Consider the following 48,292-nt stretch of genomic DNA (forward strand, 5'->3'; position numbering starts at 1 on the left):
TGTTGCCCTCGGCCTTGATGGTGCGGCCGTCGTAGAGCACCGGCAGGATCGACGCCCCGCTCGGCCAGTCCGCCGCCCAGTTACCGATGTACAGGTCCCAGGGGTTGTCCTTCTTCTTGACCTCGTCGAGCTTGGCGTCGTCCGAGATGTTCCGCAGCGTGATTTTGAAGCCGGCGCGCTCCAGGTTGGCCTTGAGCTGGGCGCCCTGCTGCTGCTCGGTCGAGTTGTCGGCGACGCCGAGGACCAGCTCCGGCGTCTTGCCGCCGAGCAGTTCCTTGGCCTTGTCGACGTTGCCGTTGGCGCCCGCCGGGTACGCGTCGTACGCCTTGTAGCCGATGGTGGCCGACGGCATCAGCGTGGTCATCGGCGCGGCGACGGTCTGCCCGCCCATCGCCTTGATGAGGCCCTCGCGGTCGATGGCGTAGTTGAGCGCCTGACGGACCTTCAGGTCGGTGACCCGCTGGTTGTTGATGACGAGCTGGTTGGCGCTCGGCGTGGGCGAGAGGATGGTGCGCGACTTGAGCGCGGCGTCCCCGGCCACCTTGGCGACCAGCGAGGCGGGCACGGTGTTGAAGGCGAGCGCGCTCTGGTCGGCGCCGTTGTCGGCGATCACCCGGTTGTTGGCGGCATCTGCGGTCGGGCCGAAGGTCCACACGAACCGGTCCGGGTACTGGTGGCGGACCGGGTCGGTCTTCGGGTCCCAGTTGGGGTTGCGGTCCAGGGTGATCTGCACGCCGACCTGGTTCTTGGCGACCTTGTACGGGCCGGACGAGAACGGCTGCTTGTCCAGGTCGACCCCGGTGTCCTTGTCCGCGGGCAGCGGCGCGGTGGTCGGCAGCGAAACCGCGAACGGCAGGTCACAGCGGGGCTTGGCGAACTCGAAGCGCAGCGTCTTGGCGTCCGGCGTGGTGAGGCCGGGCGGCAGCGACGTCTTGTTCTTCTTGAAGTTCCACTTGGTGTCGAACTGCGGGGTGTCGGCCAGCCACTCCTGGATGTAGGTGGGGCCGCCGGAGAGGTCCGGGTCGAAGGAGCGGGCGATGCCGTACGCGATCTCCTTGGAGGTGATCGGCCGGCCGTCCTCGAACTTCACCCCGTCCTTGATGGTGAATTCCCAGACCTTGCAGTCGTTGTTGACGTTCTTGCCCGGCGTCTCGGCCAGGTCACCGACGAGGACGAGGCCGCCCTTGCCGTCGTCCTTCCAGGTGGTCAGGTAGCGCGCGAAGAGCGGGTTGGTCATCAGGCCGGCGAACGAGTACGTCCGCTGCGGGTCCAGGTGGGAGATCGGCGACTCCCGGATGATGGTGAACGTGCCGCCCTTCGCGGCGCCGCTCACCTCGGCCGCCGGGCCCTGCGAGTCCTTCGGGTCGGTCGCGATGACCCCGGACTGCTGCCGTTCGGTGTCCACCGTGGTGCCCTCGCCCGTGTTCTTCGAGCACGCACCCAATGCCACCACCAGAGCGATCGCGCCGCCTGCGGCAGCCACCACGCGTGGTCTCATGAAGTACCCCCTTCACCCATGTGCCGTGCGGTTTCGCCGGGGCGAGAACCGCCGACGTCCCGAGGATCGTAAGGAAGAAAACCTACGAGTTGTGTAACAGTTGTCGATAAATTTCGCCACCAGCCGCGCAGTGGCCACCCATCGGGTCAGCGCAGCCGGACCCGGGGGTCGATGGCCGCGTAGAGCAGGTCCACCAGGACGTTCGCCAGCACCACGAAGACGGCCGCGATCAGCACGGTGGCCATGATGGTGGGCAGGTCACCCGAGCGCACCGCGTCCACGGCCGTACGCCCCAGCCCCTGGATGCCGAACGTCGTCTCGGTGATCACCGTGCCGCCCAGCGCCCCGCCCACGTCCAGACCGGCGATGGTCACCACCGGGGTGATCGCCGCGCGCAGCGCGTGCCGCCCGTACACCGTCGGTTTGGCCAGGCCCTTGGCCCGCGCGGTCCGGACGAAGTCCTCCGACAGCGTCTCCAGCATCTGCGCCCGCGACAGCCGGGCGTAGATGGCCGAGAAGAGGAAGGCCAGCGCGACCCAGGCGAGCACCAGCCCACTGGCCCACTTGGCCGGATTGTCGAACAGGGACGTGTAGCTGGGCACCGGCAGCAGCCGCAGGTTGTAGACGAACACCAGCAGCAGCACCGCGCCCACGAAGTAGAGCTGCAACGACGCGCCGGTCAGGGAGAAGCCGATGGCCAGGCGGTCCAGCCAGGTGCCCCGGCGCAGCGCCGAGATCATGCCCAGCCCCACCCCGAGCAGCAGCCAGAGGATCGCCGCGGGGATCACGATGCTCAGCGTCACCGGCAGCACCCGGGCGATGGTGTCCGAGACCGCCTCGTTGGAGACGTACGACCAGCCCAGGCAGGGCGCGTCACACCGGCCGCCCTGGGCGCTGCCCAGATCACGACCGGTGACGATGCCCTTCATGTAACCGGCGTACTGGCTGATCAGCGGGTCGTTGAGGCCCAGGTCGTCACGGACCCGCTCCAGCCGCTCCGGGTTGCAGTTCTTCGGGCACATGCCGGTCACCGGGTCGCGCGGCAGGGCGAAGAACATCAGGAAGGTCAGCACGCTCACCGCGAACAGGGTCAGCGTCGCGGAGAACAGCCGCTTGATCAGAAACCGTGACATGAGTCCACCCCTACCGGGACGACTTCGGGTCGAGCGCGTCCCGCAACGCGTCGCCGAAGAGGTTGAAGGCGAACACCAGCGCGAAGATCGTGATGCCCGGGAAGAACACGTACGCCGGGTCGGTCTGGAGGAAGTCCAGACTGCGGTAGATCATCCGGCCGAAGCTCGGCGTCTCGTCGCTGAGGCCGACGCCGATGAACGACAGCGCGGCCTCGCTGGTGATGAACTGCGGCACGGCGAGGGAGAACGACACCAGGATCGGCGCCCAGATGTTCGGCAGCAGTTGCCGGAAGATGATGTGCCCCAGCCCGGCGCCGCTGGCCTTGGCGGCCTCCACGAACTCTCGTTCGCGCAGCGCGATCACCTGCCCGCGCACCAGGCGGGCCGTGCTGGTCCAACCGAAGATGGCGAACACGGCGATCAGCACGCCCACCCCGAAGGCGGACGACACCTGCCCCCGCTCGCCGTAGAAGCGCAGCGTGATGGTGGGGGTGAGCGCCAGCGCGATGATCAGGAACGGCATCGCGAGCGTCAGGTCGGTGATCCAGTTGATCACCGCGTCAAGCCAGCCGCCGAGGTAACCCGCCAGCGCGCCGAGCACGATGCCGATGGTGGCGGTGATCAGCGCGGCGGCGAACGCGATGAACAACGACGTCCGCAGCCCGTAGATCAACCGGATGAAGATGTCCCGGCCCAATCCTGGCTCCAGCCCGAACCAGTGGTCCCCGGTGACACCGCCGACGTAACCCAGCGGCATGCCGAAGCCGTCCAGCAGGTTCTGGAACTGCTCGCGCGGCCCGATCCCGTAGACCATCTCGATCAGCGGGGCGGAGAGCCCCAAGAGCAGGAAGAACACCAGGAGTACGCCGCTGACCACGGCCGTCCGGTCACGACGCAGCCGCAGCCAGGCGAGCTGCCCGGGCGAACGCCCGACGACGCCCTTGGTCTCGGGCCCGCCCGCGTCCGCGCTGGACTCGATCTCGGCGAGCGCCACACCCTCCACCGGAGACAGGCTCACGACGACACCTCCTCGATGATCGCGTCAGTCGCCCCGACGGCCGCCCCACTCTCGGGGCTCGACCTGGCTGCGTCCCCTTCGGGGCTGGTGCCGGCTGATTCCCCTTCGGGGAAGTGACACGCGGTGGCCTGCCGACCGCCGTCGCGGGGCACCAGCGCCGGCTCCTCGGTGGCGCAGATGTCCTGCGCCTTCCAGCACCGGGTGCGGAACCGGCAGCCCGACGGCGGGTCGAGCGGGGTGGGCACGTCGCCGGTCAGCCGGATCCGGCCCGCCGGGCCGAGCTGCGTGACGTCCGGGATGGCCGAGAGCAGAGCCCGGGTGTACGGATGCTGCGGGCGCTCGTAGATGTCCGTCCGGTCGCCGATCTCCACGATCCGCCCCAGGTACATGACGGCTACCCGCTGGCAGAAGTGCCGGACCACGGCCAGGTCGTGCGCGATGAACACGAACGCCAGGCCCAGCTCCCGTTGCAGGTCGCGCAGCAAATTGACCACCTGCGCCTGGATCGAGACGTCCAGCGCGGACACCGGCTCGTCGGCGACGATCAGCTTGGGCCGCAGGGCCAGCGCGCGGGCGATACCGATGCGCTGGCGCTGGCCGCCGGAGAACTCGTGCGGATACCGGTTGTAGTGCTCCGGGTTCAGCCCGACCAGCTCCAGCAGCTCCTGCACCCGCGCCTTGATCCCGCCCGGCGGCTTGATCCCGTTGACCTGCAACGGCATCGCCACGATCCGACCCACCGTGTGCCGGGGGTTCAGCGACGCGTACGGGTCCTGGAAGATGATCTGAAGTTCCTGTCGCAGCGGGCGCAGCTCCCGGCGGCCGGCGTGGGTGATGTCCCGCCCGTCGAACTCGATGGTGCCGGCCGTCGGCTCCAGCAGCCGCACCAGCATCCGGCCGGTGGTCGTCTTGCCGCAGCCGGACTCTCCCACCAGGCCGAGCGTCTCGCCGGGGCGTACGTCGAAGTCGAGACCGTCGACCGCCCGCACCAGGCCGGTGCCGCGCAACCCCTGGCGGACCGGGAAGTGCTTGGTCAGTCCGCGCACGCGCAGCAGTGGTTCGTCGGTCATCGGGCCACTCCCACGGATGCCACGTTCTCGGCGTAGATCGCGGCGCGTTCCTCGGCGCTCAGGTGGCAGGCCACCAGGTGGCCGTCGGCGCCGGCCGGGCGCAGCTCGGGCACCTCGGTGCGGGACCGGTCGCCGACGCGGTCGTCGTAGCGGCAGCGTGGGTGGAAGGCGCAGCCGGTCGGCAGGTTGATCAGGCTGGGCGGGTTGCCGGGAATCGGCACCAGGTCCGCGTCCGCGTCGCCGTGCAGCGACGGCACGCTGGAGAGCAACCCCCAGGTGTACGGATGCTGCGGCGAGCGGAGCACCTGCTCGACGCTGCCGTGCTCGACGGCCCGCCCGCCGTACATCACCAGCACCTCGTCGGCGACCTGGCCGACGACGCCGAGGTCGTGGGTGATCAGGATGATCGCGGAGTGGAACTCGGCCTGGAGGTCGGCGAGCAGGTCCAGGATCTGCGCCTGCACGGTGACGTCCAGCGCGGTGGTCGGCTCGTCGGCGATCAGCAGCGCGGGGTCGTTGACCAGGGACATCGCGATCATCGCCCGTTGGCGCATCCCGCCGGAGAACTCGTGCGGGTACTGGTCGAAGCGGCGGGCCGGCTGCGGGATGCCGACCCGGTCCAGCATGTCCACCGCGCGCTGGCGGGCCTCGCGCCGGTTGGCCTTCGGGTGGTGCACCCGGTACGCCTCGGCGATCTGCCGACCGACGCTGTAGTACGGGTGCAGCGCGGACAGCGGATCCTGGAAGATCATCGCCATGTCCCGGCCGCGCAGCCGGCGTACCTCCTCGTCGGGCAGGCCGACCAGCTGCCGGCCGCCGACGGAGATCTCGCCGGTGATGGTGGCCCGCTTGGGGTCGTGCAGGCCGAGGATGGCCAGCGACGTGACGCTCTTGCCGGAGCCGGACTCGCCGACGATGCCGAGAGTGCGGCCCCGCTCGACGGCGAACGACACCCCGTCAACCGCGCGCACCACGCCGTCGGAGGTGTCGAACCGGACCCGCAGGTCACTCACCCGCAGGTAGGCGTCCTGGTCGGAGCGCTGTGCCGGCACGGCGGGACGGTCGTCCGGGTCCCCGGACGGCGACGGTTCCGAGCTGTCCACGGCCACCTCCCTCAGTGACGAAGAGAACTTACAACAAAGTCCCGAGGGTGAAAATAAGCTACAAAGTCGGCACGTGTCAGCGGGCCCGAGCGTAACGAGTCCGCATCGGCCCCGCATCCCCTGTCACCTCGCCATCCACGCCCGTTCATGGCTCTGATCGCACGTCAAGTGCGATCATTGGGCGAGCAGCCAGCAGAGGATGTCCGTGGCACGAGGTGGAGGTGACCCATGACCGCGGCGGTGTTCGATCACGAAGGTCCGTGGACCGAAGAGGAGTTCCTCGCCCTCGGCGAGACGCAGGATCGCGTCGAACTCTTCGACTGGAGCCTCCACGTGACCCCAGGACCCACCCCACGGCATCAACGAATCTCCCGCAAGCTCGGCAATATCCTGGAAGCAGCCGCGGAGGCAGCCGACCTTGAGCTGTTGGAGGCGGTGAACGTCCGGCTCCGACCAGGTCGAATACCGATTCCTGATCTCGTCGTCACCAACGCAGTCGATCTCGACGAGCCCAACATCGAGTCAGCTGATGTGCGACTGGTCTGCGAGATCATCTCGCCGAGCAACGCCTCCACCGACAAGGTCCTCAAGATGCATTACTACGCCGCAGCGGGCATTGAGTGGTATCTGCTGGTGGAGCAGGGGACGGGTGCCATGCGCCTTTACCAGCGGCAGGGTGGCCACTACGTGGAGAGGGCAACGACGAAGCGCGGCGAGGTTCTGGAACTGACCGAGCCAGTGCGGGCCACTATCCGGCCAGAGGATCTCGTCCCCTGACGGGTGTCGGTCGGCTGGCCTAGGGTCGGTCCATGACCGAGTTCGACGCGGCCACCGCCGCCGTCCAGGCCGCCCTCGACGCGGGAGCGCGGTACGCAGACGCGCGGGTGATGCACCGCCGCTACGAGTCGATGACCGCGCGCAACGGCGACGTGGAGGAGCTGACCCAGGACGAGAGCATCGGGCTGGGCGTCCGGGCGCTGGTCGGCGCGAGTTGGGGCTTTCACGCGGTACCCGATCTGTCCGACGCCGCCGCCCGCGACGCTGGCCGGCGCGCGACCCGGACCGCGATGGCGAGCGCGCGGGTGCCCGGCCCGCCGGTCGACCTGGTCGCGGTCGAGGCGGTCGCGGCGAGCTGGGCCTCGGACTGCCGGATCGACCCGCTCGGTGTTCCGCTGTCCGACAAGGGCGACCTGCTGGTCGGCGCGACCCGCACGATGGCCGAGCACGGCGCGGACCTGGCCGAGGGGCTGTACCAGATCTGGGACACCGCGAAGTGGTTCGTCTCCAGCGAGGGCCACCGGATCGACCAGCGGATCCGCGAGTGCGGCGGCGGCATCTCGGCCACCTCGATCGGTGACGGCGAGACACAGCGGCGCTCCTGGCCCAGCTACCGCGGGCAGTACGGCACCACCGGCTGGGAACTGGTCGAGTCGCTCGACCTGGCCGCACACGCCGCGCAGATCGCCGAGGAGTCCCGGGCGCTGCTCACCGCGCCGCCCTGCCCGGCCGGCGAGACGGATCTGATCCTCGGTGGCGAGCAGATGGCCCTGCAGATCCACGAGTCGGTCGGGCACGCCATCGAACTGGACCGGATCCTCGGCTGGGAGGCCGCGTTCGCCGGCACGTCCTGGCTGGACCTGGCCCAGCTCGGCTCGCTGCTCTACGGCTCCGAGCTGATGAACATCACGATCGACCCGACGATCCCCGGCGCGCTGGGCAGCTTCGGCTTCGACGACGAGGGCTCACCGGCGGTCAAGCGGGACGCGGTGCGCGACGGTCGCTGGGTGGGAGTGCTCGCCGGCCGGGACTCGGCGGCCATGGCGGGCCTCGACTACGGCGGCAGCGTCCGCGCCGACGGATGGGCCCGGCTGCCGATGGTGCGGATGACCAACGTCGGCCTGGAACCCGGCCCGCACACCCTGGAGGAGATCATCGCGGCCACCGACGACGGCGTGCTGATGGACCTCAACCGGTCCTGGTCGATCGACGACAAGCGGCTCAACTTCCAGTTCGGCTGCGAGGTCGGCTGGGAGATCAAGAAGGGTCGCCGGGGGCGGATGCTGCGCAATCCCACGTACACCGGGATCGGCCCGCTCTTCTGGCGCTCGATGGACATGCTCTCCGGCGAGACGGTGCCCTGGGGGACGCCCAACTGCGGGAAGGGCCAGCCGGGCCAGATCGGGCACACCGGCCATCCGGCCGCGCCGGCCCGCTTCCGCAACGTCCGCGTGGGGGTGTCGGCGTGAAGGCCGTGCGAGCCGCGCAGTCGCGACTGAAGGAGCTGCCGTGAGTGGTTCGACGGAGTTGGAGCTGGCCGGGCAGGTCATCGAGCTGGTTCGGCGTCTCGGCGGGCCGGCCGCGCAGGCCGAGGCGGTGGTGACCCGGGCGGACCTGGCGCTGACCCGGTTCGCCAACTCGGCCATCCATCAGAACGTCGCCGAGTCCACCGTCGGCGTCCGGCTGCGGGTGCACGTCGACGGACGGACCGCCGCTGGCAGCGGCAGCGTGGTCACCACCGACGGGTTGGGCGCGCTGGTCGAGCGCACCCTGGCGGCGGCGCGGCTCTGCCCGCCCGACCCGGGTTGGCCGGGGCTGGCCCCGCCGACGCCCACACCGGACGCCCCGCCCGTCGACGAGGCCACCGCCCACGCCGAGCCGGACCAGCGGGCCGACCGGGTCGGCGCGTTCGTGGCCGCCGCCGGGAGCCTCATCACGGCGGGATACTGCCGCACCGCGCACCGCTCGTCGGCGTTCGCCAACTCGGCCGGGCACACCGCGTACGGTCGCTCGGCGGAGGCGGCGATGGACGGCATCGCCCGGCGCGACGGCGCGGACGGGGTGGCCCGACGCTGCGTCGACCGGCTGTCCGACCTCGACGGTGCGGAGCTGGGCGCGCACGCCGCCGCGAAGGCGCAGGCGGCGGCCGACCCGGTCGAGCTGCCGCCGGGGCGCTACGAGGTGGTGTTCGAGCCGGCCGCCGTGGCGGACCTGCTGCAGAACCTCTCCTGGTTCGGCTTCAACGGCAAGCGGTACGCGGAGCGGCAGTCCTTCGCCGAGCCGGGCGCGGCCCAGTTCGACCGACAGGTGACCCTGGTGGATGACCCGCTGGGCGCGTCGGGTCTGCCGTTCGACGCCGAGGGCACCGGCCGGCGGGCGGTGACCCTGGTCGAGGCGGGCACCACGCGGGCGGTCGCGCACGACCGGCGGACGGCCGCCGAGGCGGGCGCGGAGTCCACCGGGCACGCGATCGCGGGCGGCGCCACCTGGGGCCCGATGGCCCGCAACCTGCGGCTCTCTCCCGCGGCGGTGGGCCCGGCCAGCGCGGTGGGCCGGAGCACCACGGGCACGGCGGCCGGCGCGGTGGTGGACACGGACACCGCGGCGCTGGTCGCCGGGGTGCGGCGCGGGCTGCTGGTCTCCGATCTGTGGTACACGCGGGTGCTCGACCCGAAGAGCCTCGTCGTCACCGGGTTGACCCGCAACGGGGTCTGGCTGATCGAGGACGGCACGGTCGTCCGGGCGGTCCGCGACCTGCGGTTCACCGAGTCGTACCCTCGGGCGCTCGGGCCGGGCGCGGTGCTCGGGCTGGGCTCGCGGGCGGTGCGTCAACCGGACCGGGTGGACGGTGCCTGGTGGGCGGCGCCGTCGGTGCGGCTCGCGTCCTGGCACTTCACCGGCGGCGCCTCCGGCTGACGTTTCTCGACGACGCGCCGCAAACCCGCGCGCTGAGGGCTTTTCCGCAGGCCAGACACACGGGACACTCCCTTGCGCGGACGGCTCGCAGAGATCGGCGTAACGTGTGTCACTTAGCTGCGTCGGTCGATCCGGCGTGGTCGTTGGTGTGCGCATGACGTGGCAGCGGGTGCGGGTTCGCCGGTCCGCGTGCCGACCGGAGAGAGACCAGCCCGCCCGTACGGGCCCGTCGAGGAGACGACTCGAATGACTTCAACGGCAACGAGGCCGCGGGGAGCGCGGGCGCGCGCCGCCATCGCGGCGAAGACGTTGCGTACCGACCGCTGGTGGTTCGCCCCGCTGATCACCGTGATCGGGCTCAGCGCCTGGGTCGCGTACGCGACGGTCCGGGTCTTCATGCACAAGTGGTACTGGGTGGACCAGTTCCACTACCTGACCCCGTTCTACTCCCCGTGCGTGACGGACCGGTGCGTCGAGGAGGCCTCACACTTCGGCCGGTTCCTGCCCGGCTGGTGGATCATCCCGGACGCCGCGCTGACCCTGCCGTTCCTGCTGCTGTTCCGGCTCACCTGCTACTACTACCGCAAGGCGTACTACCGGTCGTTCTGGCTGTCGCCGCCGGCCTGCGCGGTCCCGGACGGCCACAAGGAGTACGCCGGTGAGACCCGTTTCCCGCTGCTCGGCCAGAACCTGCACCGCTACTTCTTCTACGCCGCCGCGATCATCTCGCTGATCAACACGTGGGACGCGATCCTCGCCTTCCACTCGCCGAAGGGTTTCGGCTTCGGCCTGGGCAACCTCGTCCTGCTGCTCAACGTGGTGATGCTCTGGGCGTACACCATCTCCTGCCACTCCTGCCGGCACATCATCGGCGGGCGGCTCAAGCACTTCTCCAAGCACCCGGTGCGCTACCGGGCCTGGACCTTCGTCTCGGCGTTGAACGTCCGGCACATGCAGCTCGCCTGGATCACCCTCGGCACCCTCGCGCTTACCGACTTCTACGTCATGGCGCTCGCGGCCGGCTGGTTCAACGACCTGCGGTTCATCAACTAAAGGGCCCCTGACATGACCACTACCACTCGCATCGAACGACACCACTACGACGTCGTCGTCATCGGGGCCGGCGGCGCCGGCCTGCGCGCCGCCATCGAGGCCCGGCTCGCCGGCAAGAAGACCGCGATCATCTCCAAGTCGCTGTTCGGCAAGGCGCACACGGTGATGGCCGAGGGCGGCGCCGCCGCCGCGATGGGCAACGTGAACAGCCGGGACAGCTGGCAGGTGCACTTCCGCGACACCATGCGCGGCGGCAAGTTCCTCAACAACTTCCGGATGGCCGAGCTGCACGCGAAGGAGTCGCCGCAGCGGATCTGGGAGCTGGAGACGTACGGCGCGCTCTTCGACCGCACCAAGGACGGCAAGATCTCCCAGCGTAACTTCGGCGGACACGAGTACCCCCGACTGGCGCACGTGGGCGACCGGACGGGCCTGGAGCTGATCCGCACCCTCCAGCAGAAGATCGTCTCGCTCCAGCAGGAGGACAAGCGCGAGTTCGGCTCGTACGACGCCCGGATCAGGGTGTTCTCCGAGACGACCATCACCGAGCTGCTGCTCGACGGCGACCGGGTCGCGGGCGCCTTCGGCTACTACCGCGAGTCCGGCGAGTTCATCCTCTTCGAGGCGCCGGCCGTGGTGCTGGCCACCGGCGGTGTCGGGCGCTCCTACAAGGTCACGTCGAACTCCTGGGAGTACACCGGGGACGGGCACGCCCTGGCGCTGCGCGCCGGGGCGACGCTGATCAACATGGAGTTCCTCCAGTTCCACCCGACCGGCATGGTCTGGCCGCCCTCGGTGAAGGGCATCCTGGTCACCGAGTCGGTCCGCGGCGACGGCGGCGTGCTGAAGAACTCCGAGGGCAAGCGGTTCATGTTCGACTACGTCCCCGACGTCTTCCGCAAGCAGTACGCGGAGACCGAGGAGGAGGCGGACCGCTGGTACACCGACCCGGACAACAACCGGCGCCCGCCGGAGCTGCTGCCCCGCGACGAGGTGGCCCGCGCGATCAACAGTGAGGTCAAGGCCGGTCGGGGCTCCCCCGCCGGCGGTGTCTTCCTGGACATCGCGAGCCGGCGCTCGGCCGACGAGATCCGCCGCCGGCTGCCCTCGATGTACCACCAGTTCAAGGAGCTGGCCGACGTCGACATCACGGCCGAGCCGATGGAGGTCGGGCCGACCTGCCACTACGTGATGGGTGGCGTGGAGGTGGACCCGGACTCGGGCGCCGCCTTCGGCCACGTACGCGGGCTGTTCGCCGCCGGTGAGGTCTCCGGCGGTATGCACGGCTCCAACCGGCTGGGCGGCAACTCCCTGTCCGACCTGCTGGTCTTCGGCAAGCGGGCGGGCGGGCACGCGGCCAGCTACGCCGACGGGCTGGCCGCCCGGCCGAAGGTGGCCGTGGACGCGGTCGAGGCGGCGGTGGAGACCGCCCTGGCGCCGCTGCAACGGGACACCGGCGAGAGCCCGTACACCCTCCAGCAGGACCTCCAGGCGGTCATGGGGGATCTCGTCGGAATCATCCGGCGCGAAGGCGAGCTGGCCGACGCCCTGGTGCGGCTGGCCGAGCTGCGCGAGCGGGTCGCCAAGGTGAGCGCCGCCGGCGGCCGGCGCTACAACCCGGGCTGGCACCTGGCCCTGGACCTGCGCAACATGCTGGTGGTCTCGGAGTGCACCGCGAAGGCGGCGCTGGAGCGGCAGGAGTCGCGCGGCGGGCACACCCGGGAGGACTATCCGGCGATGGAGCCGAAGTGGCGGCAGGTCAACCTGGTCTGCTCGCTGGACGGCGACAGCGTACGGCTGACCCGTAAGCCGCTGCCGAAGATGCGGCCGGAGCTGATCAGCCTCTTCGACCGGGCCGAGCTGGCCAAGTACCTCACCGACGAGGAGCTCGCCGACTTCGACGCTTCCGTCGCCGACGCTGGAGAGGCGGACAACCGATGAGCGCGAAGCGTCAGTTCCGGATCTGGCGGGGCGACGAGACCGGCGGCGACCTGCAGGATTACATGGTCGAGGTGAACGAGGGCGAGGTCGTCCTCGACGTCATCCACCGCCTGCAGGCCACCGACGCGCCCGACCTGGCCTGCCGGTGGAACTGCAAGGCCGGCAAGTGCGGCTCCTGCTCGATGGAGATCAACGGCAAGCCGCGACTGGGCTGCATGACCCGGATGTCGACCTTCGGCGACGAGGAGACCGTCACCGTCACGCCGCTGCGGACCTTCCCCGTCATCCGGGACCTGGTCACCGACGTCTCGTTCAACTACGAGAAGGCGCGGGAGACCCCGGCGTTCGCCCCTCCGGCGGACGTCGCCCCGGGCGACTACCGGATGCAGCAGGTCGACGTCGAGCGCTCGCAGGAGTTCCGCAAGTGCATCGAGTGCTTCCTGTGCCAGAACGTCTGCCACGTGATCCGCGACCACGAGGAGAACAAGCAGGCGTTCTCCGGCCCGCGGTACTTCATCCGGGCGGCCGAGCTGGACATGCACCCGCTGGACGCCCGGACCGACCGCAGGGAGTACGCGCAGGCCGAACAGGGCCTCGGTTTCTGCAACATCACCAAGTGCTGCACCGAGGTCTGCCCCGAGCACATCAAGATCACCGACAACGGGATCATCCCCATGAAGGAACGCGTCGTCGACCGCAGGTACGATCCCCTTGTGTGGCTTGGTAGCAAGATCTTCCGTCGGGGCGAGACGCCCCAGACCAGCGTGACCACCGCCCGTCCGGGCTCGGCGAGCCTGCCGGGAACGAGCCGGGGCGGGGGGCACTCGCACGCGGGTGGCTCGCACGACCCGCAGGCTGAGGCGCAGGCGCAGAGCGGCGTCAACTGGCACCGGGAGGTGCCGCACCCCACCGCGCCTGCGGTCGACGACCGGGGCCGGCTGCCGCTGACCGAGCTCACCTTCGACCGGGCCGCCGCGCCGTCGCCGTTCGGCGACGACGTGACCTTCCCGATGCCTCCGGAGCACCTCAACTTCGCGCACCCCGACCAGGACGACAAGCACTGAGCACGACCACCCGAACGGGGGCCCCGGCAATAGCCGGGGCCCCCGTCACATCCCCCCACCCCTAACCCACCCCGCCGGCCCACCCCGTTGATCATGAAGTTATTGCCCTGCCGACCGGCGTGTCGCGGCAGTAACTTCATGATCAACCAGCGAGGAGGCGGGGTCGCAGGGCGGCGACGATCGGTGCGTCGGCGGGGAGCCAGGTGACCGAGTCCAGCTCGTCGGCGGCGAGCCAGCGCAGCGCCTGGTGCTCCAACGCCAGCGGCTCGTCGCCGTGCAGGAGGCGGGCCGCGTACACCTTGAGCACCGAGCGGCCGTGGGCCATCCGGACGTTGCGGCCGACCCGGTCACCGATCTCCACGCGTACGGCCAACTCCTCGGCGCACTCCCGGATCAGCGCCTCGGTCTCCCCCTCCCCCGGCTCGACCTTCCCGCCGGGGAACTCCCACATGCCGGCCACCTCGGGCGGGGCGGAGCGCGCACACGCGAGCACCCGTCCGTCCCGGATGATCGCCGCCCCCACGATCACCTTCAGGTCCCGTCGTTCGGCCTGCCCGCCGCCATTAGCCCGTTCGGTCTGCACGGGCGTCCAGGGTGCCAGATCAATCGGCGGTTTGGGTACCGACGCCGTCCGCTAGGCCAACAGAACACGGAAGTGTGGGCGTGGACACCCTTACCGAGCGACGACAGACTAGAAGGCACCGACAAGACACGGGATGGCGACGATTTGGCCACAAGCCGGCAACGGCGCTTGGGGGGTGCGGTGATGCGCGTGCTGTTCAACAGCCGAGCCAAGCACGACTACCTGTCCGACGCGTTGACCTTGCTAAGCGGTTGGACGCGGGAGGGTGAACAGATCCGGCGGACGCTCGTGATCGACGATACCCAACACGCGGCGCTAACTGAACGGGTCAAGGTCGTCGCCGACGCTCTGCACCTGCGTCCCGAGATCAGCCGCCGGTCCGACAGCACCCAGATCCGGGTCGGGCACGGCAACGACGAGCCGCTGACCGAGGGCGAGGTCCTGCTGGCCGCCCGCATCGAGGACGCGTACCGCGCGGTCACCGAGGCCTGACGACCCACCCGACCCACTGGCACCGGTTGCCTAACCTGGGTCGCATGGCGAACATCGCGTACGACCGCAAGGAGCAGGTCCAGCAGATTGAGAGTGGCCTCCTCGACGGCGAGCAGATCATCGCCGTCTACGACGCTGTCGGCACCGGCACCGGGTTCATCGGGCTGACCGACCGCCGCGTGATCATCCAGGACCGCTCGTTCGTCGGGAAGCGGTTCGCGATCACCAGTATCCCGTACTCGAAGATCACCAGCGTGAGCGTGGTCAGCAACAAGTCGTGGGGTGGTTCGTTCTTCTCCACCGGCGCCATCGCCATCCACGTCGGCACGCACACCTACGAGGTGGAGTTCCGTGGCGCGCAGAAGAGCCACCACGTACACAACGTGATCCTGCACCACATCTCCTGACCGCGTCCCGTCGCGGGCCCGGCTGGCGTAATTGCCTTGCCGGGCCTGCGGCGTCTCTGGTGTCCTCGGTCCACAGCCGCGCGAAAGGAGCAGCCGACATGCCCCACTCGACGAAGTCCCTCCGACCCGACCTCATCCGATCCGAGGAATCGAGACTTCGTGAGCAGGACCGTTTCCCTGGCGCTGCTGGGCGCCACTGATCCCAACCCCGGAGGCCGCTGATGTCGGTCTTCGACGATCCCGGCCTCTTCGGCCGGCTGTGGTCCGCCGGATACGACGACGGCGGCACCAACCCCGACCCGGCCCCCGCCGTGGATTTCCTGGCCGATCTGGCCGATGGCGGCCCGGTCCTCGAACTGGCGATCGGCACCGGCCGCGTCGCGCTGCCCCTGGCCGAGCGTGGTCTCAGCGTGCACGGCATCGAGGCGTCCGAGGAGATGCTGGCCCAGATGCGGGCCAAGCCCGGCGGCGACCAGATCCCCGCGGTCGTCGGCGACATGGCCGACGTGGATGTGCAGGGCCCGTTCCGCCTGGCCTACCTGGTCTTCAACACCCTGTTCAACCTGGTGGACGCCGAGCGGCAGGCGGACTGCTTCCGCAACGTCGCCCGGGTGCTGTCGCCGGGCGGAGCGTTCGTCATCGAGACGTTCGTACCCGACCCGCGCAGCTTCGACGCCGACGAGCAGGTGCAGGTCCGCGAGGTGACCGAGGACTCCGCGACGATCCGACTGCACCGGTACGACCGGCCCGCGCAGCGGTTCATCCGGCAGACCATCACCTTCGACGGTGACGGTGTGCACCTGAAACCGTTCGCCATGCGCTACGCCTGGCCGCACCAGATCGACGAGATGGCGCGGCAGGCGGGGCTCCGGCTCACCGAGCGGTACGCCGACTGGCACCGGCGGCCGTTCGCCGCCGACAGCCCGGCACACATCTCCGTCTACCGGGCGGAGTAGCGGCAGTTGATCGACTCGGGTTCCGGAATTCCGGGGTGTGCAGGTACGCCTGCCACCCCAACGTCCCGGAGCCCGAGTCGATCACCGTCAGCCACGGACGAGGGCCGGCCGTTCGCTCCGGGCTGATTCTGCTGTCGGCAGTCGTTGCTGGCCGATCCGGCCTACGGCGGGTCGACTGTCTCCATGCCTCGATTCCCGCGTACCTCGCCCTACTGGCCGGTGGTCAGTCATCCCCTGCTGCGGCGCGTGCTGCCCGGGCTGGCCGTGTCCGCCCTCGGCGACGGCATGGCGGTGGTCGCGGTGACCTGGCTCGCCATCCAGCTCGCGCCGCAGGGCCAGCGCGGCCTGTGGATCGCGGTCGCGGTGGCCGCGTACACCCTGCCCAGCGCGGCCGGGACGGTCATCTTCGGTCGGTTGCTGCGCGGGCGCAGCGGCGCTCAGCTCGCCGGCTGGGACGCGATCCTGCGAGCCGCGGCGCTCGCGGCGATCCCGATCGCCCACCTCGCCGGCATGCTCACCATCGGGCTGTACGTCGTCCTGCTCGCCGCTTCCGCGCTGCTGCACTCGTGGGGCTCCGCCGGGCGGTTCACCCTGATCGCCGAACTGCTGCCGCAGCGCCACCACCTGCCGGCCAACGCGGTGCTCACCACCATCTCCGGGTTCGCCACAATCGTCGGCCCGCCGCTGGCGGGCATCCTGATCGGCTGGGCGGGCCCGGTGTGGGTCATCGCCGTCGACGCCGCGACGTTCGCCGTGCTGGCGCTCACCTATCGCCTCGCCCTTCCCGCCACCGACATGATTCATCGGTACGAGCGCGGCGCCTCTCGTACCGCGGGCTTCGCGGTCATCCGCCGTCAGCCCGCGCTGCTCGGCCTGCTGATGCTGAGCGTCGCGTTCTTCTTCCTCTTCGGCCCGGTGTACGTCGCCATGCCGCTGCACGTCACCGACGACCTGCACGCGTCCGCGACGCTGCTCGGCGCGTACTACACCGCCTTTGGCGTCGGCGGCCTCGTCGGCGGTGTGGTGGCCGGGCACCTTCGCCACTGGCCGCTGCGTGCCACCACGATCGGCATCGTCATCGGGTTCGGCGTCGCCATGCTGCCCCTCGGCCTGGGCGCCCCTATCGGCCTGTCCCTGCCGGCGTTCGCCCTGGCAGGCCTGATCTGGGCGCCGTACATGTCCACGTCGATGGCGTTGTTCCAGCGCAGCGCGTCCACCGAGCAACTCCCCGCGGTGCTCGCCGCGAACGGCGCCGTCCTTGTGCTCGCGGTGCCGCTCGGCACCATGCTGGGCGGGCCCCTGGTGGGGGTTTTCGGCGCGCGCCCGACGCTGCTGCTCTGCGCCGTGGCGATCCTGGTCCTCGGCCTGGTCGCCGCGGGCTTCGCGACGCTGCGGCGGAGCGCGGGAACCCCGGGCGGTTCAGCCGTCGCCGAGATCGGTGCCCGCCGCTGAACTGGACGTCGTCCGGCGCCGGTCACCACTCGCGCGCACGCGTTGTCTGATCCACCGTGCCGTCCCGGTCCAGCTCGCCGACCCCGCACTCACACGACGAGCGCGACCCCGAGGCCCATCAGCACCGAAGCCGCGGCGCCCACCGCGAAGACACGTCTGCTTCGGGGCCGCATTCCCCAGGCCCTGTCCCAGAACGGCACCCGCTCGCCGCGAATCCTGCCGCGCAGCCAGCTCCCACTCTGGAACACAAATGTCCAGACCATGGCGGCGCCGAGCGCACCGATCAGACCGGCGATCAGCGCTTCACCGACGGGGGTATGGGTGGCCAGCCGATAGGCCTCCGAGGAACGCCGCTCCTTGCGAAGAAGGGTCGGGACCTGGAGGGCCAGCGCGAGGCCACACACCGCTGTCAGGGTGAGCCAGGGCTGCCGCATCGCCGGCGCGTCGATCCGTGCCGAGTCCGCAAGGAGGAACAGCATGATCAACCCGAAGGGCAGCCAGCTCAGCACGACGAGCAGCGGCAGCCATGTCCCGGACAGTGCGTCGACCAGCCAGACCATGAGGTCGTCGCCGACGGCGATGCCAGCACCAACGATCGCGAACCACAGCATCAGGTAGCCGCAGCCGTATCTACGCACATCCCGGGGCGTCACGGTCGACGAGTGTATTCAGCAGCGGGGACCCGTCGGCCCTCGGTCGGCGGCCACCATCGGCGATCGTTCCATAATCGTGTGAGCCCAGTATCGGAGAGCCTGTGAACGAAGACGAAAGCCTTCGCCGCTACGGCCTGCGGCCGTCCTCCGCGGACCTGCCGCAGATCCGCGAGATCCTCCTGACGGAAGCTGACCAGCAGGACCAGGACACGGAACTCATGAAGCTGTGCTGCCTGCAACTGTTCAATGCCGGCCAGCTGAGCGACGTGCTCGTGATCTGGCAGGCCAAGGAAGCGAGCTTCGACGCCCACTGCTCCATCGACGTCCAACTGCTGTGTGGCGCCGGACTGGCCGCCACCAAGGCCCACCTGGAGGCCGACGGCTCCCCGGACGCCGCAGACGCACTTCAGTACCTGCTGGAGTGCGAGGCCGCCGGTGACTTCGACGGCTTCTCGGTAGCCGAGCAGTCGCGCTGGAGAGCCGACTACTACCGCACGTGACCTGCTGACCGTCGGCGCCGACGGGCGCGCAGCACGCCGGTCAGCATCGGCAGGTTGAACTCACCCTCGGCGGTTTCGGGCCTACTGGCGAGGAAGTCGCGGATTCGGCCGAGCGTGGTCTCCCGGTCCGGTTCCGGCATGACCAGCATCCCGGCCCGGGTCGCGAGTGTCGCGGTGAGGGAGTCGGCGGTTCGGCGCTGACCGTGCGGAAACTCGGCCTGCTCCGACGAACCGAAACGGGAGGCCAGGCCGGTGCTCGGAACGACCATGGCAGCGGTCGCCGCGCGCCAACTGGCGCGCGTGTCACGCGGGCCGATCGCCGCACTCCCGCTGACACGTTCGAGCTCGGCGACCCAGTCGATCCGGTCGTCCATGATGTTCCACAGGCCCGCCAGGACGCCTCCGGGTGCGAGGACCCGGGCGATTTCCGGCCCCGCGACGGCCATGTCGAACCAGTGCAGGGCGTTGCCGGCCAGCACGGCGTCGACGGACGCGTCCGGCAACGGGATCGCCTCGGCGCTACCCGGCAGGGCACGAACGGTTGGCCTGGCACGGCGCAGCTCGGTGAGCATCGCCGGGTCGGGTTCGACCGCGACGACGTCCGCGCCAACGGCGACCAACGTGTGGGTCAGCTTGCCGGTGCCGGCACCAAGGTCGAGCACTCGCGGGCCGGGCGCGAACTCAAGCGCCCACCGCACCGCGGCCTGCGCGTAATCCGGGCGATGCTCGGCGTACGCGGACGCGGCCGAGCCGAACGACGAACTGAGCAACGTCCGTTCCCCCACAAGGCACCGTCCCTCTGCCTGTCCGTGCCGGACCCGCATCATCCCTCGGATTTCTGGATGTCGGGGTGTTCCAGCCGTCCGGATACCCCGCTTTCCAGGAATCCGAGTCGATCAGGGCCGCCGTCGACCGCGTCCGCGGAAGGGAGAGCTGGATTCAGACGTTGAAGCGGAACTCCACCACGTCGCCGTCCTGCATGACGTACTCCTTGCCCTCGATGCGGACCTTGCCCGCCGCCTTGGCCGCGGCCATCGATCCGTACTCGACCAGGTCGTGGTAGGAGACCACCTCGGCCTTGATGAAGCCGCGCTGGAAGTCCGAGTGGATGACACCCGCGGCCTCCGGCGCGGTGGCGCCGACCGGGACGGTCCAGGCGCGCGCTTCCTTGGGGCCGGCCGTGAGGTACGTCTGGAGCCCGAGCGTACGGAAGCCGACGCGGACGAGCTGGTTGAGGCCGGGCTCGTTCTGCCCGATCGACTCCAGCAGCTCGCGGGCCTCCTCCTCGGGCAGGTCCACCAGCTCGGATTCGATCTTGGCGTCCATGAAGACGGCCTCGGCGGGGGCGACCAGGGCACGCAGTTCGTCGAGGAACGTCTCGTTGGCCAGCTCGGCCTCGTCGACGTTGAAGACGTACAGGAAGGGCTTGGTGGTGAGCAGGTGCAGCTCGCGCAGGTGCTCCAGCTCGATCTTGGCTGCGCCGGCCCCGGAGTAGAGGGTGGTGCCGCCGTCGAGCACCTCGATCGCGGCCTTCGCGGCGGCGACCGCGGCGGACCGGTCCTTGCGGAGCTTGGCCTCCTTCTCCAACCGGGGCAGCGCCTTGTCCAGGGTCTGCAGGTCGGCGAGGATCAGCTCGGTGTTGATCGTCTCGATGTCGTCGGCCGGGGAGATCTTGCCGTCGACGTGCACCACGTTCGGGTCGGAGAACGCGCGGACGACCTGGCAGATCGCCGAGGCGTCGCGGATGTTGGCCAGGAAGGCGTTGCCCCGGCCCTGCCCCTTGGACGCGCCACGGACCAGGCCGGCGATGTCGACGAACGACACCGGGGCCGGCAGCACCTTCTGCGAGGAGAAGATCTCCGCCAGCTTGCCCAGCCGCTCGTCGGGCAGCCCGACCACGCCGACGTTGGGCTCGATGGTGGCGAACGGGTAGTTCGCCGCCAGCACGTCGTTCTTGGTCAACGCGTTGAAAAGCGTGCTCTTGCCGACGTTGGGCAGGCCGACGATGCCGATGGTGAGACTCACGACGGGCCAGCTTACGCCGGTGCCGGACGCGCCGGTCCAGGCGGCTCCGATTCCACCGGGCCGGACGCTGCCCCGGGTCGCGCATCGGCGGGTACGGCAGGTGGCGTCCCGTTGCTACCCTCTCGATGTCGCGTGCGACGTGAGGGGGCGTTGTGGACCAGGTGACGGAATTCGACCGACTGTTCCAGCAAACCCGACAGGCACTGGCGTCGATGCGTTCGACCGGGCAGGTCCCCGACGATCTGGAGGTCGAGCCGGCACGGGGCACCGGGTCTGCGGCGGGCGGTCAGGTCGAGGTCGTGGCGGTCGGCCAGCATGTCGAGTCGGTGACGGTGGACCCGCGCGCGCTCCGGATGGGCGCCGAGATGCTCGGCGAGCAGATCACCATGGCGGTCAACGCCGCGCTGGACGACCTGCGCCTTGCGGCCGGCGAGGCCGCGGACGCGCCCGCGGTCGACCCGGTGGCGCTGGGCCAGCAGCTCGACGAGTTGCAGAACGAGTCGGTGCGCAGCATGGCGGCGATGACCGATGCGCTCACCGACGCGGTGCGGCGCATCCAGCAGGCAGCGAGGTGATGTCATGCGCGAGGACCTACAGGTGCACCCGCCCGCGCTGCGGCAGGGCGGCGGCCACCTGACGACGGTGGCCGAGCAGCTCGCCGCGCAGTGGGAGGTGCTGCTCGCGCGGACGGCCTCGATGGGCGACATCTTCGGCGACGACGACGTGGGCGGCCTGATCGGCATGTCGTACCAGGTGGCCGAGGAGATCGCGGCGGAGTGCCTCGGGTCGGTCGTCGACGGGCTGCGCGGCTTCGGTGCCGGGTTGGGCCTGATGGCCGACCAGTACGACTCGGTCGAGCAGGACAACGACGCCCAGTTCACGACGATGAGCTGGTAGGCGGGCCGATGGGGATCATGCTGCCCGGCGAGCTCGCCGGCCTGTTGAACGAGCTGGGTTACACCTGGCCCAAGTCGGACGAGACGAAGATGTTCGAGCTGGGCCAGATGTGGATGGAGATGGCCGACTCGCTGCACAACGCGGCGGCGGAGGGTACGGCGGCCGCGCAGCGGGTGCTGACCGGCAACCAGGGCGATGCGTTGACCGCGTTCCAGGAGCGCTGGGAAGCCGACGGTTCGGCGATGTCGGTGCTGCGGGACGGCGGCACCGGCGCACAGATGGTGGCGGCGACGCTCTTCGTGTGCGCGCTGATCGTCCTCGCCCTGAAGATCAACGTGATCGTCCAGCTGATCATCCTGCTGGTGCAGATCATCCAGGCGATCGCGACGGCCGCTCCGACGTTCGGCGCCTCGCTGCTGGAGATCCCCGTCTTCAAGAAGCTCACCGACATCGTCCTGAACATGCTGATCGACCAGGCCATCGGGGTGGTGCTGGGATGACCTCTCCGCTGCCCGAGCTGTACGTCGGCGTCGACGTGGAGGCGGACGGGCCGATCCCCGGGCCGAACAGCATGATCTCGTTGGGCATGGCCGTGGCCGGTCGCCCGGATCTGACGTTCTACACCGAACTGCGTCCCATCTCCGACGAGTTCGTGCCGGCCGCGCTGGCCGTGTCGGGTCTGGACCGGGACCGTCTGCTCCGCGAGGCGCCCACCGCGCCGGAGGCGATGGCAGCGGCGGCGGCCTGGGTCAACGGACTGCGCCGGATCGGCCGCCCGGTCTTCCTCGCCGCTCCCGCTGTCTGGGACGGCATGTTCGTGCACTGGTACTTCGTGCGTTTCGTCGGCCACAGCCCGTTCGGCGCCACCGGTTCCGGCGTCGACCTCCGCAGCTACTGGATGGGGCTGACCGGCAGCGAGTGGGTCCAGACCCGCAAGGGCAAGATCAAGCACGAGCTGGGTCTGCACGACGTACCGCACACCCACCACGCCGGCGAGGACGCCGCCGAACTGGCGCAGGTCTTCGACGCTGTGCTGCGCCGCCGCCAGTCGGGCGGGCTGGAATGACCGGCCGTCGACGGGACCTGCCGGACGGCGCCACGACGGCCGCTCGGGGCATCGTCGCGCAGGCCGCCCGGAGCATGATGCGACGGGCCGACGACGTGGCGGGCGAGACTGCCGAGGCGGCGACCACCCGGGCCGCCCGGCAGATCCCGCAGGGCTTCACCGAACGCCAGTGGACCCGGTTCGCCCGGGGCGCCCGGCAGACCCAACGGCAGGCCGGGCTGCCCGACGGGGACCTGGTCGCCCACGGCAGCCGGGTGAAGGGCACCGCCCGCCCGGACTCCGACATCGACGTGGCGCTCATCGTCGACGACAAGACCTTCTTCGACCTGGCCGAACGCTCCCTGTCCCGGGCGCCGGACGGGACCCGGCTGCGCAAGACGATGCTGCGCCGGATCAACGAGAACGGTCAGCTCGCCAGCTTCGATCTGGGCACCGACTTCACCCACCTGCGCCGTGAGCTCATGGACACGCACGTGCCGCACAAGGTGCAGTTCTCCGTGCTGCGCCGGGGCGGCAAGTTCGACAACGGCCCGTTCCTCCCGCTCGATTGAGCGGTTCCGCATCTGGCAAGGTGGCAGACGTGCAGACGACGTTGCAGTTCCTCATCATGGTCGACGGCCCGCTGACGGCGGCGGAGCTGCTCGACCTGATCCGAACCCGGCTGCCCGACGCGGTGCCCTACCGCCGCGACTCGGTGGACGTCCGGGGCAACCTGCTGGAGATCAACCCCAACGAGGACGCCGACCCGCGGCTCGCCGCCACCGACGAGGACGACTACCTCTACTTCCGGTGGCGGGTGGAGCTGACCCCGATGGACCGGTCAGTCGACGAGTCGCACCAGATCGCCCTCGCCCGGGAGCTGCTGCGATCGATCGAGGGGCCGCAGGTGCGGGCGACCGTGTGCGCCGCTTTCGAGGATCGGGTCTGACCGGCGCTCAACCAAGCAGGCGGGGCGCGATGACCGCCTCCCGCACACTGCCGTCCGCGTTGCGGCTCACCTCGTACGCCGAGACGCCCTCGCGATCGGCGACCGCCTCGACCAGCCCGGTCCCCCGGTAGACCAGGCCGACGCCGTCGTCAGTGCAGTGGCTGGTCGGCAACGTGCCGTCGCCGACCAGCTCGTGCATCAGCGGTCGGCGCTGGGCCTCGCTGTCGTAGTGCACGCCGTTGCCGTACGGCAGCCAGCCCAACGCCTCGGTGAACCCGCGCAGGCGGGGCCCGAAGCTGTCGGTGGCGCCGCCCACGTGCCAGCAGATCGAGCCGGCCGAGACGCCGGCCAGCACCACGCCGGCCTGCCAGCACTCGTGCAGGATCTCGTCGAGCCGGTGCACCCGCCAGACCGCGACGAGGTTGGCGACGCTGCCGCCGCCGACCCAGATCACGTCCTGGGCGAGCAGGTGGGCGCGGACGTCGTCGACGTTCGGCATCGGGAACAGCGCGAGGTGCGACAGGCGGAACCGGGTCTCGGCGAACCCGCCGTAGACGGCGGCGAACGAGGTGGGCTGGTCACCGACGGCCTGCCCGAGGTAGCAGATCCGCGGCTGCGGACCAGCCTCGGCCAGCTCGGCGGCCAGCTCGAAGACCGGGCTGGGGCGCATGTCGTACGGCCCTCGGTCGCCCCGGGAGAAGCCCATGCTGGTGGCGATGATGGTCGGCTCGCTGGCGGGCATCGGGCGTCCTTCCGTCGGGGCGGTGCGGCGTCCATCCTGCCGCAGCCACGAAGCGGCCGGTCACGCGCCCACGTGCCGGCCGCTGCGCTGGCGGGGCACCTCGACCTCGGGCCAGTGGTCCGCGGGCGGCCGGTCGGCCGGGGGCAGTTGCGCCGCGGCGGCACGGGGCAGGGTGAACCGGTCGGCGGCGGCCGGGCCGGCCGAGAACGACTCGCGCAGCATCCAGCGCACCTCGTCGGCCGTCCAGCCCAACTCGGCCCGCGCGGCGATCTCGCGCACCAACCGCCGACCGACGCGGGTGTCGTCGTCGTAGAAGCGCATGCACCAGTGGTGGGTCCACATCCCGAGTGCGCGCAGGCCCGCGTCGTCGAGTGAGCCGACCAACCGGCCACAGGCGGTGTCGGCGAAGACCTGCTCGGGGTCGGCCGTCCGGTCCCGTTCGATGGCGCCGACGGCGGCCGGCGCGACGGCCCGCATCCGGCGGTAGAAGGACTGTGCCACCGCGCGGGGCAGCGGCGGGAACGCGCCCGGTGTCGACGCCGCCGCCCAACCCGCCACGCTCGTCATGTCCCGCATCCCTTCTTCAGTTGGTGGCCGGACGGTACCCGTCACGACCGACACTTCCGGGCCGGAAAAACACACCGGATCGCGGATAGCGACGATGACCTGGGGCGTCTGTACGGGTGACAACGAAACGGGGGTGGTGGGTGGACGAGGACGAACGCGCTCGGCTGGCCGAGTTCGTCGGCAGCCGGACACCGGCGCTGATGCGGGTCGCGTACCTGCTGACCGGGGACCGCAACGCCGCCGAGGACCTGTTCCAGTCGGCGTTGGCGCGGACCATCCCGAAGTGGGAGACCATCCGGCACGCCGATCCCGAGGGATATCTCCGCGTCGTGATGTACCGCGAGCAGATCAGCTGGTGGCGGCGACTTCGCCGACGGCGGGAGACGCCGCTCAACCCGGCCGACGAGCCGGTCGGCGCCGACCCGAGCGGCGGCTCCGACGTACGGCTGGCGATGCGTGCCGCGCTGCGCCAGCTGCCACCGGCACAGCGGACGGTGGTGGTCCTGCGCTACTACGAGGACCTGCCCGAAGGCCGGGTGGCCGAGCTGCTCGGCTGCTCGGTGGGCACCGTCCGCAGTCGTACGCACCGGGCGGTCCAGCGTCTGCGCGACCTGCTGCCGGAGATCGAGCTGCTGGAGGTAGGGCGATGACCGATCCCTTCGAGAGCCTCATCCGATCCACCCTCACCGACCTGGCCGAGGAGGCACCGATCGTGCATGACCAGTTGAACCGAGCGGAACGGCGGTTCCGCAACAGACGCCGCGCCACGGTGACGATGGGGGCGGTGGGGACTCTCGCGGCGATCCTGATCGCGGCTCCGATCGCCCTGGCCGCGAGCGGCTCGGACGGGCCTCCGCCAGCCGTGCCGAGCCCAGCGGGCCCGGCGGCCGTACCCGACCCGTCCGGGGCGCCGCCCGGCGTGCCGAGTCGGCCCGGCCTACCGGCTCCGGTGCCGTCGCCGGCCACCTCCGACGAGCCGGGAGACCCCGGCGTGCCGGGCAGGCCGGACGAGCCCGGCCCCCCGGGTGTACCGGGTAGGCCGGACGAGCCGGGGCCGACCACGGGTGGTGCGCCGGGCGTTCCGGGGCGACCGGGCTCCCCGACGATCGAGCCGAGCCCGTCCGGGCCGAGCACGGGGCCCAGACCCGCGAGGTGATCGGGCCCGGTCCGACCGAGGTGATCTCCACGCCTCGGTCGGACCGGCCCGGACGCCCACGTCGGCGGAGATTCCGGTCACTACGACCGAACGCGTGTCACCGCCCCGCGCTCATTGACCACCTACCAATGGTTGGTGGCCGACCCGGGGTTTGCCAACGCCGTCGCCACCGCCCCACTCTTGGGCCATGACCGAGCACGACGGCCGAGCGGCCCAGGGCCAGCGATGACCACCGCCATGGCCCGGGTGCCCGACTCCCTGCGGGGGCAGATCGTCACGCCCGGCGACCGCCGGTACGCGCAGCTTCGCTCGACGTACACGACGACTGCCTCGCCGGCCGCCGTGCTGCTGCCGAAGACCACCGCGCAGGTGATCGACGCGATCCGGTACGCGCGGGAGCAGCGACTGCCGATCGCCGTGCGCAGCGGCGGGCACGGCCTGTCCGGAGCCTCCTCCAACAACGGCGGCGTCGTGATCGACCTGTCCCTGCTCAACCGGGTGCGGGTGCTCGACGAACGGGCCGGACTGGTCCGGGTCGAGGCCGGCGCCCGCTGGGCGAACGTCGCGACGGCGCTTGCCCCGTACGGCCTGGTGGTCAGCTCGGGCGACTACGGCGGTGTCGGCGTCGGTGGGCTGGCCACCGGCGGCGGCGTCGGCTGGCTGGTACGCGCCCACGGCCTCACCATCGATCGCATCCGCGCGGTGGAGGTCGTGCTCGCGGACGGGACGCTGGTACGCGCCGACGCGGCGCACGAAGCGGAGCTGTTCTGGCTGGTCCGGGGTGCCGGCGCAGGGGCCGGTGTCGTGGTGGCGTTCGAGATCGAGGCCGCCGAGCAGCGCAACGTCGGCGTGGCGCAGCTGGTCGTCGAGGCGCACCCGGACGGCCGTACCGTCCGCGAGTGGGCGAGCTTTCTGGCGCAGGCCCCCCGGGAGCTGTCCGCCGCCGCCGTGCTGTTCGCCGAGGGCCGCTCGACGCTCATGTCCGTCACCGCAGTGGTGGCCGCGGAGAGCCTGCGCCGCGTCCGGCCCGTCGTGGAGCCGCTGCTGGCCATCGGGAAGGTGCTCGAACACCGCAGCGACCTGCTGCCCTACCCGACGCTGGTGCCGACCGCGCACCTGCATCCGAACGTCGGGCAGCAACGGGGTACGACCACCAACGGCCTGTTCGCCGAGCTGGACCCGGGCGTCGCGCGAGCGGTCACGCGGGCGACCACCGGTCCGGGCCGGGCGGTGATCCAACTGCGCTCGGTCGGCGGGGCGGTCAACGATGTCGCCGCCGCCGCGACGGCCTACCCGCACCGGCACCAGAACACCCTGGTCATCGCCTCGACGTTCCCACCGCTGGGCGGCGCGGCGTTGGACACCGCCTGGCGGGCCGTCGGCGCGCGAGCCGACGGCGAGTACGTCAACTTCGAGAGCCGACCAGGCCCGGCCGCGTTCGCCCGGATCTACCCGGGCGAGACCGGCGCCCGGGTGCGCCGGCTGTGGAAGCGGTACGACCCGGACGGCGTGTTCCGCTCGCCCCTGCTGGCCGGGCAGTCCACGCGGTCGGGGCAGTCGAACCGGTCCGGCCAACCCGCCCGGTCCGGGCAGCGGTCCGGCCAGCCGCACCGTCGCCGCCGCTGAGCGGTGCCCGGGCCGGCAGTGCGCGGCCGGCCCGCCGCGCACACGCCCAGGTCCGATTCCCGCCAGCCGAGGGCCCGACCAGCGGGGCACCATAGGTGACGTGGAGATGGACTTCGAACGGTGCTACCGCGCGGTGGACAGCCGGGACCAGCGGTTCGACGGCTGGTTCTACACCGGCGTGACGTCGACCGGGATCTACTGCCGGCCGTCCTGCCCGGCGACCACCCCCAAGCGGCAGAACGTCCGGTTCTTTCCGTCGGCCGCGGCCGCGCAGGGCGCCGGGTTGCGCGCCTGCCGCCGCTGCCGGCCGGATGCCGCACCCGGCTCGCCACAGTGGGACGTCCGCGCCGACGTGGTCGGCCGGGCGATGCGACTGATCGCCGACGGGGTGGTCGACCGGGACGGCGTGCCGGGGCTGGCCGCCCGCCTCGGCTACACCGAACGGCACCTGCACCGGATGTTGCGCGCCGAGATGGGTGCCGGGCCGCTCGCGCTGGCCCGGGCCCAGCGGGCGCAGACCGCCCGGATCCTGATCGAGACGACCGGCCTCGGCATGGCCGAGATCGCGTTCGCCGCCGGGTTCGGCAGCGTGCGGCAGTTCAACGACACGGTCCGCGAGGTGTACGCGAGCGCACCGTCCGAGCTGCGGACGGCCCGTGGTCGGCACCTGGCGGCGGTCGGGGCGGGAACCATCACGCTCCGGCTGGCGTACCGTCCGCCGCTGCACGCCCGAGCGCTGCTGGACTTCCTCGCGCTGCGCGCGCTGCCCGGGGTGGAGGAGGTGCGCGACGGGACGTACCACCGGGGGTTGCGATTGCCGCACGGCGCCGGCCAGGTGGCGCTGACCCCGGCGGACGGGCACGTGGCGGCGACGCTGCGCCTGGCCGACCTGCGCGACCTCGCGCCGGCGGTGGCCCGCTGCCGACGCCTGCTCGATCTGGACGCGGACCCGGTCGCGGTCGACGCCACGCTCGCGGCGGACCCGGCGCTGGCCCCGGTGGTGGCCGCCGAGCCCGGCATCCGCGTCCCCCGCGCGGTCGACGGCTTCGAGATGGCCGTCCGCGCGATCATCGGCCAGCAGGTCTCGGTGACGTCCGCGCGAACAACCCTCACCCGCCTCCTGACCGCCCGCGCTGATCATGAAGTTGTTGCCTCCGACGACGGCGTGTCGCGACAACAACTTCATGATCAACGGACTGACCTGCGGGGGTTTCTCAGCCCTGAGGAGGTTCTGGCCCTTCCGGATGCCGCCTTTGGGATGCCTCTTCGGCGGCGGGAGACCATTCGTGGGCTCGCCCTCGCCGTGGCGGACGGGACCGTGGACCTGGCGCCGGGTGGGGACCGGGAGGAGACCGTACGGCGGCTGCTCGCGCTGCCCGGCATCGGCCCGTGGACCGCCAGTTACCTCGCCCTGCGCGCCCTCGGCGACCCGGACGTCCTCCTCGACACCGACCTCGCGATCCGCCGCGGCGCAGCAGCGCTCGGCCTGCCCGACACGACCCTCACGGCGCACGCCGAACGGTGGCGCCCCTGGCGGTCCTACGCCACGATCAGACTCTGGAGAGCGGCATGAGCATCGACAGCACCGTGCTGAGCACCCCGACCGGGCCGCTGAGCATCCTCGCCGGCAGCGACGGCGAGGTCCTGGCGGCCGGTTTCACCCCCGACCCGGCGGCGCTGCTGCCCCTGATCCACCCGACCCTGCGGGCGCCGCTACGGCAACGCGCCGACCTCGGGCCGGCGACCGTGGCCGTCCGGTCCTACCTGGACGGCGACCTCGCGGCCATCGACTCGGTGCCGGTACGGCAGCACACCGGCGGCGAGTTCATGGCGCACGCCTGGCAGGTGCTGCGGGAGGTTCCGCCGGGCACCCCGGTCACCTACACCGGGTACGCGGCGCTGGCCGGCCGGCCACCGGCGGTGCGCGCCGCGGCGGCGGCCTGTGCCCGCAACGCGGCGGCGCTCTTCGTACCCTGCCACCGGGTGCTGCGCACCGACGGCACGCTCGGCGGCTACCGCTGGGGGCTGGACGTGAAGAAGTGGCTTCTCGGTCATGAGCGGCGGTTGACGGCAAGCTGACAGCAGCATCGACACCTATTGACGCTACCGTCGGGTAGTGCCTGTGGAGAGCGACGGCGACCGGGCCGCCCCGGTCGCCGCGGGCCGCCACCCCGTGCACAACCTCTGGCGGCTGCGCCGCTACCTGCGCCCGTACGCCGCCGAGTTCGCCTGGTTGCTGGTCGCGGGCCTTGCCGGCACGGCCGCCGGGATCGCCGTACCGCTGGTGGTGCAGCGGGTGGTGGACGGGCCGGTGGCCCGGCACGAGCCCGCCGGCCTGCTCCAGCTCGGTGGCCTGGCGCTGCTGCTCGGCGTGATCGAGGCGGTGCTCATCTTCATCCGGCGGTGGGTGCAGTCCTCCTCGGCGGTGGGCATGGAGGCGGCGCTGCGCGCCGACGTGTACGCGCACCTGCAACGGCTGCCGGCCAGCTTCCACGACCGCTGGCAGTCCGGCCAACTGCTCTCCCGGATCACCAGCGACCTGTCGGTGATCCGCCGTTTCCTCTCGTTCGGTGTCTTCTTCCTGGTGCTCAACCTGACCACCTACGTGGTGGTGGTCCTGCTGCTGATCCATCTGCACACGGCGCTCGGGCTGCTGGTCGCCGCCAGCGCCGTGCCACTGCTGCTGATCACCCGCCGCTTCGGCCGGCATTACCACACCGCGTCGCGCCGGATGCAGGACCAGCAGGGCGACGTGGCGACGCTCGTCGAGGAGACCGCGCAGGGCCTGCGCACCATGAAGGCGTACGGCCGGGGGCCCGAGTTGGCGGCCCGCTTCGCCGCGGGGACCCGGACGCTGCACGACACCGGTGTGGGCAAGGGCCGGCTGCTGGCGAACACCGCGGCGCTGCTCGACCTGGTGCCCAACGTGACCCTGGGCGTGGTGCTGGTGGCCGGGGCTGCCGCCGCCGCGCAGGGCGTGCTCACCATCGGCGAACTGGTGGCGTTCGCCAGCCTCCAACTGATGCTCATCTGGCCGGTGCAGTCGCTGGGCTGGATCATCGCCAACGGTCAGGAGGCGGCCACCGCCGCGGACCGCATCCAGGAGGTGCTGGACACTCCGCCGCAGATCGTGGACGCTCCGGACGCGCGCACGCTGGCCCGCGAGGCGATCCACGGCCGACTCCGCTTCGAACGGGTCGACTTCCGCTACCCGGGCGCCACCACCGCCGTACTGCACGGAATCGACCTGACCATCGAGCCGGGCGAGACGGTGGCCCTGGTCGGGGCCACCGGCTGCGGCAAGAGCACGCTGCTCTCCCTGGTGCCCCGGCTGCACGAGGTGACCGGCGGCCGGATCACCCTGGACGGGCACGACCTGCGCGAGCTGCGGCTGGCCTCGCTGCGCCGACTGGTCGGGGTGGCGTTCGAGGAGCCCACGCTCTTCTCCATGTCGGTGTGGGAGAACCTCACCCTGGGTCGCCCGGACGCCGACGACGACGAGGTCCGGGCCGCCCTCGCGCTGGCCCAGGCCGATTTCGCGTACGACCTGCCGTGGGGTCTGGCCACCCGGGTGGGTGAGCAGGGGTTGTCCCTCTCCGGCGGCCAGCGGCAGCGGTTGGCGCTGGCGCGGGCGGTGCTCGGCCGACCGGCGCTGCTGGTGCTCGACGACCCCCTGTCCGCCCTCGACGTGCACACCGAGGCGCTGGTGGAGGCGGCGCTGCGGCAGGTCCTGCGGGCCAGCACCGCGCTTTTGGTGGTGCACCGGCCGTCGACTATCGCGCTGGCCGACCGCGTCGCCCTGCTCGACGGTGGACGGATCTCCGCGATCGGCCGGCACTCCGAACTGCTGGCCAGCGTGCCCGCCTACCGGGCGTTGCTCGCCGCCGAGCCGCCGCCCGCGCAGCCGGCCGGCGCCACCAACCCGGAACTGGGGCACACCCGGGCGGCGGGGCCCGGCGCGTCCACCCCGGACGGCTGGGGGCTGGTGCGCTCGTGAACTCCCCGCAGCAGGTCGACCCGCCTCCCGCCGAGGAGCCGGAGCTGACCCGCTGGCGGGGAACGGCCACCGACCCGGAGGCCGACCGGAGTCGGGCCGAGGAGACCACCCCGGAGGCGGTGGCCCGGCTGCGCCGGCACAGTCGAGCCCTGCTGGCCCATCTGCTCCGCCCGCACCGGAGAGGGCTCGCCGCGGCGGTCGGCCTGCTGCTGGCGCAGAACGCTGCCGCGATGGCCGGTCCGTACCTGGTCATGGTCGGCATCGACCGGGCCATCGCGCCGCTGCGCGCCGGGAACGCGGTCCCGCTGGCCGCCGTCGGCGGCGCGTTCGCCGTCGCCGCCGTGACCGAGTACGCGGCCCGCCGCGGTTTCCTCACCCTCAGCGCCCGGATCGGCCAGGCGGTCCTCCTCGACCTGCGGCAGCGGGTGTTCGGGCACTTCCTGCGACTGTCGGTGGGCTTTCACGAGCGGTACACGTCGGGCCGGATGGTGTCCCGACTCACCAGTGACCTGGATTCGATCGCCGAACTGGTCGACGGCGGGATCGACAGCCTGGTGCTGGCCGCGTTGTCGATCCTGTCGGTGGCCGCCATCCTGCTCTGGCTGGACCTGCCGCTGGCCGCGGTGACGCTGTTCGCGTTCCCGTTCCTGTTCTACCTCTCCCGCTGGTTCGCGCGGGCCTCGGCCGGCGCGTACCGGCGGACCCGGGAGGCCGTGGCGCTGGTCATCGTGCACTTCGTCGAGTCGATGCGGGGTATCCGCGCGGTGCAGACGTTCCGCCGGGAGCCCCGCAACCAGCGGATCTTCGTGGCGCTCGGGGACGACTACCGGCGCACCAGCCTGCACGCGTTCCGGCTGATCGCCACGTACTCGCCGGCGATCAAGCTGATCGGCAACGTCACGGTCGCGGTCGTGCTCTGCTACGGCGGATGGCGGGTGCTCGGCGGGCGGACAGAGGTCGGTGTGCTCGCCGCGTTCCTGCTCTACCTGCGCCGCTTCTTCGAGCCGATGCAGGAGCTGAGCCAGTTCTACAACTCGTTGCAGTCGGCGACGGCGGCGCTGGAGAAGCTGGCCGGGGTGCTCGACGAGCGGCCTGCCGTGGCCGAACCCGCCCGGCCGGTGTCGCTGCCGACCGGCCCCGGTCACGGTGAGCTGACCTTCCGGGGCGTCTCCTTCGGCTACCGCGCCGGCACGCCCATCCTCGCCGGGCTGGACCTGACCGTGCCGGCCGGGCAGACGGTGGCGCTGATCGGGCCGACCGGCGCGGGCAAGTCGACCATCGCCAAGCTGGTCGCCCGGTTCCACGACCCGGACGCCGGCGCGGTCCTGCTGGACGGGATCGACCTGCGCGAGGCGGCCGACGCCGACCTGCGCCGCGCGGTGGTGCTGGTGACCCAGGAGAACCACCTGTTTAGCGGCACCGTCGCGGAGAACATCCGGTTCGGCCGGCCGGACGCCGACGACGCCGCCGTGCGGGCCGCCGCCGAGGCGATCGGCGCGCACGACTTCATCGCCGCGCTGCCCGACGGGTACGCGACGCAGGTGCACCGGCGCGGCGGGCGGCTCTCCGCCGGGCAGCGGCAGCTGGTCGCGTTCGCCCGGGCGTTCCTGGCCGACCCGACCGTGCTGATCCTCGACGAGGCGACGTCGTCACTGGACGTGCCGACCGAACGGCTCGTGCAGCGGGCGCTCGGCACCATCCTGCGGGACCGCACCGCGCTGGTGATCGCGCACCGGCTCTCCACTGTGGAGACCGCGGACCGGGTGCTCGTCCTCGACGGCGGGCAGGTCGTCGAGGACGGCCCACCGGCCGTGCTGGCCGCCACCGACGGTCGCTACGCGGCGCTGCACCGGCAGTGGCGCGACTCGCTCGTGTAGAGCCGGCGATGCGCAAGTCCGTGGCTCGACACCCTGCTGATGCCTACGATCGGCAGATGACCGATACGGCGAGGACGGCCCGCGCCGGCGTTCCCGAGCGTCCGAGTCTGGACGGGCTCGAGGAGCGCTGGGCGCACCGCTGGCAGGAGGAGGGCACGTACGCGTTCGACCGCTCGAAGAAGCGTGTTGACGTGTACGCCATCGACACCCCGCCGCCGACCGTATCGGGCGAGCTGCACATGGGGCACGTCTACTCGTACACGCACACCGACACCGTCGCCCGCTACCAGCGGATGCGCGGCAAAGCCGTGTTCTACCCGATGGGCTGGGACGACAACGGCCTGCCCACCGAACGTCGGGTGCAGAACGTCTACGGGGTGCGCTGCGACCCCGCCCTGCCGTACGACCCGGTGTGGCGGCCCCCGGCCACCCCGATCGACGAGGCCGCGCGCCGCGACCCCACCCCGATCTCGCGGCGCAACTTCATCGAGCTGTGCGAGCGACTGACGGTCGCCGACGAGCAGGTCTTCGAGGCCCTCTGGCGGCGACTCGGGCTCTCGGTGGACTGGTCGCTGACGTACACGACGATCGGTCGGGTGGCCCGCGCCACCAGCCAGCGGGCGTTCGTGCGCAACCTGCTGCGGGGTGAGGCGTACCAGGCGGAGGCGCCGACGCTGTGGGACGTCGGCTTCGCCACCGCGGTCGCCCAGGCCGAGCTGGAGGACCGGGGGCGCCCCGGCGCCTACCACCGGCTGCGGTTCACCGGGCCGGGCGGGCGCGAGGTGCTCGTCGACACCACCCGGCCGGAGCTGTTGCCGGCCTGCGTCGCGCTGGTCTGCCACCCCGACGACGAGCGGTACGCCGACCTGGTGGGTCAGACGGTGCGCAGCCCGCTGTTCGACGTCGAGGTGCCGGTGTACGCCCATCCGCTCGCCGACCCCGCCAAGGGCACCGGCATCGCCATGGTCTGCACGTTCGGCGACCTGAGCGACGTCACCTGGTGGCGGGATCTCGACCTCGACACCCGGGTGGTCATCGGCCGCGACGGTCGGCTGCTTCCGGAGCCGCCGGCCGGGGTGCCCGCGGCGCCGTACGCGGCGCTGGCCGGGCGTACCGTCAACGGCGCCCGCCGGGAGATCGTCGGGATGCTCGCCGACGCCGGTGACCTGATCGGCGAGCCACGCCCGATCACCCACCCGGTCAAGTTCTACGAACGCGGCGACCGGCCACTGGAGATCGTCTCGACCCGCCAGTGGTATCTGCGCAACGGCGGGCGGGACGCCGACCTGCGGGCGACGCTGCTGGCCCGGGGCGCGGAGCTGCACTGGGTGCCGGCGCACATGAAGCACCGCTACGACAACTGGGTGAGCGGCCTGACCGGGGACTGGCTGGTCAGTCGGCAGCGCTTCTTCGGCGTGCCGGTGCCGGTGTGGTACCGGCTCGACGACGCTGGCGAGCCGGACTGGTCCCACCCTCTCACGCCCGACGAGTCCGCGCTGCCAGTCGACCCGTCCAGTGATCCGGCGCCCGGCTACGACGAGTCGCAGCGCGGCCAACCGGACGGTTTCCTCGGCGACCCGGACGTGCTGGACACCTGGGCCACGTCGTCGCTGACCCCGCAGATCGTCGGTGGCTGGGAGACCGACCCGGCCCTGTTCGCGCAGGTCTTTCCGATGGACCTGCGCCCGCAGGGTCAGGAGATCATCCGGACCTGGCTGTTCGACACCGTGGTCCGATCGCACTTCGAGCACGGGGTGCTGCCCTGGCGGGACACCGTGCTGTCGGGCTGGATCCTCGACCCGGACCACAAGAAGATGGCCAAGTCCAAGGGCAACGTGGTCACCCCGCTGGCGCTGCTGGAGCAGCACGGCTCGGACGCGGTGCGCTACTGGGCGGCCAGCGGCAAGCCCGGCATGGACCTGGCCTTCGACCCGGCGCAGATCAAGGTCGGCCGGCGGCTGGCCACCAAGCTGCTCAACGCGTCGAAGTTCGCGCTCGGCCTGGGCGCCGGGGACGCGTTGCGCGCACCGGCGACCGCCCCGCTGGACCGGGCCATGCTCGCCGAACTGGCCACCGTGGTCAGCGCCGCGGGCACCGCCTTCGACTCCTACGACCACACGGCCGCGTTGCAGGCCACCGAGTCGTTCTTCTGGCGCTTCTGCGACGACTACATCGAGTTGGTCAAGGAGCGGGCGTACGGCACCGGAGCGGCTGCCGACTCGGCGCGGGCCGCGCTGGCCTGCGCGCTGTCGGTGCAGCTACGGCTGTTCGCCCCGGTGCTGCCGTACGTCACCGAGGAGATCTGGTCGTGGTGGCGGTACGGGTCGGTGCACCGCGCGCCCTGGCCCACCACCTACGAGGTGGCCCGGACGATCGAGGGGACGGGAGAGCCGGCGCTGCTGCGGCTCGCCGGTGACGCGTTGGGCCAGGTGCGGCGGGCCAAGTCGGAGCGGAAGCTGTCCATGAAGGCGGAGGTGCCGTTGGCCGAGGCACTGGGCCCGGCGGCGCTGCTGGAGCAGCTCACCCTGGTCGCCGACGACCTGCGCGCGGCCGGTCGGATCGGCAAGCTCGACCTGCTGCCCGACCGCACCCCGGAACTCGTCATCGCCTGCGCCTTCTGACCGAAGTCCGCCGCCGCCCGCACCGACCGGCGGCGGCGGCGGACCGGTCGTTCACCAGCCGCGCAGGAAGCGCAGGCCGAGCAGGATGGCCGCCACGGCGGGGCCGACCAGCAGGGTGATCGCCTGGAGGCGGTACGGCATCCGATGCCGGGTCAGCTCGCCCGCGTTGCCCAGCACGATCGCCCCGGCCAGCATCAGGAACACGCCCCACCAGCCCGTCTCCAGGTGGATGAGACGGATGTGGATCAGTTGCAGGGTCACACCGAGCAGCGCGCCGGTGAGCGCGAGCAGCGCCACCGCGCGGTGCAGGCCACGGGCCAGGGGGTGGGCGGCCCGCCAGCCGTACGTGCCGGCGACCGCCAGGCAGGGCAGCACCACCAGCAGCGGCCAGCCCTGCCCCATCGCCCCGAACATCAGCAACGCACCCACCACGAACACCAGCGTGCCGACGCAGGCGATGACGTACCCGGCGAAGGCCCGACCGCCGCCGCGGGCCAGCAACGGCCCGCCGCTGGCCGCGATCAGCGCGGCCGGGATCAGGATGAAGCCGGCCCACCAGTGGAACCGGCCGCTGCCCTGGGCGGCCGTCGCGACCGTCGCGCACGCCAGCCCGGCGACCGCCAGGCTGGTGAGCCACGGCCGGCTGCTCCGCGAGTACGGCTCAGCCAACGATGTCCACTCCGCTTCGACGCTCACACCAGTCAGCCTGGGCCCCGGCACCCCGGCCGGTCCATCCGGCCAGCCCTACCCGTTGCGGGAGGCTGGCCGGAACCGTACCCCGCATGTGCCTCAGCTCGTCTCGCCGGCCACGCTGAACGAGCGCAGGCGGTCGATCGCCAGCACGGTGAAGCCGACACTGACCAGCGCGGTCATCACGGAGGCGACCGGCACCGACACGGTGGTCTCCAGCAGCCCGCTGGGGGCGAGCCGGTCGGCGAGGGCGATCACGTACTGCTGGATGGAGAGCACCTTCGTGCCGCTGACGAAGTTGCCCAGCAGCCCCTCCCAGATGAGCACGTAGACGAGGCCGAGCAGCACCGGACGCCGGGTGACGAGGCTGAGCGCGAGGAACAGCGCCGAGTACGCCAGCGCGCCGAGCGCCGCCGCGAACGCCAGGGCCAGACCGAGGCGTACCGAATCGGCCAGCACGCCCGCGACGTAGAGCGGCACCGCGACGGTGGCTGCGGTGACCCCGGCGGCGACCGCGAGCTTCGGCAGCACGATCTGCCAGCGCGGCAGCGGCTTGGTCAGGATGTGCACGACGGTGCCGTCGTCGATCTCCGCGCCCAGCACGCCGGTGCCGATGATCAACGCAACCACCGGCAGCACCACCGCCAGGCCGAGGCCGACCAGCACCGGCGGCCCCCACTCGCCCGGGTCCACGCCCAGCGACCGGCAGAGGATGGCCAGCCCGAGCAGCACCAACGGCAGCGGGAGCAGCAGCAGGAACCGGCGCCGGCCGAACAGCCCGCGCGCGGTGATCCAGGTAATGGTCGACATGTTCTCAGGCCTCCACCAGGTAGGAGAAGACGCTCTCCAGGGACTCGTCGGACGGCACCAGCTGGCGCACCCGGATGCCCTTGTTCAGGGCGATCCGGGGCAACGCCCGGGTGAAGGCGCCGTAGTCGCCGGCGCGTACGGTCAGGCCGGTGCGGTCCAGCTCGACGCCACTCACCGACGCCTCGGCGATCAGGGCCACGGCCAGCGCCCGATCGTCGGTGGAGCGCACCGCGAAGACGTGCGGGCGGTTGGTCATCAGCCGACGGATGGTCCGAAAGTCACCGGAGGCCGCCAGTCGACCGGCCACCATCACCTGCACCGTCCCGGAGACCTGCTCGACCTCCTCCAGGATGTGCGAGCTGAACAGGATCGTCCGGCCGGCGTCGCCGAGGGTGTGCAGCAGATCCATCATGTGCAGCCGCTGACGCGGGTCCATGCCGTTGAACGGCTCGTCGAGCAGCAGCACCTGCGGGTCGTGCACCAGCGCCGCGGCCACCCGGGCTCGCTGGCGCATGCCCTTGGAGTACGTGCCGATCCGGCGGTCCTGCGCCGACTCCAGCTCCACCAGGTCGATGGCCCGTCGCGCCGCCGCCGCCGGGTCGGCCAACCGGTGCAGCTTCGCGCTGGCGAGCACGAACTCGTACGCGGTCAGGAAACTCTGCACCGCCTCCCGCTCGCTGACCAGCCCCAGCCGGCGGTAGACGTCGGGGTTGCGCCAGGTCGGCTCGTCGTCGAGGGTCACCGTGCCGCGCGACGGGGCGAGGAACCCGGCCATCATGTGCAGCAGCGTGGTCTTGCCGGCGCCGTTCGGACCGAGCAGACCGGTCACGCCCGGCCCGAGGGCCATGCTGATGTCGTTGACGGCCACCACGTTGCCGTACCACCGGGACACCCCGGTCAGGCTCAGCGTGCTCATCAGGAGGCGACCTTCCGGTAGCGGGCCAGCAGGAGGGCGGTCGCGCCGGCGACCAGCAGCACCGCGACCAGGGCGTAGACCGGGCCGAAGTCGCCGATCATCATCTCGCCCGGATCGCCCTCGACCAGCAGGTCACCCAGCGACCAGATGCCCACCCCCTGCACGAGGGTGGAGGGCGAGGCCAGGCCGGCCAGTTCGTTGGCCGTGTTCGACGGCAGGATGCTCAGCACGCCCACGATCGGCGTGGTCATCAAAAAGACCGCGACCACCCCGCCCGCGGCGAAGGCGCGCTTGCCGGTCAGCGAGGCGACCAGCAGCCCGACCGAGGCGAAGACCACCGCCCACAGGCCGGCGTAGAGCAGGCCGGGAAGCAGGTCGAGCAGTTCGTTCCAGACCCCGCGCATGCCCTGCTTGGTGGTGAACGCGGCACCCAGGAACATCACCAGCTGCGGCCCGCCGAGCAGCAGCCAGAGGCCGGTGACCAGCGCCAGCAACTTGGCGAGCGCGTAGTCGGCGCGGGGCAGCGGCCGGGAGAAGTACAGCGGCAGCACACCGCTGCGCAGGTCCCGGGAGACCAGCTCCGGCGCGGCCACCGCGACGAAGAACAGGACCAGCCAGCTCATCGCGTCGGCGAACTGGGCGTACGTGGCGACCGGCTCGCCGAGCTGGCTGCGGACGGCGGCCAGGGCCACCGCGACCAGGGTGACGATGCCGACCACCAGCCACGGGAAGATCTTGGCCTTGGCGCTGCGCCCGAACCCGAAGATGGTGCGCAGCCCGTGCAGGTAGAGCGCGCCGAAGACGTGCCGACGGCCCAGCCGTGGGCCCTCGTAGCGCTGATAGCCGATGTCGTGGATGACGCCGGTCGGTGTGGGCCGCACGGCGGCGGATGACAGCTCAGGCATGGGTGAGCTCCCTCGTGGCGAAGAGTTCGGCCACCCGGTGCCGGCGCTGGTCCAGCCGGTGCAGCGGCAGGTCCAGTTCGGCGACCGCGCCGAGGATCAGGTCGTAGGTGCTGTCGTCGGCGAGCGGTACGAGCAGCAACCGGCCGTCCCGCGCCACCGGCAGGTCGAGCGCCGCGAGCCGGGCGGCCAACTCCTCGGTGCCCTCGCTGACCTCGACGGCCAGCACGTCGGTGGCCGAGGTCATCGCGGAGATGTGATCCGCACGCAGCAGCCGGCCACCGTCGATGGCGATCAGCGTGTCGCAGATCCGCTCGACCTCGCCGAGCAGGTGTGAGCACACCAGCACGGAGATGCCGAACTCGGTGCCGATCCGGTGCACCAGCGCCAGCATCGCGTCCCGACCGGCCGGGTCCAGCCCGTTGGTCGGCTCGTCGAGCAGCAGCAGGTCCGGGTCGTGCACCAGCGCCTGGGCCAGCTTGACCCGCTGCTTCATGCCGGTGGAGTAGCCGCCGACCGGGCGGTAGCGCTCCTCGTAGAGCCCGACGTGGCGCAGCGCCTCCGAGGCGCGCTCGCGGGCCGCGGTGCGCGGCAGGCCACTCATCCGGCCGAGGTGGGTCACCAGCTCGGCGGCGGACAGGTCCGGTGGGAGGCAGTCGTGCTCGGGCATGTAGCCGACGCGGGCACGGACCGCCGCCGGTTCGGTGGTCGGGTCGATGTCGAGCACCGAGACCTGACCGCTGGTCGGGGCGATCAGGCCGAGCAGAATCTTGATCAAGGTGGATTTGCCGGCGCCGTTCGCGCCCACCAGGCCGATGATCCCGGGCTCGACGGCGACGGTGAGGTCGGTGAGCGCGGTGACCCGACCTCCGTACGTCTTGGTGAGCGACTGGGTCGCGATCAGTGTCACGACGCCAGCGTAGGGAGTCGATGCCCCGCACCGACACCGGCGCGCCCCCGGTGCTCCCCTGATCCTCGCGGCGACCCACCCCTAAGGTCCGCCGACGGCGACGATGAACGTTTGCGCCGGTCGTGCGTTCGGCCAGACCCCGCTGCCGGAAAGTCCCCTGCCGGGTGGCACGATTCACTTCCCGTTCACCGGGCAGTGTTCCGGGGGATATTCGACCGCCAAAGCGGAAGGATCGTGATGGTCGAGGTTGGCGTCCCCAAGGTGAGTGTCGTGGTGCCCGCGTACAACTGCGGCCCCCACATCGAGAAGCTGGTGGCGTCGCTGCTGCGCCAGTCGCTACCGGCCGACGAGTTCGAGGCGATCTTCGTCGATGACGGATCGACCGACGACACGGGCAAGCGGCTGGACCGGCTGGCGGCCGAGCACCCGCACATCCACGTGGTGCACATCGAGAACTCGGGCTGGCCGTCGCGCCCGCGCAACCTCGGCATCGAGCGGGCCCGCGGCGAGTACGTCTTCTTCGCCGACGACGACGACTGGTTCGCCGACCAGGCGCTGGAACGGCTCTACGACTGCGCGAAGACGTACGACGCGGATGTGGTGATCGGCAAGATGGCCGGGCACGGGCGCGGCGTGCCCCGGGAGCTGTTCCGCAAGAACCGCTTCGACGCCACCCTGGCGAACGCCCCGCTGATCGACAGCCTGACCTGCCACAAGCTGTTCCGCCGCTCCTTCCTCAACGAGCACGGGCTGCGGTTCCCGGAGGGCGGCAAGCGGCGGCTCGAGGACCACTCCCTGGTCGTACGGGCCTACTTCCTGTCCCGCCGCACCTGCGTGCTGTCCGACTACACCTGCTACCACCACGCGCAGCGGGGCGACGCCCGCAACGTCACCGCGGCGCGGCTGGAGCCGTCGAGCTACTTCGCGAGCGTGCGCGACGCGCTGGACATCGTCGACGCCCACACCGAACCGGGACCGCTGCGCGACCGGCTGCACCGGCGGTGGCTGCGCAACGAGATGATCAACCGGCTGCGCGGCAAGCGACTGCTGGAGGCTCCCCACGACTGGGTGGACCAGGTCGCCGCCGAGGTCCAGAAGATCATCCAGGAGCGCTTCGCTCCCGGGGTAGCCGGCGGCCTGCCGCCGCTGCAACGGGCCGTGGCGTACCTGACCGAGCGGGGCCGGGTCGAGGACCTGCGGCGGCTGGCCCGGTGGGAGGCGGGCATCGCCGGGCACGGCCGGATCGACGAGCTCCAGCCGGACGAGCACGCCGTCACGGTCACCGTTGCCGCCGAGCTGCGCTCCGCGGACCAGCCGATCGGGTTCCGCGCCGACGACGGGCGCGACGTGCTGGTGCTTCCGGTCGGTGAGATCTCCCCCGACGTGCTCGACTCCACCGCGCAGGTCCGCAAGGCCCGCCTCGACGTGGTCGCCCGCCGCCGGGAGACCGGCGACGAGATCTTCCTGCCGGTGCAGTTCCAGACCGAGCGGGTCGCCGGTCCCGGCGGCGCGGAGACCGTCCACCTGGTGCACCGCGCCACCACCACGATCGACTTCCGCGCCCTCAACGGCGGTCGTACGCGGGGCAGTTGGCTCCTCAAGGCACGGATCACCAACGCCGGATGGACCGAGGACGCGCGGCTGCCGCTGCTCTTCATCTGCCCGGCCGACGGCGCGCCTCCGCGGATCCGCGACGAGCGAAAGGTCTGGAACTGGCTGCGGTCCGCGGTGGGTCGCCGGGTCCGTCGCTGACCCGACCGTCCGGGTCGTGGAGTGGCGGCCTCGACCGATCGGCGGTCGGCTGCGAAACTGTGTGCCGGTCAGCGAGTGGGGGGTGTGGATGAGCAACGGCTGGGTGCTGCCCGACGAGGTGCTCCGGGACGCGCCGGCGTACACGCCGCGTCCCGGTGAGCTCGCGGATCTGGAGCTGCTGCTGACCGGCGCGTACGCCCCCCTGATCGGCTTCATGACCCGCGCCGACCTGGTGTCGGTGAGCCGACGCGGCCGGCTGGCCGACGGCACGCCGTGGCAGGTTCCGGTGACCCTGCAGGTGCCGGCCGCGCTGGCGCAGGGCTTCGACCCGCGCGATGAGGCCCGCCGGGCCCTGGTGCTGACCGACGGCGAGGGGGCGCCGGTCGCCGCCCTGGACGTCGCGGACGTCTGGCCGGTACGCGAGGGCGTGGCGGGCCTGGGTGGCCAGCTCCGCCGGCTCGGCGAGGGCGGTCACGGCCCGTTCCAGCGGTTGCGGCGCAGCCCGGAGGAGGTCCGCGCGCTGCTGCCTCCGGGTCGGGTGCTCGGGGTCATCGCCGACCGTCCGCTGCACCGGCCGCAGCTCGCCCAGATCGCGCACGCGGCCCGCACCCTGGCCGCGCACCTGCTGGTGATGATCCCGGTCGGCGAGGGCGGTGTCGGCGGGCTCGCACCGGAGGCGCTGGTGCGTACGATCTTCGCCGCCCGGGACCGGATGCCCCCGGCCACCCTGGTGGCCGTGCCGCTGTCGCATCGGCGGGAGGAGATCAGCGACGCGCTGCTGCGTGCGCGCGTCTCCGCCGCGTACGGGGTCACCCACCTGCTCTCGACCGGGGACATGCTCTCCGGCGCCGGGCTGCGGGTGCTGGTGCCGCGCGAGCTGGCGTACGACAACCGGGACGGGCAGTGGCGCTGGCGGGAGGACATCCCGCCGCGCAACCGCCGCCTCGCGCTCACCCAGGACGAGATCGACGACCTGCTCGACCGGGGCTTCCCGCTGCCGGAGTGGCACACGCCTCCGGCGGTGGCGAAGGAGTTGGCTCGGGCCCGGCCGCCGCGCCGGCACCGAGGGCTGGTGGTCTTCCTGACCGGCCTCTCCGGCTCCGGCAAATCCACCATCGCCCGGGGGCTGGCCGACGCGTTGCGGGAGAACGGCGACCGGACGGTGACCCTGCTCGACGGGGACGTGGTACGTCGGGAGCTCTCCGCCGGGCTGGGCTTCAGCAAGGCCGACCGGGATCTCAACGTCCGGCGGATCGGCTGGGTGGCGGCCGAGATCGCCCGGCACCACGGGGTGAGCATCTGTTGCCCGATCGCCCCGTACGCGGCCGCCCGCGCGACGGCGCGGGAGATGGCCCTGTCCGCCGGGGCGGGCTTCGTGCTGGTGCACGTCGCGACGCCGCTGGAGGTGTGCGAGCAGCGGGACCGCAAGGGCCTGTACGCGCGGGCCCGCGCCGGTCTGCTCACCGGCATGACCGGCATCGACGACCCGTACGAGGAGCCGACGGACGCGGACCTGGTGCTCGACACCACCCACCTGAGCGTCGCGGACGCGGTGCAGGCCGTGCTGCACCACCTGACCGAGAGCGGCTGGGTGGAGTTGAAGATCCAGTCGGCCTGAGGCGTCGTCCCACCCCTTTCCTTCCGCCGGTTCCGGGCACGCGCTAGTGTTCATCTTTGTTGGAACACGTTCGACCGCGTGAGAGTACGTGGACCCCTGGGAGGCACGGCTGATGCTCGCTCAGCAGCGGCAGTCGGCGATCCTGGATCGGGTCCGGTGCGCCGGTGGCGTTCGGGTGACCGACCTGGCGACCGAGTTCGGCGTCTCCGACATGACCATTCGCCGCGACCTGGAGGCCCTGCACGAGCGCGGCCTGCTGGCCAAGGTGCACGGCGGCGCCACCGCGACCGGCCCCAGCTCGACCGACGAGCCGGGCTTCCACGCCAAGTCGGTCCGGCAACTGCCGGAGAAGGCCGCGATCGCGGACCGGGCGGCGCGGCTCGTGCGGCCCGGTGCGGCGGTCGCCCTCTCCGCCGGCACCACCACCGCCGAACTGGCCCGCCGACTGGTGGACGTTCCCGGCCTGACCGTGGTGACCAACTCGCTGCCGGTGGCCGAGATCCTGCACGCCGGAGGCCGGCCCGATCAGACGGTGGTGCTCACCGGCGGCGTACGGACACCGTCGGACGCGCTGGTCGGCCCGCTCGCGGTCGGCGCCGTCCGGCGGCTGCACCTCGACCTGCTCTTCCTCGGCGTCCACGGCATCACCGAGCGGGCCGGCTTCACCACGCCGAACCTCATGGAGGCGGAGATCGACCGGGCGCTGGTGGCCGCGGCGGACCGGCTGGTGGTGCTCGCCGACCACACGAAGTGGGGCACCGTGGGCATCTCCTCGATCGTCGAGCTGTCGGCAGCCCACGTGCTGGTCAGCGACGAGGCGTTGCCCCCGCCCGCACGACGGGTACTCGGCGAACAGGTGGGCGAATTGATCATGACAAAGGCAACAAGGGCGGGCCGCGCGACGCGCACGCCGACGAGTGAGGAGACGGCGACGTGAAGCGCACCGCGATCAACCTGGCCGACGGCCGGGAGCTGATCTACTTCGACGAGGACGACGACGCCGTCCGCGACCAGCCGGACCGCCGGGACCTGCCGCCACCGCCACCCGCGTCGCAACTGCGCTACGACCCGCTGACCGACGAGTGGGTGGCCGTGGCCGTGCACCGGCAGACCCGCACCTTCCTCCCGCCGGCGAACGAGTGCCCGCTCGACCCCTCGGTGGGCGACCGACTGACCGAGATCCCCGCTCCGGACTACGACGTGGTGGTCTTCGAGAACCGGTTCCCGTCGTTGAGTGGCCGCGTCGCCGACGAGCCCGGGGAGATCACCCCGTTCACGCCGGTCCGGCCGGGCCTGGGCCGGTGCGAGGTGGTCTGCTTCACCTCCGACCACAACGCCTCGTTCGCCAGCCTCCCGCCGCGTCGCGTCCGCACCGTGCTGGACGCGCTCGCCGACCGGACCGAGGTGCTCGGCGAGCTGCCCGGCGTGGAGCAGGTGTTCTGCTTCGAGAACCGGGGCGTCGAGATCGGCGTCACGCTGCACCACCCGCACGGGCAGATCTACGCGTACCCCTTCGTGACGCCGCGCACCCGGGCGCTGCTGGCCGCGGCCCGCCGGCACGCCGAGCGGACCGGCGGGGGCAACCTGTACGCGGACGTGCTGGCCGCCGAGCGCGCGGCCGGCGAGCGGGTGGTCACCGAGAACGAGCACTGGACGGCGTTCGTGCCGGCGGCGGCCCGCTGGCCGTTCGAGGTGCATGTCGCGCCGCGCCGCGTGGTGCCGGACATCCCGGCGCTCACCGACAGCGAGCGGGACGCCTTCGGGCCGCTCTACCTGGATCTGCTGCGCCGCTTCGACGGCCTGTTCGACATGCCGATGCCCTACATCGCGGCGTGGCACCAGGCGCCGGTGCGGATCGACCGCGAGCTGGGCCACCTGCACCTTCAGCTGTTCAGCATCCGACGGGCGAAGGACAAGCTGAAGTACCTGGCCGGCTCCGAGTCGGGGATGGGCGTCTTCATCAACGACATCTCCCCCGAGCGCGCCGCCGAACTGCTCCGCGCCGCCTGACCCTGGCGAGCCGGCAGAGCCGGCGTTCCGGGCCTGGCGGGAAACAGGGCGCGGGGGGCCCGGGACAGGGCCCCCCGCAGGGAAGGGACGGCTGGCTGTGCTCGACACAGCCGGGAAGGCTGGCTGATCGGCACGCATCCGCGGTCGACCGCGGTCAACCTTCCTTGGACGCGACTGGCATCTCGTCCACCCTGGTCAACGAGGCGCGCGAGGCCGGGTGACGCGGCAGGCGTGTCAGCCGGCGGACACGCCGGAGCCCGCCGGCGGGTGCCGACGGGCTCCGGCGCTGGTGCGGTCGAATCAGGCAGCGAGCCTGCGGGCCAGGTTCTCGTCGAGCGCGTTCATGAACTCGTCGGTGGTCAGCCACGGGGCGTCGCGCGAGATGAGCAGCGCGAGATCCTTGGTCATCTGGCCACCCTCGACGGTGTCGATGATGACCTGCTCCAGGGTGTTGGCGAACTCGGTCACCGCCGGCGTGCCGTCCAGCTTGCCCCGGTGGGCCAGGCCCCGGGTCCAGGCGTAGATCGACGCGATCGGGTTGGTCGAGGTCTTCTCGCCCTTCTGGTACTGCCGGTAGTGCCGGGTGACCGTGCCGTGCGCGGCCTCGGCCTCGACGGTACGGCCGTCCGGGGAGAGCAGGACCGAGGTCATCAGACCCAGCGAGCCGAAGCCCTGCGCCACGGTGTCGGACTGCACGTCACCGTCGTAGTTCTTGCAGGCCCAGACGTACCCGCCCTCCCACTTGAGCGCGGCGGCGACCATGTCGTCGATGAGCCGGTGCTCGTAGGTGAGGCCGGCGGCGTCGAACTCCGCCTTGAACTCGGTCTCGAACACCTCGGCGAAGATGTCCTTGAACCGGCCGTCGTACGCCTTGAGGATGGTGTTCTTGGTCGACATGTAGACCGGGTAGTTGCGGTCCAGGCCGTACCGGAACGAGGCCCGGGCGAAGTCCCGGATCGACTCGTCGTAGTTGTACATGCCCATGGCGATGCCGCCGCCGGGGAAGTTGGCGACCTCCATCTCCATCGGCGTGCCGCCGTCGGCCGGGGTGTAGGTGATGGTCACCGTGCCCGGGCCGGGGACGACGAAGTCGGTGGCCTTGTACTGGTCACCGTGGGCGTGCCGGCCGATGATGATCGGCTTGGTCCAGCCGGGGACCAGCCGCGGCACGTTGGACATGATGATCGGCTCGCGGAAGACGACGCCGCCGAGGATGTTGCGGATGGTGCCGTTGGGCGACCGCCACATCTTCTTCAGGCCGAACTCCTCGACCCGGGCCTCGTCCGGGGTGATGGTGGCGCACTTGACGCCGACGCCGTGCTCCTTGATGGCGTTGGCGGCGTCAATGGTGACCTGGTCGTCGGTCTCGTCGCGGTACTGGATCGACAGGTCGTAGTAGTGCAGGTCGACGTCGAGGTAGGGCAGGATCAGCTGCTCCCGGATCTGCTTCCAGATGATCCGGGTCATCTCGTCGCCGTCGAGCTCCACGACCGGGTTGTTTACCTTGATCTTCGCCATCGGCCGGCGCTCCTCTCGGGGGACACGTGCTCAAGCAGTACGAGCGTACTGCAATTGGGCCGGCAGCCCTCAGCCGGCCTCGACCGACCGGCGGAACCGGGCTGCACGACACAGCAGTTCCCTGACACCATCGCTCGATGCCACTTCGCCGCACCCTCGGGTCTATCACGGTTACCGCGCTCACCGACGGCGAGGGTGCCTTCTTCCAGCCCCGCGAAGAGGTGTTTCCGCACGCCACGGCGGCCCAGTGGCAGGAGGCCGACCGCCGCGACCCCGCCTCGGTCACCGCCGACGGGCGGTGGTGGCTGCCGTTTCGCAGCTTCGCGATCCGTTCGGGTGACGGGCCGGTGACCCTTGTCGACGCCGGGATCGGCCCGACCGACGCACCCGCCGCGAGCTGGGCGCCGGTGCCCGGTCGGCTGCCCGCCGAACTGGCCGCCGCCGGCATCGACCCGGCCGACGTCGACACGGTCGTGCTGACCCACCTGCACAGCGATCACATCGGCTGGGCGGTCACCGGCACACCGGGCCGCCCGTACTTCCCGAACGCCAGCTACCTGCTCCAGCGCACCGAACTGGAGGCGGCGGAGGCGATCAACCCCGGGCTGCCGGCCGGGCTGGTCGCGCCGTTGCGCGCCGCCGGCCAGCTCCGGGTGGTCGACGGCGAGACAACCCTGACCCCTGCGGTACGACTGCTGCCCACTCCCGGGCACACCCCCGGCCACCAGTCGGTGCTCCTGACAGCGGCCGACGAGCGAATGCTGCTCACCGGCGATCTCCTGGTGCACCTGGTGCAACTGATCGACCCCACCCTGGCGTACGCCCACGAGGTAGACCCCGACGAAGCGCGCGCCTCCCGCCTAACGGCCCTGCACACCCTCAACCCCACCCTGCTAGCCACCCCCCACCTCTCCACCCCCTTCACCCCCGCCCCCACCCACCCGTGTTGATCAAGAGGTTTGGGTCAGGAATCGCGGTCGTGGTGACGCAAAGCTCTTGATCAACGGGGTCGGGGTGGGGCGGGAGGGCGCGCCGGCTCTGCCGGCGC

Annotated in this window: 46 protein-coding genes (1 of these 46 running past the window's edge); 29 read left to right on the forward strand and 17 right to left on the reverse strand. The window is 71.5% G+C overall.

What is annotated here, in order from left to right; all coding sequences use genetic code 11:
- The 5 genes from ABZU53_RS04135 to ABZU53_RS04155 all read right to left on the reverse strand — a co-directional run.
- On the reverse strand, positions 1-1,498 hold the 5' portion of the coding sequence (locus ABZU53_RS04135) for an ABC transporter substrate-binding protein (RefSeq protein WP_355063742.1). Its footprint begins 245 nt before the window's first position; 1,498 of the gene's 1,743 nt are visible here — the first part of the coding sequence; the start codon lies at positions 1,496-1,498; its stop codon lies off the left edge, out of view.
- Positions 1,499-1,644: 146 nt separating this feature from the next.
- Positions 1,645-2,631 carry an ABC transporter permease gene (locus ABZU53_RS04140; RefSeq protein ID WP_354857043.1) on the reverse strand — a complete coding sequence of 329 codons (987 nt, stop codon included), beginning with the start codon at positions 2,629-2,631 and terminating at the stop codon, positions 1,645-1,647.
- Positions 2,632-2,641: 10 nt separating this feature from the next.
- A complete protein-coding gene (locus ABZU53_RS04145; protein WP_354857045.1) occupies positions 2,642-3,649 on the reverse strand; it encodes an ABC transporter permease in 1,008 nt (335 codons plus the stop codon).
- Positions 3,646-4,719 (reverse strand): dipeptide ABC transporter ATP-binding protein, encoded by a 1,074-nt coding sequence (locus ABZU53_RS04150; RefSeq protein ID WP_355063744.1) that lies wholly within the window; start codon positions 4,717-4,719, stop codon positions 3,646-3,648. The genes ABZU53_RS04145 and ABZU53_RS04150 overlap by 4 nt, the downstream gene beginning before the upstream one ends.
- Complete coding sequence (locus ABZU53_RS04155) at positions 4,716-5,771, reverse strand: ABC transporter ATP-binding protein (protein ID WP_354857136.1); 1,056 nt, start codon at positions 5,769-5,771, stop codon at positions 4,716-4,718. Before ABZU53_RS04155 ends, ABZU53_RS04150 begins: the two co-directional genes overlap by 4 nt.
- A 279-nt stretch (positions 5,772-6,050) precedes the next feature.
- Here ABZU53_RS04155 and ABZU53_RS04160 point away from each other — a divergent pair, with 279 nt between their 5' ends.
- From ABZU53_RS04160 to ABZU53_RS04185, 6 genes are all read left to right on the forward strand, one after another.
- A complete protein-coding gene (locus tag ABZU53_RS04160; protein WP_354857050.1) occupies positions 6,051-6,599 on the forward strand; it encodes a Uma2 family endonuclease in 549 nt (182 codons plus the stop codon).
- Positions 6,600-6,631: 32 nt separating this feature from the next.
- Positions 6,632-8,068: a TldD/PmbA family protein gene (locus tag ABZU53_RS04165; RefSeq protein ID WP_355063746.1), complete on the forward strand. Its 1,437-nt coding sequence runs from the start codon at positions 6,632-6,634 to the stop codon at positions 8,066-8,068.
- Between the two features lie 40 nt (positions 8,069-8,108).
- Positions 8,109-9,515, forward strand: a complete 1,407-nt coding sequence (locus tag ABZU53_RS04170; RefSeq protein WP_354857054.1) for a metallopeptidase TldD-related protein — start codon at positions 8,109-8,111, stop codon at positions 9,513-9,515.
- 246 nt (positions 9,516-9,761) lie between these two features.
- Positions 9,762-10,568: a hypothetical protein gene (locus tag ABZU53_RS04175; RefSeq protein WP_354857056.1), complete on the forward strand. Its 807-nt coding sequence runs from the start codon at positions 9,762-9,764 to the stop codon at positions 10,566-10,568.
- A 12-nt stretch (positions 10,569-10,580) separates the two neighbouring features.
- On the forward strand, positions 10,581-12,509 hold the full coding sequence (locus ABZU53_RS04180; RefSeq protein ID WP_355063748.1) for a fumarate reductase/succinate dehydrogenase flavoprotein subunit: 1,929 nt from the start codon (positions 10,581-10,583) through the stop codon (positions 12,507-12,509).
- Entirely contained in the window at positions 12,506-13,573 is a 1,068-nt protein-coding gene (locus tag ABZU53_RS04185; protein ID WP_354857062.1) for a succinate dehydrogenase/fumarate reductase iron-sulfur subunit, read from the forward strand. The genes ABZU53_RS04180 and ABZU53_RS04185 overlap by 4 nt, the downstream gene beginning before the upstream one ends.
- A 142-nt stretch (positions 13,574-13,715) precedes the next feature.
- Here the strand turns inward: ABZU53_RS04185 and ABZU53_RS04190 are convergent, their stop codons facing one another.
- Positions 13,716-14,156 carry a (deoxy)nucleoside triphosphate pyrophosphohydrolase gene (locus tag ABZU53_RS04190; RefSeq protein WP_355063750.1) on the reverse strand — a complete coding sequence of 147 codons (441 nt, stop codon included), beginning with the start codon at positions 14,154-14,156 and terminating at the stop codon, positions 13,716-13,718.
- Positions 14,157-14,339: 183 nt separating this feature from the next.
- Here ABZU53_RS04190 and ABZU53_RS04195 point away from each other — a divergent pair, with 183 nt between their 5' ends.
- From ABZU53_RS04195 to ABZU53_RS04210, 4 genes are all read left to right on the forward strand, one after another.
- Positions 14,340-14,648, forward strand: a complete 309-nt coding sequence (locus ABZU53_RS04195) for a 4a-hydroxytetrahydrobiopterin dehydratase (RefSeq protein WP_355063752.1) — start codon at positions 14,340-14,342, stop codon at positions 14,646-14,648.
- 44 nt (positions 14,649-14,692) lie between these two features.
- Positions 14,693-15,055, forward strand: coding sequence for a PH domain-containing protein (locus tag ABZU53_RS04200; RefSeq protein WP_203147864.1), 363 nt, complete (start codon positions 14,693-14,695; stop codon positions 15,053-15,055).
- Positions 15,056-15,276: 221 nt separating this feature from the next.
- A complete protein-coding gene (locus ABZU53_RS04205) occupies positions 15,277-16,011 on the forward strand; it encodes a class I SAM-dependent methyltransferase (RefSeq protein WP_355063755.1) in 735 nt (244 codons plus the stop codon).
- 183 nt (positions 16,012-16,194) lie between these two features.
- Positions 16,195-17,463 (forward strand): MFS transporter, encoded by a 1,269-nt coding sequence (locus ABZU53_RS04210; RefSeq protein ID WP_355063757.1) that lies wholly within the window; start codon positions 16,195-16,197, stop codon positions 17,461-17,463.
- Between the two features lie 89 nt (positions 17,464-17,552).
- Here ABZU53_RS04210 and ABZU53_RS04215 read toward each other — a convergent pair whose 3' ends face one another.
- A complete protein-coding gene (locus ABZU53_RS04215; protein ID WP_355063758.1) occupies positions 17,553-18,116 on the reverse strand; it encodes a hypothetical protein in 564 nt (187 codons plus the stop codon).
- Positions 18,117-18,217: 101 nt separating this feature from the next.
- On the opposite strand from ABZU53_RS04215, the gene ABZU53_RS04220 reads away from it, so the two are divergent.
- Positions 18,218-18,616: a hypothetical protein gene (locus tag ABZU53_RS04220; RefSeq protein WP_355063760.1), complete on the forward strand. Its 399-nt coding sequence runs from the start codon at positions 18,218-18,220 to the stop codon at positions 18,614-18,616.
- On the opposite strand, the gene ABZU53_RS04225 is transcribed toward ABZU53_RS04220, so the two are convergent.
- Positions 18,604-19,440 carry a class I SAM-dependent methyltransferase gene (locus tag ABZU53_RS04225; protein ID WP_355063800.1) on the reverse strand — a complete coding sequence of 279 codons (837 nt, stop codon included), beginning with the start codon at positions 19,438-19,440 and terminating at the stop codon, positions 18,604-18,606. The two genes, ABZU53_RS04220 and ABZU53_RS04225, sit on opposite strands and share 13 nt — an antisense overlap.
- A 115-nt stretch (positions 19,441-19,555) precedes the next feature.
- Complete coding sequence (gene ychF, locus ABZU53_RS04230) at positions 19,556-20,641, reverse strand: redox-regulated ATPase YchF (RefSeq protein WP_354857078.1); 1,086 nt, start codon at positions 20,639-20,641, stop codon at positions 19,556-19,558.
- Positions 20,642-20,802: 161 nt separating this feature from the next.
- Between ychF and ABZU53_RS04235 the strand changes: the two genes are divergently transcribed.
- Genes ABZU53_RS04235 through ABZU53_RS04260 form a run of 6 tightly spaced genes read left to right on the forward strand, consistent with a single transcriptional unit; the run spans position 20,803 to position 23,532 of the window.
- On the forward strand, positions 20,803-21,216 hold the full coding sequence (locus ABZU53_RS04235) for a YbaB/EbfC family nucleoid-associated protein (RefSeq protein WP_354857081.1): 414 nt from the start codon (positions 20,803-20,805) through the stop codon (positions 21,214-21,216).
- A 4-nt stretch (positions 21,217-21,220) separates the two neighbouring features.
- Positions 21,221-21,538, forward strand: a complete 318-nt coding sequence (locus tag ABZU53_RS04240; RefSeq protein WP_354857083.1) for a hypothetical protein — start codon at positions 21,221-21,223, stop codon at positions 21,536-21,538.
- An 8-nt stretch (positions 21,539-21,546) separates the two neighbouring features.
- Complete coding sequence (locus ABZU53_RS04245; RefSeq protein WP_354857085.1) at positions 21,547-22,038, forward strand: hypothetical protein; 492 nt, start codon at positions 21,547-21,549, stop codon at positions 22,036-22,038.
- Positions 22,035-22,604 carry an exonuclease gene (locus ABZU53_RS04250; protein ID WP_354857087.1) on the forward strand — a complete coding sequence of 190 codons (570 nt, stop codon included), beginning with the start codon at positions 22,035-22,037 and terminating at the stop codon, positions 22,602-22,604. The genes ABZU53_RS04245 and ABZU53_RS04250 overlap by 4 nt, the downstream gene beginning before the upstream one ends.
- Complete coding sequence (locus ABZU53_RS04255) at positions 22,601-23,155, forward strand: nucleotidyltransferase domain-containing protein (protein ID WP_354857090.1); 555 nt, start codon at positions 22,601-22,603, stop codon at positions 23,153-23,155. The genes ABZU53_RS04250 and ABZU53_RS04255 overlap by 4 nt, the downstream gene beginning before the upstream one ends.
- A 29-nt stretch (positions 23,156-23,184) precedes the next feature.
- A complete protein-coding gene (locus ABZU53_RS04260; RefSeq protein WP_234583867.1) occupies positions 23,185-23,532 on the forward strand; it encodes a hypothetical protein in 348 nt (115 codons plus the stop codon).
- 7 nt (positions 23,533-23,539) lie between these two features.
- On the opposite strand, the gene ABZU53_RS04265 is transcribed toward ABZU53_RS04260, so the two are convergent.
- Complete coding sequence (locus ABZU53_RS04265; protein WP_355063763.1) at positions 23,540-24,274, reverse strand: peptidase E; 735 nt, start codon at positions 24,272-24,274, stop codon at positions 23,540-23,542.
- 60 nt (positions 24,275-24,334) lie between these two features.
- Positions 24,335-24,841 (reverse strand): hypothetical protein, encoded by a 507-nt coding sequence (locus ABZU53_RS04270; protein ID WP_355063766.1) that lies wholly within the window; start codon positions 24,839-24,841, stop codon positions 24,335-24,337.
- A 140-nt stretch (positions 24,842-24,981) separates the two neighbouring features.
- Between ABZU53_RS04270 and ABZU53_RS04275 the strand changes: the two genes are divergently transcribed.
- The 7 genes from ABZU53_RS04275 (at position 24,982) to valS (ending at position 36,118) form a co-directional block, all read left to right on the forward strand.
- The gene (locus tag ABZU53_RS04275; protein ID WP_355063768.1) at positions 24,982-25,491 is read left to right on the forward strand and encodes a SigE family RNA polymerase sigma factor; all 510 of its coding nucleotides are present in this window, start codon (positions 24,982-24,984) and stop codon (positions 25,489-25,491) included.
- 731 nt (positions 25,492-26,222) lie between these two features.
- Positions 26,223-27,623, forward strand: a complete 1,401-nt coding sequence (locus tag ABZU53_RS04280; protein WP_355063770.1) for an FAD-dependent oxidoreductase — start codon at positions 26,223-26,225, stop codon at positions 27,621-27,623.
- A 100-nt stretch (positions 27,624-27,723) separates the two neighbouring features.
- Positions 27,724-29,196, forward strand: a complete 1,473-nt coding sequence (locus ABZU53_RS04285) for an AlkA N-terminal domain-containing protein (protein WP_355063772.1) — start codon at positions 27,724-27,726, stop codon at positions 29,194-29,196.
- On the forward strand, positions 29,193-29,702 hold the full coding sequence (locus ABZU53_RS04290) for a methylated-DNA--[protein]-cysteine S-methyltransferase (RefSeq protein ID WP_355063774.1): 510 nt from the start codon (positions 29,193-29,195) through the stop codon (positions 29,700-29,702). The genes ABZU53_RS04285 and ABZU53_RS04290 overlap by 4 nt, the downstream gene beginning before the upstream one ends.
- Before the next feature lie 37 nt (positions 29,703-29,739).
- The gene (locus ABZU53_RS04295) at positions 29,740-31,620 is read left to right on the forward strand and encodes an ABC transporter ATP-binding protein (protein WP_355063776.1); all 1,881 of its coding nucleotides are present in this window, start codon (positions 29,740-29,742) and stop codon (positions 31,618-31,620) included.
- Entirely contained in the window at positions 31,617-33,497 is a 1,881-nt protein-coding gene (locus ABZU53_RS04300) for an ABC transporter ATP-binding protein (RefSeq protein ID WP_354857108.1), read from the forward strand. The genes ABZU53_RS04295 and ABZU53_RS04300 overlap by 4 nt, the downstream gene beginning before the upstream one ends.
- A gap of 56 nt (positions 33,498-33,553) precedes the next feature.
- Positions 33,554-36,118 carry a valine--tRNA ligase gene (gene valS, locus ABZU53_RS04305; protein ID WP_354857109.1) on the forward strand — a complete coding sequence of 855 codons (2,565 nt, stop codon included), beginning with the start codon at positions 33,554-33,556 and terminating at the stop codon, positions 36,116-36,118.
- A gap of 51 nt (positions 36,119-36,169) precedes the next feature.
- On the opposite strand, the gene ABZU53_RS04310 is transcribed toward valS, so the two are convergent.
- From ABZU53_RS04310 to ABZU53_RS04330, 5 genes are all read right to left on the reverse strand, one after another.
- The gene (locus tag ABZU53_RS04310) at positions 36,170-36,814 is read right to left on the reverse strand and encodes a hypothetical protein (protein WP_354857111.1); all 645 of its coding nucleotides are present in this window, start codon (positions 36,812-36,814) and stop codon (positions 36,170-36,172) included.
- A 93-nt stretch (positions 36,815-36,907) separates the two neighbouring features.
- Complete coding sequence (locus tag ABZU53_RS04315) at positions 36,908-37,618, reverse strand: ABC transporter permease subunit (protein WP_354857112.1); 711 nt, start codon at positions 37,616-37,618, stop codon at positions 36,908-36,910.
- A gap of 4 nt (positions 37,619-37,622) precedes the next feature.
- On the reverse strand, positions 37,623-38,534 hold the full coding sequence (locus ABZU53_RS04320) for an ABC transporter ATP-binding protein (protein WP_354857113.1): 912 nt from the start codon (positions 38,532-38,534) through the stop codon (positions 37,623-37,625).
- The gene (locus ABZU53_RS04325) at positions 38,534-39,439 is read right to left on the reverse strand and encodes an ABC transporter permease (RefSeq protein WP_354857116.1); all 906 of its coding nucleotides are present in this window, start codon (positions 39,437-39,439) and stop codon (positions 38,534-38,536) included. Before ABZU53_RS04325 ends, ABZU53_RS04320 begins: the two co-directional genes overlap by 1 nt.
- On the reverse strand, positions 39,432-40,346 hold the full coding sequence (locus tag ABZU53_RS04330) for an ABC transporter ATP-binding protein (protein ID WP_354857119.1): 915 nt from the start codon (positions 40,344-40,346) through the stop codon (positions 39,432-39,434). The genes ABZU53_RS04325 and ABZU53_RS04330 overlap by 8 nt, the downstream gene beginning before the upstream one ends.
- 237 nt (positions 40,347-40,583) lie before the next feature.
- On the opposite strand from ABZU53_RS04330, the gene ABZU53_RS04335 reads away from it, so the two are divergent.
- The 4 genes from ABZU53_RS04335 (at position 40,584) to galT (ending at position 45,726) form a co-directional block, all read left to right on the forward strand.
- Positions 40,584-42,098 carry a glycosyltransferase family 2 protein gene (locus ABZU53_RS04335; protein ID WP_355063778.1) on the forward strand — a complete coding sequence of 505 codons (1,515 nt, stop codon included), beginning with the start codon at positions 40,584-40,586 and terminating at the stop codon, positions 42,096-42,098.
- Positions 42,099-42,186: 88 nt separating this feature from the next.
- Positions 42,187-43,716, forward strand: a complete 1,530-nt coding sequence (gene cysC, locus ABZU53_RS04340; protein ID WP_355063780.1) for an adenylyl-sulfate kinase — start codon at positions 42,187-42,189, stop codon at positions 43,714-43,716.
- 112 nt (positions 43,717-43,828) lie between these two features.
- Positions 43,829-44,653, forward strand: coding sequence for a DeoR/GlpR family DNA-binding transcription regulator (locus ABZU53_RS04345; RefSeq protein WP_355063782.1), 825 nt, complete (start codon positions 43,829-43,831; stop codon positions 44,651-44,653).
- Entirely contained in the window at positions 44,650-45,726 is a 1,077-nt protein-coding gene (gene galT, locus ABZU53_RS04350; protein WP_354857127.1) for a galactose-1-phosphate uridylyltransferase, read from the forward strand. The genes ABZU53_RS04345 and galT overlap by 4 nt, the downstream gene beginning before the upstream one ends.
- 300 nt (positions 45,727-46,026) lie before the next feature.
- Here galT and ABZU53_RS04355 read toward each other — a convergent pair whose 3' ends face one another.
- Entirely contained in the window at positions 46,027-47,244 is a 1,218-nt protein-coding gene (locus ABZU53_RS04355; RefSeq protein ID WP_355063784.1) for an NADP-dependent isocitrate dehydrogenase, read from the reverse strand.
- Between the two features lie 137 nt (positions 47,245-47,381).
- Between ABZU53_RS04355 and ABZU53_RS04360 the strand changes: the two genes are divergently transcribed.
- A complete protein-coding gene (locus ABZU53_RS04360; RefSeq protein ID WP_355063786.1) occupies positions 47,382-48,194 on the forward strand; it encodes an MBL fold metallo-hydrolase in 813 nt (270 codons plus the stop codon).
- The last annotated feature ends 98 nt before the right edge of the window (positions 48,195-48,292 follow it).

It is taken from the genome of Micromonospora sp. NPDC005194 (assembly GCF_040608335.1).
Lineage (GTDB): Bacteria > Actinomycetota > Actinomycetes > Mycobacteriales > Micromonosporaceae > Micromonospora.

Bases quoted from the DNA above. Each gene is read 5' to 3' on its own strand.
- ABZU53_RS04280 (WP_355063770.1), top strand. From the start codon at position 26,223: ATGACCACCGCCATGGCCCGGGTGCCCGACTCCCTGCGGGGGCAGATC.
- ABZU53_RS04150 (WP_355063744.1), bottom strand. From the start codon at position 4,719: ATGACCGACGAACCACTGCTGCGCGTGCGCGGACTGACCAAGCACTTC.
- ABZU53_RS04325 (WP_354857116.1), bottom strand. From the start codon at position 39,439: ATGCCTGAGCTGTCATCCGCCGCCGTGCGGCCCACACCGACCGGCGTC.
- ABZU53_RS04270 (WP_355063766.1), bottom strand. From the start codon at position 24,841: ATGACGAGCGTGGCGGGTTGGGCGGCGGCGTCGACACCGGGCGCGTTC.
- ABZU53_RS04360 (WP_355063786.1), top strand. From the start codon at position 47,382: ATGCCACTTCGCCGCACCCTCGGGTCTATCACGGTTACCGCGCTCACC.
- ABZU53_RS04290 (WP_355063774.1), top strand. From the start codon at position 29,193: ATGAGCATCGACAGCACCGTGCTGAGCACCCCGACCGGGCCGCTGAGC.
- valS (WP_354857109.1), top strand. From the start codon at position 33,554: ATGACCGATACGGCGAGGACGGCCCGCGCCGGCGTTCCCGAGCGTCCG.
- ABZU53_RS04240 (WP_354857083.1), top strand. From the start codon at position 21,221: ATGCGCGAGGACCTACAGGTGCACCCGCCCGCGCTGCGGCAGGGCGGC.
- ABZU53_RS04180 (WP_355063748.1), top strand. From the start codon at position 10,581: ATGACCACTACCACTCGCATCGAACGACACCACTACGACGTCGTCGTC.
- ABZU53_RS04255 (WP_354857090.1), top strand. From the start codon at position 22,601: ATGACCGGCCGTCGACGGGACCTGCCGGACGGCGCCACGACGGCCGCT.
- cysC (WP_355063780.1), top strand. From the start codon at position 42,187: ATGAGCAACGGCTGGGTGCTGCCCGACGAGGTGCTCCGGGACGCGCCG.
- ABZU53_RS04140 (WP_354857043.1), bottom strand. From the start codon at position 2,631: ATGTCACGGTTTCTGATCAAGCGGCTGTTCTCCGCGACGCTGACCCTG.
- ABZU53_RS04160 (WP_354857050.1), top strand. From the start codon at position 6,051: ATGACCGCGGCGGTGTTCGATCACGAAGGTCCGTGGACCGAAGAGGAG.
- ABZU53_RS04355 (WP_355063784.1), bottom strand. From the start codon at position 47,244: ATGGCGAAGATCAAGGTAAACAACCCGGTCGTGGAGCTCGACGGCGAC.
- ABZU53_RS04195 (WP_355063752.1), top strand. From the start codon at position 14,340: ATGCGCGTGCTGTTCAACAGCCGAGCCAAGCACGACTACCTGTCCGAC.
- ABZU53_RS04335 (WP_355063778.1), top strand. From the start codon at position 40,584: ATGGTCGAGGTTGGCGTCCCCAAGGTGAGTGTCGTGGTGCCCGCGTAC.
- ABZU53_RS04345 (WP_355063782.1), top strand. From the start codon at position 43,829: ATGCTCGCTCAGCAGCGGCAGTCGGCGATCCTGGATCGGGTCCGGTGC.
- ABZU53_RS04250 (WP_354857087.1), top strand. From the start codon at position 22,035: ATGACCTCTCCGCTGCCCGAGCTGTACGTCGGCGTCGACGTGGAGGCG.
- ABZU53_RS04165 (WP_355063746.1), top strand. From the start codon at position 6,632: ATGACCGAGTTCGACGCGGCCACCGCCGCCGTCCAGGCCGCCCTCGAC.
- ABZU53_RS04200 (WP_203147864.1), top strand. From the start codon at position 14,693: ATGGCGAACATCGCGTACGACCGCAAGGAGCAGGTCCAGCAGATTGAG.
- ABZU53_RS04320 (WP_354857113.1), bottom strand. From the start codon at position 38,534: ATGAGCACGCTGAGCCTGACCGGGGTGTCCCGGTGGTACGGCAACGTG.
- ABZU53_RS04225 (WP_355063800.1), bottom strand. From the start codon at position 19,440: ATGCGGGTCCGGCACGGACAGGCAGAGGGACGGTGCCTTGTGGGGGAA.
- ABZU53_RS04265 (WP_355063763.1), bottom strand. From the start codon at position 24,274: ATGCCCGCCAGCGAGCCGACCATCATCGCCACCAGCATGGGCTTCTCC.
- ABZU53_RS04185 (WP_354857062.1), top strand. From the start codon at position 12,506: ATGAGCGCGAAGCGTCAGTTCCGGATCTGGCGGGGCGACGAGACCGGC.
- ABZU53_RS04205 (WP_355063755.1), top strand. From the start codon at position 15,277: ATGTCGGTCTTCGACGATCCCGGCCTCTTCGGCCGGCTGTGGTCCGCC.
- ABZU53_RS04210 (WP_355063757.1), top strand. From the start codon at position 16,195: ATGCCTCGATTCCCGCGTACCTCGCCCTACTGGCCGGTGGTCAGTCAT.
- ABZU53_RS04315 (WP_354857112.1), bottom strand. From the start codon at position 37,618: ATGTCGACCATTACCTGGATCACCGCGCGCGGGCTGTTCGGCCGGCGC.
- ABZU53_RS04245 (WP_354857085.1), top strand. From the start codon at position 21,547: ATGGGGATCATGCTGCCCGGCGAGCTCGCCGGCCTGTTGAACGAGCTG.
- ABZU53_RS04175 (WP_354857056.1), top strand. From the start codon at position 9,762: ATGACTTCAACGGCAACGAGGCCGCGGGGAGCGCGGGCGCGCGCCGCC.